The sequence below is a fragment of the Aeromonas sp. Y311-2 genome, from assembly GCF_027706025.1.
Taxonomy (GTDB): domain Bacteria; phylum Pseudomonadota; class Gammaproteobacteria; order Enterobacterales; family Aeromonadaceae; genus Aeromonas; species Aeromonas veronii.
In genome coordinates, this window is the sequence record NZ_JAPDCL010000016.1 from 1 (window position 1) to 55,949 (window position 55,949).

A 55,949-nucleotide genomic window follows, 5' to 3' on the forward strand; every position below is an offset into this window, starting at 1 on the left:
CTACCTGAAGCAACACCGCTTATATACCCGCACACTTGGAATTATTTGAGTCTCTAAAAATGAGGGGATCTCTGAGGCCTTGACCCACAGCACTTCACGATCCCCTGCCACGCAGATGAGATAGCGGGCAACGGTAAAGAACCAGTCACTCATCCGGTTCAGATAGGGCAGCACCTCGGGATTGACCCGCTCTTCCCGGCTCAATGTCAGCAGCAAGCGCTCGCAATGACGCACCAGAGTACGCACCACATGTGCTTGCGCCGCGGCACGGGAACCACCGGGCAATATAAATTGGCGCAGCGGTGGCAATGGCTCACTATAACGATCTATCTGCTGTTCAAGGCGATTGGTCCAGGCGGCATTAACCTGCCAAATCGATTCATTCTGGGCGTCGCTGGAGAATGCCAACTCCCCCCCCAGATCAAACAACTCCTGTTGCAACAGCTGTAAATCAGCCAATAAACCGATCTCTTGCGACGGCACGTCACAAATCAGCAAGCCAATATGGGAGTTGAGCTCATCGATATAACCGTAGGTCTCAACCCGCAAATGATCCTTCGGCAACTGGATACCATCGGCCAGCCGGGTCATGCCCTTGTCGCCCTGCCTCGTATATATTCTCATACCGACATCCTGTTAATAATGGGAATAATCATGGATTCGAGTCCATTGAGTTTGATTTCGTAAGCCAACGCCAGCGTCTGGCCCAATTTACCCGCAGGAAAACCGCTGCGCGCCATCCACACCAGATAGGGCTCGGGAATATCGATGATACGCCGCCCCTGATATTTACCGTAAGGCATCTTGTTGGTCAGAGTCAGCAGCACCTGTTCGTCGGATAGCCAATCCATATTAATCGATATCCAGATATTTATGAGTCTGGATTGAGAGTCGCCAGTTACGCGCGATACAGGTATCCATCGCCAATTGGGTGGCCCGTGGTTTCTGGCTGATCGGCTGCAAGGCAATGACCACATCAGGGCGCAGGGTAGCAGTAGCGAGCAGCGTATCCAGCTCTTCAATATGGTGCTCGGTGGCCACCGGATGCTTGATCTCGTTGGCCCGCTCCAGCGCCGAGACCAGCACAGGCAGCCCCCCTTTCATGCCAATTTTGGGGGAGACGGTCACCCAGGTCTGCTCATGGGTCTTGATCTCGCTGGTGCCACTGGTTTCAATCTGCACCTGATAGCCCGCCGCCAGCAGGGCTGACGAGAGTTCGTGCAGATCGTAGAGGCAGGGCTCGCCACCGGTGATCACCACATGGCGCGCCTGATAACCCAGATCGGTAAAGCTCTTGATAATCTGCGTGGTGCTGAGTTGGCTCCAGCAATCGGATTCATTGGAGCGATCAAGCACCGCCTCCTTGCCCACTTCACGAGCCGGATCAACAACCCAGGTATGACGGGTATCGCACCAGGGGCAGCCCACCGGGCAACCCTGCAGGCGAACAAAGATGGCGGGCAGGCCGGTAAAGATGCCCTCCCCCTGGATGGTCTGGAAAATCTCGTTGATTGGGTAGTGCATCTCGATCACGGCTTGTTGCAAAAGTCGCGGATTATACCCCAAGCCACGGCAAGACGCAGGCTCACTCTGCGCTTTTCTCACCCAGCCCGGTTTTCTCAAATAGTCTGGCCATGATGCCCGCCTTGTCGGCCAGATAGTTTTTAAGACCGCGACTGCGCAGTTCACACGCAGGACACGTGCCGCAACCGTCACCGGCAATGCCGTTGTAGCAGGTCAGGGTCTGCTGACGCACAGTATCAAGGTGACCATAGTGATCCGCCAGTGCCCAGGTCTCGGCCTTGTCGAGCCACATCAAGGGAGTTTCGAAACGGATGCCGCGATCCAGCCCCAGCGACACCGCCTGATTGAGGGCCTTGACGAACTCGTCACGGCAATCGGGATAGCCGGAGAAGTCCGTCTCGCAGACACCGGTGATCACCGCTTCGGCGCCCACCTGATAGGCATAGATGGAGGCCAGGGTCAGGAACAGGATATTGCGACCCGGCACGAAGGTGTTAGGCAGGCCATTATCCTGCAGCTCGCAGCTGACCGGGATGTCGTCACGGGTCAGGGCAGAGACCGCCAGCTCATTGAGCAGCGTCACATCCATCACCTTGTGGGCGGCGATCCCCAGAGCACTGCCCAGACGACGCGCGGTGTCGATCTCTTCCCGATGGCGCTGGCCATAGTCGAAGGTGATGGCGTGCACTTCATCATACCGGGCCAATGCCTGTACCAGACAGGTGGTGCTGTCCTGACCGCCACTGAAAACCACGACTGCTTTTTTCATCTTGATAACTCCTTGAATTGTCACGCGCGGCGGCCTTCGGCAAAGTCCTGCCACTGGGTATTCAACCGATTGAACAGGGTCAGCAAGGGCGCATAGCGCTCCGGCCTCCCCTCCCACCGGGACAAGAGGTGATAGCCCGCCTCTATGGTAGAGAGGGCATCGGGAAAGGGTTTCTTGCGAATGGCATATTGACCGGCAATGGCACCAATGCCGATGCGGGGCAAGCAGGCCAGTGCCGGGTTGCTCTGCAACATGCGATAGGCTTTGCGCCAGGTGCCGTCAAGCAAGATAAAGGCGACTGATGCGGAGCCAGAGGATTCACTCTCCCACTGTTGGCGAAGATCGGTCAGCGAAATGGCATCCTCATCCGGCCAGAGCAAATAATAACGACGGGATTGGTCAGCCAGCAGCACATTGAGCCACTCATCGCGGGAAAAGTCCTCCCCCACATGGATCTCGCACTGTTGCAAAGAGGCCGCCAGCAGTGCCGCGGTCCCCTTGGGATGTGCCACCTCGTTGGGGTGCTGCAAGATGTAGAGGGGCGTGTGATTGTCAACCGGCACAATATAATCGCACAGGCAGGCTTTGAGGGCTCGGGTGCAACGTGTACAGTATCGACTGTTCTTGTCGTTGGACTGTTTCATGTTGTCAGACAAATCTGGATTGCTCTGGGTTATCACGCTCTCTCTCACCAGCTTGCTACTCTTCTTTACCGTTCCCAATCTTCAGCTCTCCTTCGATCGGCCCTTGATCGCCGGGGGCGAAGGGTGGCGGATCATAACAGGCAATCTGGCTCATACCAATCTGTGGCACCTGCTGCTCAATCTGGGCGGCCTCGCCATCCTCTATAGCCTGTTTCGCGACTATCTGGGTGGGGCTCGCCTGCCGCTGCTGATGTTGCTGCTCTGGTTGGCAGTGGGCTTGGGGATCTGGTGGTGGTGCCCGCAGACCCAGTGGTACATGGGGCTATCCGGCTCGCTGCATGGCCTGTTTGTCTGGGGGGCAATGCAGGATATCCGCCACGGACGCCGCACATCGGGCTGGCTACTGTTGGCAGGGATGGGGCTCAAGCTGGCGATGGACTTCTACAACGCAGGAGAGAGTCCGATATCCACCCTGATCAATGCCAGGGTACACATCGGCTCTCATCTTATCGGGGCCGGTGCAGGCCTGTTGCTCGGCCTGCACCGTGTATCACTGAGTGAGCCTGTTACGCACCAACCAGCTCGGCATTGATGCTGGCCAGCATGGCGGCCGGATCGGCAGCCTGTGTAATGGGGCGACCGATAACCAGATAATCGGACCCCGCCTCGACCGCCGCTTTCGGTGTCATCACCCGGCGCTGATCCCCGGCCGCTGAACCGGTCGGGCGAATACCCGGGGTCACCAGCTTGAAATCTTCGCCCAGCAAGGCTTTCAACTCATGGGCCTCGTTGGCAGAGCAGACCACCCCATCCAGACCGGATGTTTTGGTCAAGGTAGCCAGCCGGATCACCTGCTCGGCAGGGCTCACATCCAGACCAAGAGGGATCATGTCGGACTGCTCCATGCTGGTCAGTACGGTCACCCCGATCAACAATGGCGCCTTGTCGCCATAAGGCAGCAGCGCCTCTTTGGCGGCACGCATCATCCGCTCACCACCACTGGCATGCACGTTGACCATCCAGACACCGAGCTCGGCACTGGCTGCCACGGCTTTGGCAACGGTATTGGGAATATCGTGAAATTTCAGATCCAGAAAGACATCGAATCCCTTGGCCACCAGCTGGCGTACAAACTGCGGGCCAAACAGGGTAAACATCTCCTTGCCTATCTTGAGACGGCACTGGGCCGGAGAGATACGTTCAACGAACGCTAAGGCATCTGCCTCGTGCTGATAATCCAGCGCTACCAGTACTTTGGGATCTTGCATCTCACATCCTATTGCTTGTTATTCACCGTCCAGACCACGGATCGGCTTGATGGAACCCCACTGGCGACAAGACGGGCACTGCCAGAACAGCGAGTGAGTGGCAAAGCCGCACTGCCGACACTTGTGGGTTGACTTGATTTTGATCTGCTCGCCGACCAGTTGTTGCAGCAGCTCGAGGCTCTCCTTGGCAGGCCCCTCCTCCGCACTGGCCAGCTGAAAACCCACCAGCTGGTAAAAACCTTTCATCGACGGATGACGACGCAGCTGACGCAGCACCAGCGAACGGGCCTGGCTCAGGCCATCACGCTCTTCAACCAGCTTGGCAAGGGCCAGGGTCACGCTGACACCGGCGTGATCCTCCACCGCCTTCTCAAGCAGCGGGATCAACGCAGGCGTGCGCCCCAACTGCTGATAGCACTCGAGCAATTTGGGCATTGCCTCGGAGGCAAAGTCGATATCCTGCTCGAACACCCGCAGCAGCTCCTTGCTGGCCTGCTCATACTCCCCTTCCGCCATGGCAAGCTCAGCGAGGCGCAAACTGGCCCGGGCACATGCCGGATTGATACTGAGCGCCCGTTTGAGCTTGGCCAGCCCCTCCCCTTTATTGCCCTCACGCAGCGCGATTTCAGCTTGCTCGCAATAGAAATGGGAAATGGGGTCGGCCAGCTTCTTGCCCTGGAATTTTTGCAGACGCATCGCCACATCGATGGCCTTGTCCCAATCCCGCAACTGCTGATGGATGATCAACAGCTGTGCCAGCGCCGTCTCTTCATAGTCGCTGTCGTCACACAGCTCATTCCAGAGCGCTTCCGCTCGGTCCAGCAGACCGGCAGCCAAAAAGTCGCGCGCAAGCTCCTGCAGGGCAAGCTGTCGCTGCTCCCGGGTCAGTTGGCGGGTTACCAGGTTCTGGTGGATCTTGATGGCACGATCGACCTCCCCACGCTGGCGAAACAGGTTGCCGAGGGAGAGGTGTGTTTCGATGGTTTCACTGTCCACCTCCAGCAGTTGGATAAAGAGATCCACCGCCTTGTCGGATTCATCGGACAGCAAATAGTTGAGGCCCGCCACATACTGGCGGGAAAACTGGTTACTCTGTTTTTGGGTGTCCTGGCGAACACTCCTGCGACCCATGTACCAGCCATAACCGGCGGCGATGGGCAACAGCAGGAAAAGCAGTTCAAGCATTGAGGAACATTATTCCTTACCCGGTGACCGGGCCAGCTCCAACTCGCGGGATTGACGACGCATGGTGCGGTTGAGGGTGCGGTTTTGCATTTTCAGGCGCAGGAACAGCAGGCCGAATACCAGCCAGCCCAGCAGAAAGCCGCCAGCGAAGAAGAAGCCCAACAGCATGGCAAGCGAAAACTCACCCTGAGCGATCAAGTAATTGAACTGAACCAGCTGGCCATTTTGTGAGCCCAGCGCCAGGGTCAGAACAAACACCAGCACCAGCGGAATGAGGGCCAAAATACGCTTCATAAGAGCTCCCTGTCAGTATCTAATGAGAGGCTGATTATCCTTAAAATCGCAGGCAGACTCTAGAGTGAATGGGAAAAGAGTTTAAGAAACAAGACGATTGGCACAGGAATCGGTGCCAAAAAGAAAAAAGGCATACCCGAGGTATGCCCATTTCTGCATTATTCAATGATGTTGACGCGCTCGCGCAACTCTTTGCCTGGTTTGAAGTGCGGGACATATTTCCCGGTCAGTTCAACCTTGTCCCCAGTCTTGGGGTTGCGGCCCACACGGGGCGCACGATAGTGCAGTGAAAAACTGCCAAATCCGCGGATTTCAATCCGGTCGCCGTTTTGCAAGGTCGACGCCATCTGCTCAAGGATCTCCTTGATGGCGGCTTCGACATCCTTGGCCGGCATATGCATGCGGCTGGCTGCCAGTTGTTCGATGAGATCTGATTTGGTCATAACGTTAAATCTCCTTCCCCGATCACATGCAATATTCATTTTGCCAGGATAAAAAAGGGCGGCGCAATGCCGCCCTTTTCTTGCATCAAGGATTACTCACCCTTGGCGGCTTTGAACGCTTCCATCATAGCATTGCTGAACACAACTTCTTCTTGCTGGTTCAGGTTATCGATAGCAACACGCTCATCAGCCTCGTCCTTAGCACGGACAGACAGGCTTACGGTGCGGTTCTTACGATCAACGCCCATGAATTTAGCTTCAACTTCGTCACCAACAGACAGCACCAGAGTGGCGTCTTCTACGCGGTCACGAGCAGCGTCGGAGGCACGCAGGTAGCCTTCTACGCCATCAGCCAGTTCGATAACGGCACCTTTGGCATCAACCTCGGTAACCTTACCCTTCACGATAGCACCTTTCTTGTTGTCAGCCAGGTACTTGTTGAACGGGTCTTCTTCGATCTGCTTGACACCCAGGGAGATGCGCTCACGCTCCGGATCCACTTGCAGAACAACGGCTTCGATCTCGTCGCCTTTCTTGAATTCACGCACGGCTTCTTCGCCCTGGTTGTTCCAGGAGATGTCAGACAGGTGAACCAGGCCGTCGATGCCGCCATCCAGACCGATGAAGATACCGAAGTCAGTGATGGACTTGATCTTGCCGGAAACACGGTCGCCTTTGGCGTGAGTTTCGGCAAACAGCTGCCACGGGTTGGATTTGCACTGCTTCAGACCCAGAGAGATACGACGACGCTCTTCGTCGATGTCCAGAACCATCACGTCAACCACGTCGCCAACGTTAACAACTTTGGACGGGTGGATGTTCTTGTTGGTCCAATCCATCTCGGATACGTGTACCAGGCCTTCAACGCCTTCTTCGATTTCAACGAAGCAGCCGTAGTCGGTCAGGTTGGTCACGCGGCCAGACAGACGGGTGGTCTCCGGGTAACGCTTGGCGATAGCAACCCAGGGATCTTCGCCCAGCTGCTTCAGACCCAGGGATACACGGGTACGCTCGCGGTCGAACTTCAGAACCTTGACAGCGATCTCGTCGCCAACGTTGACGATTTCGGAAGGATGCTTAACGCGCTTCCACGCCATGTCGGTGATGTGCAGCAGGCCGTCAACACCGCCCAGATCTACGAATGCACCGTAGTCGGTCAGGTTCTTGACGATACCCTTAACTTCTTGACCTTCTTGCAGGTTAGCCAGCAGGCTTTCGCGCTCGGAGGTGTTCTCGGTCTCGATCACGGCACGACGGGAAACAACAACGTTGTTGCGCTTCTGGTCCAGCTTGATGACTTTGAACTCGAGTTCTTTGTTTTCCAGGTGAGCGGTGTCACGGATCGGACGCACGTCAACCAGAGAACCCGGCAGGAAGGCACGGATGCCGTTCAGTTCAACGGTGAAACCACCCTTGACCTTGCCGTTGATGATACCGATAACGGTAGCTTGCTCTTCGTAAGCCTTCTCAAGCTGCAGCCAGGCTTCGTGGCGCTTGGCTTTTTCGCGGGACAGCTTGGTTTCGCCGAAACCATCTTCGATAGAGTCCAGAGCCACGTCAACGGTGTCGCCGACGTTGATTTCCAGCTCGCCCATGGCGTTCTTGAATTCTTCAGCCGGGATAGCGGACTCGGATTTCAGACCGGCGTCAACCAGTACGAAACCGTTCTCGATAGCAACGACAGTACCCTTGACGATGGAACCTTGACGGGTTTCAACGGCGTTCAGGGACTCTTCAAAGAGTTGAGCAAAAGATTCGATCATTGTTTATGTCACAAATGAAACATCCACTTGCAATCCGGCACAAGCGGGGCTGTTTTAAATAATCTGCGCCATCCTTGGTGCAGACGACCGGATGTCAGCTTGCGCTGGCATCACCAAGTTGTTGCTCTGCATAGGCGAGTACTGTTGCCAGCACTTCATCTATGGTCATGGCGGTAGAGTCTACCACCAGAGCATCTTCTGCCGGTTTCAGGGGTGCAGTAGCGCGATTTCTGTCGCGATCGTCACGTTCCCGAATCTCGGTTAAAAGACGCTCAAAGTTAACATCAAAGCCCTTATCTTGCAACTGCTTATAGCGACGCTGGGCCCGTTCTTCGGCACTGGCGTCGAGGAAAATCTTTACCTCGGCCTCAGGGAAAACCACGGTCCCCATGTCACGACCATCGGCAATCAGACCCGGGGCCTGACGAAATGCCCGCTGACGGCGCAACAATGCTTCGCGCACCCGGGGGAAGGCGGCGATTTTACTGGCAGCATTACCCACTTCTTCGGTGCGGATGGTGCGGGAGACATCTTCCCCTTCCAGGATCACCTTGACCAGATCGCCCTCAACCTGAAATTGCACATCCAGATTGGCAGCCAGTGGCACCAGTGAGGCTTCACTGTCCAGCTCTACATCGTGATGCAGGGCGGCCAGGGACAACACCCGATAGATGGCGCCCGAGTCCAGCAAGTGCCAACCCAGCTTCTCAGCAAGCAGCTGACACAAGGTGCCTTTACCTGCACCACTGGGGCCATCAATTGTCATTACGGGGGCCATCTGAGGCATAACTTCTCTCCTGCACTGTGTTGCTCCCATCCCGAAGGGGTGGGTTAATGGGCGCCGATTATACCCGAATGTGGTGAGCCTGGCAGTCATCAATCCGCACAAAGGGCCAAAACCCCGCCGGACAGCTGTGCTTGTATCTCATTTGGAGATTTCATTAAGCAATGCAGGGACTTGTTCTTATGGTCGTTCCTGACAAGGCGCGCTAAACTGGCCCCCTTTTTTGAGCCGTTAGTAGTAAGGAGCAACCTATGAGCAGCGTTACCCTCGTGGCCAAATCCAAATTGCCAACCCCTTGGGGCACCTTCACGCTGGTAGGTTTTCAGGAAACCGGCACAGGCAAAGATCACGCCGCACTGGTGATGGGCGACATTACCGGTGAAGAGCCCGTGCTGGGCCGGATCCACTCAGAGTGCCTGACCGGCGACGCCCTGTTCAGCCTGCGTTGTGACTGCGGTTTCCAGTTGCAGGCGGCCATGGAGAATATCGCCAAAGCCGGTCGTGGCGTGTTGCTGTATGTGCGTCAAGAGGGCCGTGGTATCGGCTTGCTCAACAAGATCCGCGCCTATCACCTGCAGGATCAGGGGGCCGATACCGTGGAGGCCAACGTGGCCCTTGGTTTCGCCGCCGACATGCGCGATTACACCATCTGCGCCGACATGCTCAAGCAGCTTGAAGTCAAGTCTCTCAAACTGATGACCAACAACCCGCGCAAGATGAAAGCCATGGAATCCTTCGGTATTCCGGTGGCCGAACGGGTTCCGTTGCAGGAAGGACGCAATCCCCACAACGAGTTCTATCTGTCGACCAAGGCCAACAAGCTGGATCATATGCTGAAGAAGTGAGCCAGCATTGACGAATGCCAGATAGTCAAACGCCTCCCATTGGGAGGCGTTTTTCTTGGGATGACCACACATCAACCCAAGCTATCTAAGTGGTACGGTCAAATTGGCCAGCAGAGCTTCAAGCTCTTCGCCAGTGCGGGCAGCACAGTATTGTTCGACCCGCTCGCGGGTCAATTGCGGCGCGAGACGTTCAATCAGATCGTAGAGATAGCCGCATAAAAATGCCCCTCTGCGCAACCCGATAGCGGCCACACCGCCTGGTAGCCAGGGCGCCGTTTTGAGCACCAGATCCCCATCGCGCTGGGGCTCCCAGGCAAAGGTTGCCATCACCCCTATACCCATCCCTTGTCTGACATAGGTCTTGAGCACATCGCTGTCGCTCGCACAGCAGGCGATCCGGCTCTCGGCATGAGCACAATCAGTGCCATGTGCAGCAGAGAGCGCCCTTCCATCGGTCACCAATGCAAACTCCACCAGCTCGGCCGGGGTCAGCGATGTTGCTTTGGCCAACGGATGATCCTTGGGTAGCACCAAGCCCCGTTGCCACTGAAAAGAGGGGAGCACAAGCAGATCGCTCCCCTCCTCCGGTTCATCCGCCAGCAGCAGATCGGCAGCGCCATCATGCGCGGCTGCGCGGCACTGCGTCGCACTCCCCTGCATCACAGTTACGGCAACTTTGGGAAAGCGGGCCATAAACCCCTTGAGGATGGCGGGCAGAATATAACGGGCTTGCAGATGAGTAGCCGCAATGGTGAGGGTTCCCTGCTCCGGATGCACATGCTGCCTGGCCATCACTTTGATGGTGGCGACCTTGTCCAACACCTCGGCGGCCACTTTGATCACATCCCGACCGATGGGGGTGATCTGGGTCAGGTGTTTACCGCTGCGCTCGAAGATCTGGATCCCCAGCTCATCCTCCAGCATCCGCACCTGTTTGCTGATCCCGGGCTGGGAGGTAAAGAGGCTCTCGGCGGTGGCCGACAGATTCAGCCTGTGGTTCGCCACCTCGACGATATAGCGCAATTGCTGCAATTTCATGGTGTAGCCCTCAAGCGAACCCACCGTTAATAGTAACAAACTTTCAGCAATGGCCCGCCGCCATCAGGCCGGGCGATCCTTGAGTAGGAAATCACGCAAGGCACGGTTGGCCATGGAGAGCGGATCGCCACGCCGCCACGCCACACAGAGGTCGAGGTAGATGGGCGGGGCGAAGGGCACGCCACTCAGATCCGGCTCCTCTTCCAGCACCATCCGCAAGAAGGTGGTCACCGCAAAACCTTGCCGTACCACCGCCTTGAGCAGAGGGATAAGATTGCTCTCGAAGGCGATATCGGGTTCAACGTCCAGGCTCTGGGCTAGCGCCTCCATATGCTCTCGGTGGTAAAAACCACGGCGAAACAGCGCCAACTCCTGAGCAAAGAACTGCGAGAGGGTGACGGCCGATGCGCCACGCAAGGGGTGATCGTCCCCCACCACCATCAACATCTCTTCGCTCAGCAGATGCGCTCCCTCGATGGCGGGGGGCAGATCACTGGTGATGAGAATGGCCAGATCGAGGGAGCCATCCACCATCCGGCTGAGCAGCTCACGGGTGCCGGCCTCTTCGACCCGGATCTTGAGGCCGGGATAGCGATGCTTGAAGGCCATCAGACGAGGGGGAAAATAGTAGGAGCCCATCATGTAGGGGATCCCGATCCGCACCTCCCCCCGCTCCAACCCCTTGAGCTCGGCCATCTCGGCCTCGGCCTGATGCATCTGCAGCAACAAGCGCTCGGCATGGCGACAGAGCACCTCTCCCTCCGGGGTGAGCCGTACCGCCCGGTCCTGTCGATCAAACAGCCGCAATTCGAGCTGCTGCTCCAGCTTGGCGATGGCCATGCTGATGGCGGGCTGTGCCACATGCAGACTGTTGGCTGCCTTGGTAAATGAGCCGGCATCCCTGACCGCCAGCAGATAGGTGAGCTGTTTCAGATCCATGTATCAATTCATCTTATGAGATGGATAATTTAAATATATTATATTTATAACCGCAAGGACTCTACCCTGACCAAAAGTAGTCAGGACAATACGCAATGATTGAAGTTGGAAGTCGCGAGTGGATACGTGCAACCCTGGCCCTCAGCCTGGGCTCTTTTCTGGTGTTTCTGAACCTCTACCAGACCCATCCCCTGTTACCCCTGATTGCCGAGGTCTTCTCGGTCAACTCCCTCTCGGCCAGCTGGACCCTGGCAGGATGCACTGCAGGCCTCGCCGCCTCCCTGCTGATCTGCGCCAGACTGGCGGATCGCCATGGCCGTCGGCAAGTCATGCTGGGGACACTCACCCTGGCGATCCTGCTCTCACTGTTAATCCCGCTGGTTGAGCAGTTTGGCACCCTGCTGCTGCTACGCATCCTGCAGGGCGCGCTGCTGGCAGGACTGCCCGCGACCGCGATTGCCTATATGGGGGAAGAGTTCAGCAAACGGGCGCTCCTCTCGGCGGTGGGGGTCTATATTGCCGCCAACTCCCTCGGTGGCATTGCCGGTCGGGTGGTCGGCGGTCTGTTGGCGGGCTGGTTTGGCGACTGGCAGCATACCTTTCTGGGGATTGGTGTGATCAGCCTGTCACTGCTGCCGCTGGTCTTCTGGCTGCTGCCCCATCAGACCCGCTTTGTGGCGAGCGCCCCCGTTCGCGGCCAATTTGCTCGCGCCTTGCAGCAACACTTGACCAATCCCTTGCTGGTAGGGGCTTACCTTATCGGCGGGCTCAACTTTATGGTGTTTCTGAACCAGTTCAGCTATCTCACCTTCTTGCTGGCCAAGCCCCCCTTCTCCCTGCCCACCCAGTGGCTCGGCATGCTGTTTCTCACCTATCTCTCGGGAACGGTGGCCTCCTCCTTGAGCGGCCGCTTTGCCAACCGCTGGGGGGCACAACGGATGCTGCTAGTGGGGATCGCGCTGATGGCTATCGGCAGTCTGTGGCTGCTGCAGGGCAGTCTGCTCGGGATCCTGAGCGGCTTGCTGATCTCCAGCTTCGGCTTTTTCCTGGCACACGCCTGCGCCAGTGCCTGGGTCGGTCATCATGTCGAACACAACCGCGCCCTCGCCTCCTCCCTCTATCTGGTGGCCTACTATCTGGGGGCGAGTCTGGGTGGACTTTACCTGCACCCCTTCTGGAAGCAAGGCGAGCTGGGCGGTCTGGTCATGGGAATTGAACTGGTCCTCATCCTGACGGCGGGCTTGAGCCTCTGGCTCGGCCGTCTCAAGCAGCGAAGCCAATCGCCACTGCCCGCCCAGCACCCCCACCGACACGGGTAACGGGCTCAGCGCAAACAGGGTCACCCACGAGCAGATGGCGCTCTCGCAACCCAGCACCGCCAGATAACAAAAGGGGTCAAACCGGTGACCCCTTTTGCTGCGTTATTCAAGAGCCTGTCAGGCTCGCACGGTATTTAGAGCAGGATCACTCCTGATCGAAATAATCCGCAGGCACCGCGACCACAGCACCGGTCGCCACCTCTTCGGCGATCACCTCAGCCAGCGGGCGCAGATGAAACTTGATCTGTCCGGAGGGCAACATCAGGCCAATATCGGGGTTGCGGATATCCTGCATGTTGCCGGTTTTGAATGGCAGCTCGGGATAGCGCGCTACCAGATCTTGCAGTGAAGTGACCACCAGCTCGATATGTTCCAGCCCCGCCTGATGGGCGCGACCCGGTTTCGGTGCAGCCAGCTCTATACAGGATACCTGTACCTCACCAGCCAACAGCGGCTGATGCAACTGATAGGTGGCGATGGGACGTCCGCCAATCATACCCTCCACCAGCAAGGTACCTGCCTCAGCCAGCACAGCACATAGCGCGCGGTACTCCTGCAGGGTAGCCGCTCGATAACAGAGGTGATCGACCGTTGGCCGGGAAATGGTGACGCCAGTGGCGGCCAGTTCGGCCAACAGCTGAGAAACAAATGGGGCCATTGGCCCCAGTGTGGAATCGAGTGGGTGGGACATGCTTACCATTTCTTCTTGGGTTGAAACAGGACATCGAGCTCGTCAGCTTCCTTGTCCTTGATGTTTTGCAGATCCTGCGCGCTATTTTGCTGCTGCAGCTCTTCAAGCTCCTTGAGCCCCTGACGCATATCTTCTTCACGGGCCAGCAGATAGGGATCCTTGTCGCCCACGCTCGCCATGGCCGACAGACCCTTGGTATAGAGCTGGCGGCAAGTACCATATTGGCCCTGAATGCGGGCATCCATCGCCCGCTTGACCAGATTGGAGATGTTGATCTTGAGCTGCATCAGCTCGAGGCGGCGCTCTTCCTGGGCAAACCCCTGAGGGTCAATCTTGCCCTTGTTGTGCTCGACCCGCAGCACAGCCCGCATCTTCTTGACCAACTGCAGCATCTGGATCGCCTGACGATCGGACTCCGGGGTCTTGAACTGCCCCTCATCCTGCACGCTGTAGTTCTCCTGCACATTTTTGATCTGGGTCTGCACATCAACGATACGCTGCTTGATCTGATTGTTCGGCATCACCTGGGCGATGGCGCGATAGGCATCGAGGATCCGGTGCTGCAACAGCAACACCATGTTCTTGGAGAAAGGCACCAGATTGACGTTCAGCAACACCTCTTCGGTCTCGTCAGCCACCGTCTTGTGTCTGGCAACGGCGTGACGCTTGTCCGCCTCTGCCTTCTGCTTATATTGCTGCACCACGTTATAGGCGATAACCAAAAACAGGAGTGCGCCAATAGACAGCAATACCAAAGTTAAAATCATAGGATGTCCAAACCCCTGTTCCTATCCAATTGCGTGATCCTACAACAGCTTACCCACTTAAGGTAGCCTGCAGATCCCCCCTTGCCCACGATTTGTCACCAAGCTGTGCCCCCGGTCTCAGGGAGAGATTGCAGGATCAGGGGATGATGACCATGACGGTCACCTCCCCATAGTATCGCCCATCAGCGCCATTACTTGAGGTTAAAGCCCCGCGATTGCAGGAATCCCAGCATGAAAGGTCGGGACTCCTTGCCCAGAATGGCGCGGATCTGGCCGCTCCAGGTCTGCTGCTTGTTGTTGCTGCTACGGGCCTGATAGTAGTCCGCGATTTGCTGATCGTACTGGGCCAGCAGGTCGCGATCCAGCTCGTGCTGGTAGCGCTCCTGATGCACCACCAATCCCCTGGGCAGACGGGGTTTCTGTTCCGGCTGCTGGGCAGGATGACCAAGGCAGAGGCCAAACAGCGGGATCACCTGATGGGGCAAGCCGAGCAGTTCGCTCACCTCGGCCGGATGGTTGCGAATGCCGCCGATATAGACCCCGCCCAGCCCCAGCGACTGCGCCGCCAGCAAGGCGTTTTGCGCCATCAGGGCGCCGTCGATGGCTCCGATCAGCAACTGCTCCGCATAGCCGGTCTGGGCCTCGGGCACGATCTGGGTGTGGCGGTGGTAATCGGCGCAGAACACCAGAAACTCGGCCGCCTGCACCACATAGGGTTGATTGCCCGCCAGCATGGCCAACTGCTGACGCGCCTCGGGCTCGCAGACTCGCACAATACTGGTCACCTGCAAAAAGCTCGAGGTTGAGGCGGACTGGGCGGCGGCGAGAATGGCATCCAGCTGTTGCGGGGCGATCGGCTCGGCAGTGAACTGACGAATGGAGCGATGGGAAAGGATAAGATCGATGGTCTGATTCATGGCACCTCCAAAATGAGGTAACACCATAGCGAAAAAACGAGGGAGCCCAAGGCTCCCTCGCACACCCAGCTTAAGGGGCCGGATAGACGTAAGGGGCTTGCAACCCGAGCGGGAAGCCGAGCGCCCAGTAGAGCAGCAGGAAAATCGTCCAGCTCACCAGGAAGGCAAGCGAGTACGGCAGCATCATGGAGACCAGAGTACCGATCCCGGTGCTCTTAACATACTGCTGGCAATAGACCACCACCAGCGGGAAGAAGACCATCAGCGGGGTGATGATGTTGGAGGCGGAATCCCCTACCCGATAGGCCGCCTGGGTCAGCTCGGGGGAGATCCCCACCGCCATCAACATGGGTACCAGGATCGGACTGATCAGCGCCCACTTGGCCGAAGCCGACCCCACCACCAGATTGACGCTGGCGGTCAGCAGGATCATCCCGACGATGGTCACTTCACCGGGCAGCGCCAGCGCATGAAGCACTTCGGCACCGGAGAGGGCCAGCAGGGTGCCCAGGTTGGAGTCGCCAAACGCCTTGATAAAGAGCGCGCAGAAGAAGGCCATCACCATGTAGGAGCCCATCTTGTTCATGGTGGCCGACATGGCATCGATCACATCCTTGCCACTCTTGAAGCTGCCTGCGACAAAGCCGTAGACAATCCCGGGCAGGATAAAGAGCAAGAAGATGAGCGGCACAATGGACTTCATCACCGGCGCGGCGAAGGTGGTCAGGGAGCCATCGGCAGCACGCAGCGGTGAATCGCTCGGAGAGAGCGCCAGCGCCAGCAGCACGATAGCCGCCAGCATGGCAAACCCGGCCCAGTTGAAAGCCCGGCTCTCTTGCGCGCTGTAGCGCCCCATCTCGTCGGCACTCTCCAGATCCTCGTTGAGCGCCACGTGCTTGAGGCGCGGCTCCACCACCTTTTCGGTGATGAACCAGCCGACGCAGATGATCAGCAACGAAGAGGCACCGGTAAAAATGATGTTGCACAGGGTGTTGACCATGTAGTCAGGATCGAGCAACTGAGCAGCGGACTGGGTAAAACCCTGCAGCAGCGCATCCCCGCCGGAGGGCAGGAAGTTGGCGGCAAAACCGCCGGAAACGCCGGCAAAGGCAGCGGCGATCCCCGCCAGCGGATGGCGTCCGGCAGCGTGGAAGATGATGCCACCGATGGGGATCACCAGCACATAGCCCGCATCTGCGGCGGTGTGGCTGACGATCGCTACCAGGATCAGCATGGGAGTGAGAAAACGGGCAGGCGTCACCTTCAGCAACTTTTTCAGACCGGTATTGATAAAACCGGACTGCTCGGCCACCCCGACCCCGAGCATGGCCACCAGCACGATCCCCAGCGGGGCAAAGCCGGTAAAGGTCGTGACCATGGTAGAGAGAAACTCGGCCAGACCGGCACCGGTCAGCAGGTTGTTGACCACTACTGCCTCCCCGGTACGGGGGTTGACCAGATCAAACTGGAATTGTGACAACACCCAGGAGCCGACCCAGACGATCAGCAAGGCGTAGAGGAACAGCATGGCGGGGTCGGGTAATTTGTTCCCGGCTTTCTCGACGCCATTGAGGAAACGGTTCAGCCAACCTTTGGGAGGGCTGGCCGGACGGTCATTGACAGCAGCATGACTCATTATTGCGATACTCCTTTCCCTAGAAACGAGGTCGCATGCTAGCAATTCCAGTCAATCCGTCTCATGACCGATCGCAAAAGAATGATTAATTTTGATTAAATATTGCGGAATAAAATCCCAAGTTGTGGCCTAACGCACACTTGTTACTCTGCCATCACGGCATCTAGCAGTGGATAACGCCCGACCTGGCACTCCACCACAAAACCGCTCGCCTCGACTTGCGCCACTGTAAGCGGCTTGCTGAACAGATATCCCTGGAACACATGGCACCCCTGGGTCTGCAGGGCGGCCAGCTCGTGAGGCTCCTCCACCCCTTCCGCCATGATCCCCAGCCCCAGATTGGTGGCCATGGCTGCAGTCGCCCGGATCACCGGCAAGTTGAGACCGACCACGAAGGAGCGATCCAGCTTGATGTTGTTGATCGGCAACCGGTTGAGATAGGCCAGCGAGGAGTAGCCGGTACCGAAATCATCGATGGCAATCTTGATCCCCTGCTCGCTCAAATCGTCGAGAATGCCGAGGCACCCCTTCATATCGAGCATCAGCACGGTTTCGGTCAGCTCCAGCGTCAACAGGGAGGCATCCACCCCGTGCAGCTCCAGCTGCTGGCGAACTTGCCCGGGCAGCGCCGACGAGAGCTGGAAACCGGAGAGGTTGACGGAGACCGGCACCCGCTGATGGAAGCGCTTCTGCCAGCTGGCTACCTGTGCCAGCGCGGTGGAGAGCACCCAGCTGCCGATCTCGCGGATCAGCCCCATCTCTTCGGCCAGCGGGATAAATTCCACCGGCGACACATGGCCGAGCACCGGGTTGTACCAGCGCAGCAGTGCCTCGTAACCGATCAGACGCCGTTTGGCGGCATCGACCTGCGGCTGGTAACAGAGGCTCAGCTCCTGACGGCCGATGGCCTTGGCCAGAAACTGTTTGAGATTGAGCTTGCGCTGCAGGGTCTGTTGCATGCTGGGGGTGAAACGCTGCCAGCGCAGCCGCCCCATCTGCTTTGCCTGATACATGGCCATATCGGCACGGGTGATAAGGTTGTCCCCGTCATCCGCATCATCGGGATAGATGGCGATACCGATACTGCCACCGATGGTCACCTCCGGCAGCCCGCTCAGTTGCAGCGGCTTGGTCATCTGGGAGAGCATCTGATCGGCCACCTCTTGCGCCCGATCCCCCTGATTGCCCAGCGGCACCAGTGCGGTGAATTCATCGCCACCGAGGCGAGCCAGCTCCACATCCCGCGGGCAAATCTGTTTGAGGCGACCGGCGACCCGCTCCAGCAGGCGGTCTCCCGCCTTGTGGCCGTAGTTGTCGTTGACCAGCTTGAAGTTGTCCAGATCCATGAACACCAGCGCGAAACGCTCCCCCAGCCCACAATAGGCCTCAAGGGATTTCATCAAGCCATACCGATTGAGCAGGCCGGTCAGGGAGTCGTGCCAGGCGAGGTGGCGATGCTCCAGCTCTTCGAGTTTGCGATCGGTAATATCCCGCATGGTGAGCAGAATGCGGGCCCCCTGCTGGATATAGCGGAACTGATACTGGAACCAGCGCATCCCCTTGAGGGTTCGGCACTCCCCCTCGGTCACCACTTCATCGAGACGGGAGAGCTTCTGGTAGAAGCTGTCATCATTGCCGGAGAAAACCTGGGAGAGCTTGGCGATCTGGTGGCCGAAACACATTTCGAAGTGATAGTTGCCACTCTCGAACACACCATGGCTATCGAACAGGCAGGCAAGGGTATCGCCGGTTGCCAGCGAGGACTCCTGATAGAGGGTATCGGAGTCGAGCACCGCTTCGGTCATCATCATCAGACGGCCAGCCAGCTGAATGCCAGAGAGGCGTAGATAGATCTGCTTCTTGACCCCCTTTGGGGAGAGGGTCCACCACTCGTTGTAACTGCGCCCCTGCTGAAAATCACCCAGATAGCGCTGTAGCAGCAGATCGATGGCGGTTGCCATATCGGCAGAGAAGTCGCGGGAGCAGAGTTCGTCGAGAGACGTCGCCTCCCACACGGAGAGCGCGGCGCTGTTTGCCCAGAAAATATGGTGATGCTCGATGTCATAAACCCAGATCGGGGTATGCAGAACATCCATCGTCTTCAGTAACCGTTCGTCAAGCGTATTCATCTGGTCAAGGTCATTCATGCTGGATGGTCACTGGTTAACCGGAAAACAGATCTGGCAAACCGCTAGCTGCAGAATGCAAGGTGCAAATACCTCTCGGCCATTATCCCTTTTCACATAGCCAAGAGCGGACAAAACTATTTCAGATATCAACAACAGGGCAGCCTGTACGGCAATACTACAAAGGACTCAGCCAAGGACCCTGTTAATCCAGGCAAATCATATAGTCGATTTTTAACTTTTTTCCCCAGTAAAAACAAGCACTAAGAGCTATCCACTCGAGACCTTGAAAGAGCAATTGCATATTTGCTGCGACAAATTTGTTATTAACATTTAAATCAATGGTGGAAATAGTCATCACTCTCTGTCACAAAGCTTCCATTAATTAACCAAGCGGATGGATAAACAGCCAAAAAAACGCCAAAACGGACAAAAATAGTTCACTAAGGCGGAATTGATATACCCCAAATTCATTTTTCAACAGGCAATGAGCAAAACCCGAATATATGATCTGCATCACATTGGCAGTGGATGGCAAACCACCCCGGCTGAGTACGCAGAGCAACCCGGCGCCCTTCCATCAGGTTGCAATATCGGCCTTCGCCTGCGGTTATAGCTGAACAAATCAGGGAATATGGCAAACATCACTGCCGCAGTACCATTTGGCATCGTGCCGGAATAATCACTAGCTCGGGGAAACTGAGATGACGGGCGGGTGGATAACTGGTATCAACAGAAATCGAATCCAGATCAATTAAACGCTGAATTACCCTTGCCAACCCGGAACGCTCTTTTTATGGTTGCCCCCTTGTTACACCCAGAACAGCGTTTATGAAGCACATCGAAGAGTTCTACCTGTTCGTCAAGGTGGTGCAAGAGGGAGGATTCTCCCACGCTGCAGCCGCACTGGGCATGCCAACAGGCACCATCAGTCGACGCATTTCCCAGCTGGAAGAGCAACTGGGTTGCTCCCTGCTACATCGCTCTACCCGCAAGCTCCGCCTTACCGATGATGGCCTCAGATACTACGAACGTCTCTGCACGCCACTCGCACAAATCGAGCAGGCCACCAGCGAGATCCAGGGTCAAGAGGCCGATATCACAGGGCTTATCCGGGTAGCGGCACCCATCGCGCTCTCCAACACCATCCTCATCGATATGCTGGCCGAATTCGGGCTGCACTATCCCGAGGTACAGTTCGATATCACCCAGACCAATGATCACCAGCACCTGTTCGACAATGATCGGGACCTGGTGTTCTTCAACGGTGAGCTGCCCCAGTCGCTGCCCAATGCGATCTGTCTCGGCCATATCGAGTACGGCCTGTTTGCCTCACCACTCTATTTGACCAAGAAGGGCACTCCCTCCCATCCCAACCAGCTGGAAGAGCATGATCTCATCTACTGCTGGCCTCACCAGCACTGGCAGCTGACCGACAAGGATGGCCAGAGCGTCTGCATCAAACGCAGCGCCAAACTGACCGTCAACCAGACCCAGGCCGCGGTACGCGCAGCCCGGCGTCATCTGGGGATCGTCAACGCCCCGCTGCACTATCTGAGCAGCTTCCTCCATGACGAGCAGCTGGTGCCGGTACTGACCGACTGGCAAACCGGCAATCGCCCCTTCTACATGTTGTGTTGCCAGCACCAGTTCGCTCCGTTGCGTGTTAAGATGTTCGTTGAATTTGTTGAAAAATACTCAGCACGCTATCGCAATCGGCAGTGGGACAACCAATTTTCACAAGGTGATAGCCTCACCCATTGCATCTGACCGTTAGCGGGCCACACTTATAGCATCCCTTGCCAACAGAGCCTGCCTAACGCCATGAATGTATTGATATGTGATGACTCCGGGTTTGCCCGCAAACAGCTGGCGCGGGCGCTCCCGGCCGACTGGAAAGTCGATTTGCACTACGCAGCCAATGGTCTCGAAGGGATCGAACAGGTGCTGATGGGTCATGGCGATCTCATCTTCCTCGATCTGACCATGCCGGAAATGGACGGTTACGGCGTGCTGGAGACCCTCCAACGGGAGGGGTTGCGCAACAAGGTGATCGTGGTCTCCGGGGATATCCAGCCAGAGGCCTATCAACGGGTCATGGGGCTGGGGGCGCTCGATTTCATCAAGAAACCCGCCGCCCCAGAAACCCTGCTCGCCCTGCTCAAACAACACGGTTTCTGGAGTGCCGCCCCGAGTGGTCAACCAAGCGCCCCCGAGCAGCTGACAAGCGGCGTGGTAGCCGATGCAGGCGTCAAGATCACCCCCGAAATCCGCGATGTCTATCAGGAGCTGGCCAACGTCTCCATGGGTCAGGCAGCCGACTTGCTGGCTCGTCTGCTCAACGCCTTCGTGGTACTGCCTATCCCCAACGTCAACGTGCTGGAGGTCTCCGAGCTGCATATGGCCCTCTCGGCCGCTGCGGATTCAGATACCCTCTCCGCCGTCTGTCAGGGGTTTATCGGAGCGGGGATCGCCGGTGAAGCGCTGATCCTGTTCCATGACTCCAGCTTCAAAGATTTGGCCAAGCTGATGAACCATCAGGGGACGCTGGACCGCACCGCCGAACTGGAGCTGCTGATGGATACCGCCAACGTGCTGATCGGCGCCTTCCTGCGCGGCTACGCCAACCAGCTCGACACCCCCTTCAGTCAGGGGCACCCGGTGGTGCTCGGCCAGCACAGACCCATCAACGAGCTGATCAACACTAACAAGAGTCGCTGGCGCCGCACGCTCGCCATCGAGATCAACTACCGGATCCAGGATTACGCGGTGCAGTGTGATCTGCTGCTGCTGTTTACCGAAGATTCCATCGCCACCATGAACAACAAAATCATGCACATGCTCTAGGAGTGACTATGGAAATCCGTGAATTTCATTGGTTGATGAACATAGTCCAGAACCTGGACGTAGGCCTGGTGGTGCTCGACAAGGAGTACAAGGTTCAGGTGTGGAACGGCTTTATGGAGAGCCACAGCGGCCGACTGGCCAGTGACGTGCGCGATGGCGTACTGTTCGAGCTCTTCCCCGATGTGGACAGAGCCTGGTTCGAGCGCAAGGCCAACATGGTCTTCAAGCTCAATAACCGCGCCTTCAGCACCTGGGAGCAGAAGCCCTATCTGCTGCGTTTCTCCAACTACCGCCCCATTACCGGCTCGGCCCCCCACATGTTCCAGAACCTGACCCTGGTACCACTGGCCGATTTCGGCGGTCAGGTGACTCACATTGCGGTGATGATCTACGATGCCACCGATGAGGCCATGCTGATGAGCGGCCAGCGGCAGGCTTGAGCTTGCTGCAAATAACAGAGGGCGCCGCGGCGCCCTCTGTTATTTCGGTATAAACAGGTCTCGGTATAACCTCTACCTCACCAGCCGTCTCAACGCGCTCCGAGATACTCGGTGAAGGCGTCGATCACCTCTTCAATATCGTCATCGTTGATCTGCAGATGGGTCACCAACCGCAGCTCGCCGTAACCGGAGAAGAGGATCCCCCGCTCCTTCATAAAAGCGAGCAGAGGGGCCGATTCCCCCTCATGCAGCCGCAGGAACACCATGTTGCTCTGCACCAGCGAGAGGTCGAGCTCGATGCCCGGCTGTGCAGCCAACCCTTCGGCCAGCCGTTTGGCACGGCGGTGATCATCGGCCAGGCGGGTCACATGCTGCTCGAGGGCAAACAGACCGGCTTGCGCCAGAATCCCCGCCTGACGCATGCCACCTCCCAGCATCTTGCGTAGGCGGCGCGCACGGGCGATGAAATCGTGGCTGCCCACCAGCAGCGAGCCCACCGGTGCGCCCAACCCCTTGGAGAGACAAATCGAGATGCTATCAAATGGAGCGGCGATCACCTCGACCGGGGTCTCGCTGGCCACGGCGGCGTTAAAAAGCCGTGCGCCATCGAGATGGAGCTTCAAGCCACGTTCAGCAACAAATGCCCCCATCTCCTGCAGATAGGAGAGCGGCAGCACCTTGCCGTTGTGGGTGTTCTCAAGGCAGATCAGGCGAGTCTGGACGAAGTGGGCATCATCAGGGGCCAGCGCAGCCTTGATATCATCGAATGCCAGCGTGCCATCGCGCTGCATCGGCAAGGGTTGCAGGGCTACGGAGCCCAGCACGGCACTCCCCTGCGCTTCATAGCGATAGATGTGAGCGGCGTTGCCGAGGATGGCCCCCTCACCGCGCTGACAGTGGCTCATCACCGCCAACAGATTGGACATGGTGCCGGACGGCACAAACAGCGCCGCCTGTTTGCCCAGCAATCTGGCCCCAAAGGCCTCCAGCGCGTTGACGCCCGGATCTTCACCATAGACATCGTCACCGACTTCGGCGTGGAGCATGGCTTGACGCATGGCGTCAGTAGGCTGGGTGACGGTGTCACTTCGTAAATCGATATAGCGCATGAGATCCCTCCTGAAACAGGAGAGTGACGTTAGCCATGCGCCCCTCGCTTGGCAAGGGGCGCATGAGCAGAATGTGAAGCCAATAGACGTCCATAGAACCCGCAGGCGGGATTTACCAAGGCAGCGGCTGACCGTTGAGATCCAGTAGCTGACCCGATTGGGTCAACGATAACCCCTTGATGAGATTGAGCAGTTTCACCGCCACCTCGGCAGGCTCCTGCAATTGCTCCGCAGGCAACTCGCTCAGAAAGGGGGTGTTCATCGGGGAGTCCATCAAGCCGGGCGCCACCGCCACCACCCCCGCTTGCGAGAAACGTTGCGCCCACTCGAGGGCCAGAGTTTTCACCCCCATGTCGAGGGCCGCCTTGCTCATCCGATAGCTGTAACGTCCCCCCTCCAGATTGGAGGTGATGGAGCCCGCCAGATCGGAGATGGCACAGAGCCACAGCGGATGGTCATTGCCCATCAACCGACTGAAACGGGCAGCCAGCGCCAGTGTTGGCCAGGCATTGGCCAGCAGGCTGTCGCACAGCCACTTGGGGTGCACCTCTTCGACCCGCCGCTCTGGCATAAAGCTGACATCGTGCAACAGGCCGATGGTGTTGATTACCACAGTGGGAAGCGGATCGGTGTCGTAGAGGGTAAACAGGGCGTCGAACGAGATGGCGTCCACCTCTTGCAGCGGGAAGAAAGCCCCCATCTCGATCCCTTTTGGATAGGTGCGCCCGGCCAGAAGGAAGGACTCCCCCCTTGCCATCAGCTCTCTTGCCAGCGCCGAGCCCAGCGCACCACTTCCGAGGATCAAGTAGCTCATCGCCCATTCCATGGAGAGTTCTCTTGCTTAGAGCGTATCAGAATAATCAACCGGCCGTGACACGACCAAAGGGTAATATGCCCCTCATCACGCTTCCCCCAGATGGCGACCAAACTCCCGCGCCAGCGCCAAGTCGAGAAAACCGTCCGCTTTCTTGTGGGTGCGCAAAAACTGGTAATAGGCAAGCAGGGTGACCAGTGCCTCCTCATCGGGCAGCCCCACCCCGGGTTGCTGCTCGCCCAGCAGTAGCTGCGCCGCTGCCAGCGCCTCCCTGTCTACCACTTCCGCCTGACGGTAGAGATAACCGCAGCCGGTTGCCAGCCACTCCAGCGAGCAGTTGGCCCCCATGGCGATCTGGTTGGCCCGCGCCAGGCCAGGCTCGGCTCCCTTCAAATATTTGCGGATCAGCGCTTCACTGAGCCCCACCTTGCGGGCAAACGCGCTCACGCTCATCTCCCCGATCAGGCTCTGCAAGCGCTCGGCAAATCCTTCCATCCAACTCTCTCTCCTACTCTGCGATCAGAACCAAAGTTCGAATCATGCCATTGCCCATTATTGCTTTGCCAGCCACATGAGGCCAAGATGCCCGCAGTCATCTATGTTGCACATCGTTTTCGCATCGTGTTTTTCAAGGAGTCAACCATGTCTGTATCCCGTGTCGCCCTGCATCCGCAAGGCCCCACCTTCTCTCGCCTCATCATGGGTTACTGGCGCCTGATGGAGTGGCAGCTCTCTCCGTCCGCTCTGCTCGATCTGATGAAATATCATCTGGATCTGGGGGTCACCACCATCGATCACGCCGATATCTATGGTGGCTACCAGTGCGAAGAGGCCTTTGGTCACGCCCTGCGCCTCGAGCCTTCCCTGCGCAGCCGGATGGAGATCGTCACCAAGTGCGGTATCGCCCTTACCGCCAAGCCGGAGCATGCTCTCAACCACTACAACACCGGCAAGGACCATATCATCGCCAGCGCCGAGGCCTCGCTGCGCAAGCTCGGCACCGACCATCTGGACCTGCTGCTGATCCACCGCCCGGATCCCCTGATGAACGCTGATGAAGTGGCCGACGCCTTTATCACCCTGAAACAGGCGGGCAAGATCAAGCACGCCGGGGTATCCAACTTCACCGCCCGTCAGTTCGAGCTACTGCAATCGCGCCTCCCCTTCCCGCTGGTCACCAACCAGCTGGAGATCTCGCCGCTTCATCAGGAAGGGACCCTCGATGGTACCCTGGATCAGTGCCAGCAGCTTGGCATCAAGCCGATGGCCTGGTCATGTCTCGGCGGCGGCCGACTGTTCAGCGATGACGCCTATGCCCCGCTGCGTGCCGAACTGGAGCAGATCCGTCAGGAAGTGGGCGCCCAGACTATCGAGCAGGTGGTCTACGCCTGGGTAATGATGCTGCCAAGCCAGCCGCTGCCATTGATTGGCTCCGGCAAACGAGAGCGGATTGCTGCCGCCGTGGCCACCGAATCCATCGTCCTCAATCGCCAGCAGTGGTTCCGCATCCGCAAGGCGGCGCTCGGTTACGACGTCCCCTGATAACAGCAAAACGTCCAGAAACAAAAACGGCATGGGGGAAACCCATGCCGTTTTTTTATTGCCGAGGCACCTTAGCGGTGGCGCTGTTGCGGGCGACCACGGGGAGCATCTGTCTTCGGTTTGGCCTGGTTGACGGTGATGGTACGGCCACCGACTTCTGTGCCATGCAGACCAGCGATGGCCTTTTCGGCATCACCATTGACCGGCATTTCAATAAAACCAAACCCCTTTGACTGGCCGGTATCGCGGTCGATGATGATATCAACCTTGTCGACCTGTCCAAACTGGCTGAACAGGGTTTTCAGTTCGTCGGCCGTCATCCGGTACGACAGATTTCCTACGTAAATCTTCATGCCATCCACTCTCGATTCAAGGTGCCTTCTCTATGCAATTCCCAGCATAACGGTAAGGGCACAACCCCTATGCCGGACCTGCCATGGCTTCATGCCGTGGCCTTCTCCACACTGTCGTCAAGTGATTGATCTCTTGGGTTAACAGTGCAGACAAGATCAATTCGAGTCACTGGCAGTATCTGAGCTTTGCCGGGAATTGTCGAGAAAATAGTCGACTCAGGCCGATTGCAGATCTGACAACCGTTGCGCCAGCATCCGGCGACCGTGCCAGGCCCGTTTAAAGCCGAAGCGATAGACAGACGGGCTCACCAGATGGAGCTCCCCCGCCTTGAGATCCAGCAAGGCCATAGCCGCCGCCAGCTCCTCTTCACTCAGTTGCAGATCGAGGCTGAAGTCGAGCCACTGGCCGTCGTGACCCACTCGCCGCTCCCGTTCGAGCGCCACCAGCTGGCTGCGGGGCAACGCCAGCGCCTCATCCTTGTTGCCATTGAGCAGATAGATATGCTGTTCGTCCCACCCCAGCTCCGCCAGGCGCCAGGGCTGCCAGCTGCGGGGCAGCGACACCATGATCCCGGTGATGCCACCAAAGAGCACGCCCACCCAGTTGAGCAGCACCATGGCGCCCCAACCATCCCACAAGGAGGCCGCCACCACGCCCCAACTCACCAGCAACAGCAGAAAAATGACGCAGCGATAGCGAACCGCTGGCGGCATCAACAGCTGCACCTGCGAACCGGCAAGCAAGGATGTAATACGCATGAAAAGCTCCTGTCATCACGAAATGGCGCCATTGTGAATAGCCATCAGGATGCTGACAAGGGGGTTTTCTTTGTCATCCCCCTATAAAATCAATACCATGGCGTAAATGATTCTCAGTGGAACCCGCTTCTTGACCAGCTCGCAACCCTGTGTGCGCTTTTGTGGCGTCGACAAATTCTATGGCGATTTTCAGGCTCTTCATCACATCGATCTCACCATTGAACGGGGAGAGAAATGGGTTATCTGTGGCCCATCAGGCTCGGGAAAATCGACCCTGATCCGCACCATCAACGGGCTGGAGGGGATCGACGACGGCCAGCTGTTCCTGTTTGGCGAGCCGGTGACCCCTTCCTACCTGCGCCGCCTGCAAGGTCGGGTTGGCATGGTGTTTCAGCAGTTCAACCTCTTCCCCCATATGACGGTGCTGGAAAACCTGATGGTGGCGCCGGTGCATACCCTAGGGTTGCGCCCTGAGGAGGCCAAAGCCCGGGCGCTCGGGCTGCTCGAGCGGGTGCGCATTCAGGCACAGGCCGACAAGTACCCCCACCAGCTCTCCGGCGGCCAGCAGCAGCGGGTCGCCATCGCCCGCTCCCTCTGCATGCAACCCGAGCTGATGCTGTTTGACGAGCCCACCTCCGCCCTCGACCCCGAGATGATCCGCGAAGTGCTCGATGTGATCCGCGAGCTGGCTGACGAGGGGATGACCCTGATCTGCGTCACTCACGAGATGGGCTTTGCCCGTCAGGTGGCGGATCGGGTGCTCTTTATGGATGAGGGGAAAATCATCGAGTCGGCCCCGCCCGCTCAGCTGTTCAACGCCCCTCGTCACCCGCGTACCCGGGCCTTCCTCGAACAGGTGCTCAGCTATCATGGCTAGGCTCAATCGCCCCCGCCTGCTCGGCTGGTTGTCAGGCACTGTGATGCTCTGTGCGCTACTGGGCTGTGCACTCTATAGCGGCGCTCGCCAGATGGGCTATGAGTGGCAGTGGCCGCGGGTGTTGCCCTTTCTCGGCGAATGGGATGAGGGAACCTTTTATGCCGGCCCCTTGCTAAACGGCCTGCTGGTCACTTTGCAGGTAGCGCTGCTCAGTCTGTTGGGCACGATGGCTGTCGGGGTGTGCGTGGTTAGCCTGCGGCTGTTTCCCTCCAGGCTCGGCCCCTGGCTCGCCATCGCCTATCTGGCGCTGGTGCGCACCACGCCCCAGTTGGTGCAGCTCTATATTCTCTATTTCTTGCTGGGCCCCATGCTGGGATTGGCCCCCCTTGCCTGCGCCGTGTTGAGCCTCTCCCTCTATCAGGGGGCCTTCACCGCCGAAGTGCTGCGTGCAGGTGTACAGGCCATTCCCAAAGGACAGTGGGAGGCAGCCCAGTCGCTTGGCTTGTCACGGGCCATCACCCTGCGCAAGGTGATCCTGCCCCAGCTGGTGCGCATCACCTTGCCGCCGCTCACCAACGAGCTGGTCTCCCTTATCAAACATTCGGCGCTGGTGAGTGTGATCGCCATCTTCGATCTGACCAACGAAGGGCGTACTCTGGTTGCCGATACGTTTCTGACCTTTGAGGTGTGGTTTACCGTGGCCGCCCTCTATTTGCTGTTAACCCTGACGCTGTCAGCCTGTTCGCGGGTGCTGGCCCGTCACCTGAATCCGGATCAACAAGGACGCTAACCATGAATCTGTCATTCAAGACCACCCTGTCGGGCGCTGCCCTGCTACTGACAAGCCTGCTCACTCCGGCACTGGCACAAACTGCCCCCTCCGACACCCAGGCACAGATCGAGCAGAGCGGTACCCTGCGGGTCGGCATGTCCACCTTCGCCCCCTGGGCGATACGCGACAAGCAGGGGGCCCTGATCGGTTTCGAGATTGACGTGGCCCGTCGCCTCGCCACAGATAACGGCTGGCAGGTAGAGTTCGTGCCTACCGCCTGGGATGGCATCATCCCCTCCCTGCTGGCGAAAAAATATGACGTCATCATCGGCGGCCTCACCATCACCCCCGAGCGGGAGAAGAGCGTGCGCTTCACCCAAGCCTACTCCCATTCGGGGGTGCAGCTGGCCGCCTCCAGCACGCTGGCCAAAGAGAAGAAAACCGTGGCGGACTTCAACCAGCGCGGGGTGATCCTGGCGGTACGTCGTGGCGCCTCACCGGTACAGGTGGCAAAAGAACACTTCCCCAAGGCCACCCTGCGCCAGTTTGATGACGAGTCACAGGTATTTCAGGAGGTGCTGAACGGCCGCGCTCACGGCGCCCTCTCCTCTTCCCCGAAACCCGAGCAAGAGGCGCTGCGCCACCCGGATGCCCTCTTTATGCCGTTTGCCGAGCCGTTGGCACAAGGCGATGAAGGCTTTGCCCTGCGCAAGGGGGATGATGCCCTGGCTGAACAGTTCAACGAGTGGATCGCCGCCCGTCAGGCCGATGGCTGGCTCAAGGCGCGCCATGACTACTGGTTCAAGTCGCTGGCGTGGGAAGCGCAGGTCGCCAACCCCTGATGCTGATTGCTCTAAAAGAGACCATCCGGCGCATCGTCCGTGGGGCATGTCGGAACATCAACTGGCTGGATGGGGCGATCGCCCTGATCCTGCTGCTGGCTGGCCTCTGGCTGACCAGCCGCTTGCACATCGGGGTAGCCTATCAGTGGCGCTGGCATGAGGCCTTCGATCTGCTGTTCACCCCTGGCCCTCACGGCGAGTTGCCCTACTTTTTCAGCGGTCTGCTCACCACCTTGCGCATCGCCCTGCTCGGCATGGTGCTGGCGCTGCTGCTCGGCACTGCGCTGGGGGTAGCCGCCTTCAGCCGCCGCCCCTGGCTGGTGATGCCCGCGACCCTGTTTATCCAGCTGATCCGCAATCTGCCGCCGCTGGTCTTTATCTTCATCTTCTACTTCTTTATCGCCAACCAGCTGCTGCCTGCGAGCGGCCTCTCACGCTGGCTCGGCACCGTATCACTCTCCCCGTGGCAAGAGGCGCTGTTTGGCCCACCTGCCCGCTGGGAAAACCTCATCTCAGGCACCCTCTGCGTTGGCATAATCAGCGCAGCCTTCGTCGCCGAGATCGTCCGCGCCGGGCTGGCCGCCATCCCCCGTGGCCAGTGGGAGGCGGCTCAGAGCCTCGGGCTCTCTCCCTGGGTGCGGCTGCGCCATGTGATCCTGCCGCAGGCCATGCTGCTGATGCTCCCCCCCCTCACCGGCCAGCTCATTGCGCTGGTGAAGGATACCGCCATTGTTTCCCTTATCTCGGTGCAGGAGCTCACCTTCGTCGGCACCGAGATGGCCAACTCCAGCGGACTGGTCTACGAGATCTGGCTGCTGGTGGCCGCAGCCTATTTATCTATATGTTTGAGTCTGTTCGTATTGCTGAGCCGACTCGAAGCAAGACAAGGAGCACGCACATGCTGACGTCCCTGTTGCTGGCGACCGTATTGCAGGCAGAAGCCATCGGCGGTTATGCCGCCGGTTGCCTGAAAAACGGCGTATCCCTGCCCCTTGAAGGGCCGGGTTATCAGGTGATCCGCACCAAGCGGCTGCGCTACTACGGCCACCCCGACCTCATCCACTATCTGCAAGCGCTGGCCAACCAGACCCGCATGGCCGGGCTGCCGGATCTCTACATCGCCGATCTGGCGATGGCCCGTGGCGGCCCCTTTACCTCCGGCCATCGCAGCCATCAGACCGGACTTGATGCCGATATCTGGTTTCGCATGGCCAACCGCCCCATCAGCAAATGGGAGCAGGATGCCCCCAAGGAGTGGGCGCTGATCGACGAACCCAGCTACAAGATGTTGCCGGGTCGCTTTGGCCCCCAGCAGCTCACCCTGCTGCGGCTGGCGGCCAGCAAACCCGAGGTGGCCCGCATCTTCGTCAATCCGGTGATCAAATCCGCGGTCTGCCAACAGGCTGGTAACGAACCCTGGGTCGCCAAGCTGCGCCCCTGGGTGGGCCACTTCAGCCACTTCCACGTGCGGCTGCGCTGCCCGGTGGGCAGCCCCGATTGTGAACCTCAGGCCCCCATTCCGCCCGGCAATGGCTGTGGGGAAGAGCTGGCATCCTGGCTCAAAGACAAGCCCCAGCTGCCCAAGGTCTCCGGCATCAACAAGCGACCTGAACTACCTGCTCGTTGTGGCAACTGACCCCAAGCTGGTATGGTGGTGCACGCTTGGTCGTACACCATCCATGGCGCACTATCGACTCGAAATACCAAAGGAGAACAACAAGATGGCCACATCACTCTGGCGCAGAATCACGCAGAGCCTGTTGACCCTGACCCTGCTGCTCGGCCTGACCGGCTGCGGCATGAACAACATTCCGACCCTGGATGAGCAGGTCAAGGCGAGCTGGGGACAGGTTGAGAACCAGTATCAGCGCCGTGCCGACCTCATTCCCAATCTGGTCGCCACCGTCAAGGGCTACGCCAGCCATGAGCAGGAGACCCTCAAAGCGGTCACCGATGCCCGTGCCCGGGTCGGCAGCGTGCAGGTGAGCGATCCTGCCCAGCTCAAGGAGTTTGAAGCGGCGCAGAACCAGCTCTCCAGCGCCCTCTCCCGCCTGATGGTGGTGGTAGAGCGCTACCCCGAGCTGAAAGCGGATCAGCAGTTCCTTGCCCTGCAGGCCCAACTGGAAGGAACCGAGAACCGCATCTCGGTGGCACGCCGCGACTATATCGAGGCGGTGCGCCAGTTCAATACCGAGATCCGCACTTTCCCCGGCGTTATCTGGTCCAAGCTGCTCTACTCGGATCTGGAAGCCAAACCCAGTTTCAGTGCCAAACCCGGTGCCGATGAGGCGCCCAAGGTCAGCTTCCAATGAAGATGATGCTGCGCTGGTTTCTTCCCTGTCTGCTGCTCTGGGCCAGTGCCCTGCAAGCGGCACCCGACTTCCCGACGCTGAGCGGACGGGTGGTGGATGAAGCCAGTCTGATGTCCCGCAAACAGGCCCATCAACTGACCCAGCAACTGGCGGCCTTTGAAAAACGCAGCGGCATCCAGCTGGTGGTGGTCTCTGTCGACAGCCTCGATGGGGAGACTATCGAGGAGTACGGCTACCAGCTCGGTCGCCACTGGGGGATCGGCCAGAAAGACAAAAACAATGGCGTGCTGTTGCTGATCGCCCAGGATGAGCGCAAGGTGCGGATCGAGGTAGGCTATGGATTGGAAGGCGCCCTGCCCGACGCCATCGCCGCCAACATCATCCATGGCCGCATCCTGCCCGCCTTCAAGCGCGGCGATATGGTGGCCGGGATCATGGCGGGCAGCCAGAGCATCATGAAGGCACTCGCCGGAGAATATCAGCCGGTCGAGCAGCCAAAGAGTGACAAGGGTGGCGGCCCCTGGCTGTTTATTCTGGTGGTGATTGCGATGATCGTGCTCCACAACCTGCGCGGCGGTGGTGGCGGTGGGCCGGGAGGACGACGTCGGTCGACCTACATGGCCGGTGGATTGGGTGCCGGCTCCTTTGGTGGTCGCTCCGGCGGCGGATTCAGCGGTGGCGGCGGCAGTTTTGGCGGCGGCGGAGCCTCCGGTGGCTGGTAACAGGAGTAAAGAGACAAATCATGATTTCTAAACAGTTCTTCCACACGCTTCAGGCAAAGGTGCGCGAAGCGGAGCTAGAGACTGATGCTGAACTGGTCACCGTGCTGGCCCCGGCCAGCGATGGCTATCGCTACATTCCCACCCTCTGGGCGGCGCTGCTGGCGATGCTCACCCCGCTGCTGGTGTTCCAGCTCGGCTTCTGGCTAGGCTGGTACGAAATCCTGCTGGTGCAGTGGTCGGTCTGGCTGCTGCTGAGCCTGCTGTTCCACTGGACCCCCATCAAGATGCGGCTCATCCCGAAGAAGGTTCGCCAGCACCGGGCGGCCCTGATGGCTCGCCTGCAATTTGTCGAGCAAGGGCTGCACCGCACCCGCGACCGGCTCGGGGTGCTGATCTTCGTCTCGGCCGCCGAGCACTATGTAGAAATACTGGTGGATGATGGCATCGCCCAGCATATCGACAACGGCCAGTGGCAGGAGATCATCGACGACTTCGTGGCGCGAGTGCGCAACAGGGAGATCGAACAGGGTTTTCTGGAGTGCGTGGAGCGCGTTAGCGCCATTCTGACCGATGCCTTCCCGGCCACCCGGGATCAAAACGAGCTGCCGGACAGTCTGATCATTCTCGACAAGCCCTGATCCGGTTTAAAAAACCGGCATTCTGCGCAAGGGTTAGGCATTCGGAAAAGATTATGAAAAATAAGGGGAAAAGTGGTTGACCCACACAGCCCTTTCCCCTAAATTACGCCCCGTTCCAGCGCAACAGCGCAGCGAACGAAAATTTGGTGAGGTGTCCGAGTGGCTGAAGGAGCACGCCTGGAAAGTGTGTATACGGCAACGTATCGAGGGTTCGAATCCCTCCCTCACCGCCAAATTTAAAAAAACCGACCTCAGGGTCGGTTTTTTGCTTTCCGGCAAACACCTATGCCGACAAGTGAGCCAGAGCCACGCAGCGGCGGATCATCCACGCACTCATCCCCCGGTTTGAAAAGCCCTGATGGAACATCACTGCTTTTCGTATTGCCAGCTCCCGCCCCTTACCTTGCTTTTGTGATTGCCCCACCCAACAAGCGCTCCTTCCTGTCACAACAGGAGCAACAAGATGATTGCAATGCCATCTTATGGCCGCAACACGCCTTCTTTTATGGACGTTACCCAGCGCCCATTAATTGCTCAGCGATTGGATTTCATTTTGAAAAACTGATACTTAAGTAGCTACACTAGCCATTATCAACATGCAGGGACGTGTAAAAAATGAGCTTGATTGGCTTGGTACTGGCGTTGATCGCCATCCTTGGCGGCAACATGATCGAGGGTGGTCATCCCAGTGCACTGCTCGATCTGCCCGCATTTCTTATCGTGATAGGTGGCACCATAGGTGCTGCGCTGACCCAGTTCCCTTTCTCCGTCGTCGGCAGCACCATGAGGCGTTTCAAATGGCTGCTCTCTCCCCTCAAACTCGACCTGCTGGAACAGGCCCAGTTGCTGGAGACCCTGGCAGGCAACGCCCGCCGCAGCGGTATGCTGGCGCTGGAAGGGATGATCGAGGAGATCAAGGATCCCTTCCTGAAGAAAGGGGTGCAGATGATGGTCGATGGCTACGAGAAGGCCAAAATCCATGAGGTGCTGGAGAACGAGATCGAATTTGAACAGGAAGATCTCGAACAGACGGTCAAATTCTATGAAGCCATGGGCGGCTACTGCCCGACCATGGGGATCGTCGGCGCGGTATTTGGCCTGATCCACGCCATGGGTCTGCTGGATGCCCCCGACAAGCTGGGCGGCGCCATCGCGGTGGCCTTTATCGCCACCATCTACGGGGTATCCGCAGCCAACCTGATCTTCTTGCCGTTCGGCAACCGCTACAAAGGGTTCGCCCACCAGATCCGCCACTACAAGGAGATGACCCTGACCGGCATTCTCTGCATCGTGGATGGCGAATCCCAAGCGCGCCTGCAAGTTACCCTCGAACCTTATCTGGGAGGTCATGGTGGCCAAAAAGAAAAAGGCTGAAGCACCGGAGAACCACGAACGCTGGCTGGTCTCCTATGCCGACTTCATGACCCTGCTGTTCGCCCTGTTTGTGGTGCTCTACTCCTTTGCCATGGCAAAGCAGTCCGAAACCCGGGTGCTTATCCAGGGCTTTATCGAGTCGCTGGGTAAAATCGGCCTCATCTCCCCGCCTGCCGGCTCACCCCTGATGCAGGGGGGCACAGGGATTCTCGAGCCAGAATCAAAAACTACGCCGAGCAGCCCGAAAGAGGAGACTGTGCTGGAGAAAGATGCCCCCATGGCGGCATCGGACCCCTTCAACGAGACCATAGGTGCCTCGGAAAAACCGAGCGCCACCGAAGCCTGGCCCCACAAGACCCGGGAGCAGGAGTGGGTGCAGGTGACCAAGCAGAAGCTGGAGCAGCAGCTAAAGGCCCAGATTGAATCGAAGGATCTGGAGGTCGAGCAGCTTGGCAGTCAGCTGGTGATCCGCATCGGCGAGAAGGCGCTGTTTCCCGCCGATTCGGCGTTCCTGCAGCCCCAGTTCATCCCGCTGGTCAACAAGATCGCCGGCATTTTGGCCAACATCCCGGGGGAGGTAGTGGTCACCGGTCATACCGACAACTCCCAAGCGCCGGTGGAGCTCTATCGCAACAACTGGGAGCTCTCGGTGCTGCGGGCCTCCTCCATCGTGCAGACCATGCTGACCAACCCCCAGCTCGATGCCAGACGAGTCATCGCTCAGGGTGTGGCCGACACCCAACCCCGCTTTGCCAATGACACCCCCGAACATCGCCAGGCGAACCGCCGGGTCGATATCACCCTCTCCCAAGGCAAGGCCGCAGAAGAGTCGCTGCAACTGCTCAAGCCCTGATCCCCTCCGCTCCCGCTTCGCGCGGGAGCCTCTTTTTTAAAAACAAATAACTCAATAATATCAACACCATAAGATCTTAATGATAATGATTGCCATTTATTGTCAAGTGGTCAGGCCTCTGCAATAATGCCGCCCCTCAGGCTTAAATAAAAACAATTATCATTATGAACAAACTGCTTCAGGCATGGCCGGCACTCCTGTGTGCCTCCGCTGGCGCGGCCGATCTTCCCCCTGTGGAGAAGGCTCGCAGCGACGACACCATCATTGTCACCGGGCAACGGGTACAACAGAAACTCTCCGATGTTTCCGGCTCCATTACCGTCATCACCCAGGAAGAGCTGGACCGTCAGGTCGCCAGCGAGCTGACTCATGTGTTTCGCAAGATCCCCGGTGTCTCGGTCACCGGCTCTGCCGGGCGACCGCAAAACATCAGCGTGCGCGGCATCGGTGGCAACCGTATCCTGCTGATCAAGGATGGGGTGCGCGTCAGCGACGGCTTTGGCGCCGACAACATCAATGACAAGGTGGGTCGCTTCAACTTCGACCTTGATGACATCAAGCAGATTGAGGTGGCCAAGGGGGCCGGCTCCTCTCTGCATGGCTCCGATGCCATCGGCGGCACCGTGGTGATGAATACCAAGCAGCCGGAAGATTATCTGCAACAGCAAGATAGCTATCTGGCGGCCAAAACCCTCTACGGTGGCGACAGCAACAAGAAGAAGCTCAGCATGACCGGCGCGGTGCGGGCACTGGAGAGCGAACATCTGTTGCGCCTCTCCGGCTGGCGTGGCAACGAAACCGCCAACTTTGAGGAGAATCGCATTCCGGCGGATCTGGATGGCATGAGCGCCTCCACCAGCAGCCGCCTCCCCCTCAATGCCCATCACGCTCTGCGGCTGGAGCTGGACTACTACGAGGATCACGCCAAACGCCAGATGGGGCCCAAAGCGGTGCCCCAACCCGATGGCAGCTGGGACGTGGTCGGTTTTCAGGAAGATGGCGATCAGCGCACCCAGGGCGGCAAGTTCAGCTGGGAGGCCAACGATCTGGGCATGATCGATACCCTCAACTGGAGCTTGTTTGGCAACCAGTCACGCAACGAAGCCAACCAGCGCCAGTTGCTGCGCAACGATGCCCTGAGCGGCTATCCCAGATATCGCAGCCAGCGCACCCTCTCCACCTTCGAGGAGCTGCGCCTTGGCAGTGAGCTGGAGCTGCAGAGCAAGCTGAGCACCGGCTCGCTGGATCACACCTTCAGCTACGGTGTGGAAGTGGAGCAGGCCAACCACGAGCGGCCGGTCAGCAATCTGACCCTGGAAGATGGCATCACCACCCAGGGACAGAAAGCCCCCTTCAGCAAGGCCGAGACCCGCCGCGATGGTATCTGGCTGAGCGATGTGATCGATCTGGGCAACTGGCAGTTTACCCCGACCCTGCGCTTTGACCGCCAGCGCCTGCGCGCACCGGACAGCAATCTGGCCGAGAACCACAGCGACCACATCTCCCCCAGTGTGGCGGCCAGTTACCGCTTCAACGAGACATGGCGCAGCTGGCTCAGCTATGCCAACGGCTTCCGCGCCCCCGCTTACGATCAGGTTTACGGCAACATTCCTCACTACTTTGCCATGCCGCCGTTCGAGATCATTGCCAACCCCAACCTCAAGGAGGAGACCAGCCACAGTCTGGAGTGGGGAGTGAATGGCCAAAGCGACAACTGGAGCGTCAAACCGGCCGTTTTCTACAACCGCTACTACAACTTCATCGACTGGCGCCAGACCGGTTTTCGCCTCGATGACGGTGTCTTCCTGCGCCAATATCGCAACGTTGCCAAAGCAGAAACCTGGGGCGCCGAGCTGGCCGCCAGCCTCTGGGTGAGCGACGAGTGGGAGCTTTCGACCAATCTGGCCTGGATGGATGGCAAGGATCACCGCGGTGAGCCGCTGCGCACCCAGACACCGCTGGAAGGCAACACCACCCTGCGCTGGCAACAGCTCGACTGGGGGGTTGAGCTCAGTGGCAACTATGCCGCAGCCATGACCAAGGTGCCCCAGTGCGCCAATGCGCAGACTGGCTACAACGGTGCCTGCCAGAGCAGCGCAGGCTGGTTCAGCCTGGACCTCACCGGCGACTGGCAGATCACCGAAGCGCTCAAGGTCAATGCCACCATCGGCAACCTGCTCGATACCCGCTATGCCCGCTATCAGGATGTAGCCGGACTCCCGGCTGGTAGTGACACCTCTCTCTACAGCCAGAGCGGCCGCTACCTGTCAGCCAGCCTCAGCTATCGTTTCGTGGGGATGTGATGAAACATCATGCAATCATGGCGGCCCTGTTGACCGCCCCGTTGGCGTGGGCGCAAGAGGCCACACCTCCGCCAATTGAGTCCCACCCCCACCTGATTTCAGGCAATCCCGCACGCCAGGATCCCTACTTCTGGTTGCGGGACGAGAGCCGCAGCAACCCGGCCATACTCGCCCTGCTCAAGCAGCAAAATCGCTGGAGCGAGCAGCAACTCGCCGCGCAGCAGCCGCTGGAGGCAACCTTACGCGCCGAATTTACCCGCCATCCGGCGGGGGAATCTGTGCCAGAGAACTGGCTTGTGCGCGGCGATCAGGCATGGCTGCTGCGCCCGGATGGCTCACTCTGGCAACGCCACGGGGGCAAGGTGCAACAACGACTTCCCGCTAGAGCGGGTGAGGGCTACTACGACGCGGGCGGCTGGGCCCTGAGCCCGGATAACCGCACACTGGCCATCGCCGAAGACAGGCGCGGCGATCTCGACTATCAGGTCACCCTGCTCGATCTCCAGAGCGGCAAGGCGCTGGCCAGTTTGGCGCAGCGCAGCGCTGATCTCGCCTGGTCACAAGATGGTCGCACCCTCTACACCATCGCCAACGAGCGCTACACCCTACGCCCCTGGCAGCTGCGCGGCTGGCAGGATGGCCAGGAGCAGATTCTCTATGAGGAGCAGGATCCCGCCTGGCTGCTCAGCCTCTATCGCACCACGGATGGCCAGCATCTGGTGTTGCAGGGCAACAACCACGACAGCTCGGAGCAGTACCTGCTCGACTCGGACAAGCCGCAGCAGATCAAACCCCGCCAGCGCGGGGTGGAATACTATCTGGACAGCCAGTCTGGCTGGGTGATCAAGAGCAACCGGGAGGGGTCGTTTGCCCTCTACTCAGCCAGCACGCCGCTCGGTGAGTGGCAGCGCCTGTGGCCCGCCAAAGAGGAGGATCTCGGCGATCCCGAGAAGTGGCGACTGTTTGATCGCCATCTGGTGGTGCAGTTTCGCCAGCAGGGGGAGGATTGGCTCGCCCTGCTCGACCGCAACGGCCATGAACGCCAGCGCCTGCCGCTGGCCAGTGGCGCCGGTACCGGCTGGCTGCAAGGAGAACATGACCCGGCCAGCGACCGCATTCTGGTGCGTAGTCAGGGCTTGAGCCAGCCCCCCGGCCAGCGCTGGCTGGATTTGACCAGCGGCCACTGGATCAACGACCAGCACACCGCAGGCAATAAAGCATTGCCCTATCAGAGCGAGCGGCGCTGGATCACCTCTGCCGATGGCACCCGGGTGCCTGTCTCGCTGGTGTGGCGCAAAGATCTGGCCCCTCGCGCTGTACTGCTCTATGGCTATGGCGCCTATGGCACGCCGATGCGTCCCTACTACCAGAAAGAACTGTTAAGCCTGCTGGATCGGGGCTTTGTCTACGCCATCGCCCATGTGCGCGGCGGCGGCATGCTGGGGGAGCAGTGGACCCGCGACGGACGGGGCATCCACAAGCAGAACGGCATCAGCGACTTTATCGCTGCCGGTCAAGCCCTGCGCCACTGGTCGCCCGACTCAGCTCCCCTGCCCCTGTTTGCCATGGGGGGCAGCGCGGGGGGCACCCTGGTTGCTGCGGCCCTCAACCAGCAACCGACACTCTTTAGCGGCGCCGTGTTGCAGGTTCCCTTCGTCGATATGCTCGGCACCATGAGCGATCCTGCCCTCCCCTTGACCCGTCAGGAGTACCAGGAGTGGGGCAATCCGGCCAAGCCCGCAGAGTATCAGGCGATGCGCCGCATCAGCCCCTACGACAACCTGCACCGCGCCCCCTACCCGCCCCTGCTGGTCACTACCGCCCTGCACGACAGCCAGGTGCCCTACTGGGAGCCGGTCAAGTGGCTGGCCCGCCTGCGGGAGCACAGCACGGGCTCCGGCCCCTACCTGCTGCTGACCGAACTGGAGGGAGGCCACCGCGCCGGTGGTGGCGATCGGGCTCGTGAATTTGCCTTCTTGTTGCATCTGGCGGGGATCAATCAATGACCCTGCCGCTGATTGGGAGTACCACTATGAAACCCCTGTTGCCCGCCCTCTTGCTGGGGCTGGCTGGCTTTTCCACTCAGGCCGCCGAACTGCGTTTTGTCGAACAGGACGCCCCGGCCGATACCCGCCTCTGGCTCGAACAGCAGCTCGGCGTCACCCTGAGTGATGCCCCGGCCTATCAGCGCCAAGGCAAGCTGGGCCACTATCTGCATTATCGCCAGCAGCTCAATGGCACACCGATCGCCGGCCTGATGGCCGCCGTCAGTCTCGATGAGCAGGGTCGCCCGTGGCGCCTTTATCACAATACCCGGCTGATGCAGGCACAGGCGGCTCCATGTGATGAGGCAAGCCGCGCCGGGGTGGATGCCTATACCGCCACGCTGGATGGTACGGTGTGGCAATTCGCTGGCAGTGACGAAGCCCAGCCCTGGTACTGGCAGGATGGCGACACACTGACTGCGGCCTGGCGTCTGCTGGCGGTGGAAAGCCAGCCGGGCAACAGCAAAAGCAGCCACTGGCAACTGTTTGTCACCTGCGATGGCAGCGCCCTGCTGGGGCGCACGCTGCAAGAGGCCAACAGCCGTGCCGAAGCGGCCCCGCTGGCAGGGGAAGCGGCCACGGTGCAGGCCCGCATCTTTGCCCTCGACCCACGCACCCAGCTGCAAGATGGCAATTTGCTGTGGCGCCACGATCTGGTACTGGACAACGGGGCCTATCGCACCGTCCCGCTCACGGTACAAAAGGTGGATGACACCTACCAGCTGAGTGGCCCACGCGCCCGGGTCGTGGATGGCACGGCGCCGGAAACTGCCCCCTTTAGCAGCCCTGATGCCGATGGCTTCCAGCTGGATCACCAGCAGCCCGCCTTCCTCGATATCAATGGCTACTACCATCTGGATCTGGCCCAGCGCCATGTGGAATCCCTTGGCTACCCAACGCTGATGGGCGGCCCCCTGGCCATCGATACCGATGCCGGGGAGCAGGACAACTCTCTCTATGACCCCTTCCTGCGCCGGTTGGAAATTGGCCGGATAGGGGTACCCGATGCGGAAGATCCCATGGTGATCTGGCACGAGTTTGGCCATGCGGTGCAGCACCATATCCTGCCCGACATGGGAGAAGAGGGTGACTGGGGCGCCATCGGCGAGGGCTTTAGCGACTATCTGGCCGCCAGCTGGCGCCAGCGCAGTCCAGAGGCTCGCCAGTTCGAGCCTTTCATGGTCTTCAACTGGGACGCCAGGATCAGCGGCCGGACGCCCCGTCAGCTCGATGATCTGCGGGCGCGCTATCATCCGGGCTTCCTCTATCCGGCTCACCTCACCATCAACGGCAGCAACGGCGACCAGCTGTGGGGCACCCCGCTCTTCACCGCGCTGCGCCAGGCCGTTGAACAATATGGCGAGGTAGCCCGTGACGAGTTCGATACCCTGCTGATTGAATCCCACTTCGGCCTCGGCCCGCAGGTGCGGATGCCCCAGCTGGCGCGGGTCACCGTGGATACCGCCAACCGCCTCTATCCGGACCGCAGCTATGGCAAGCTGCTGGAGCAGGCCTTCCGCCACCACGCCCTGCTGCCCACTCCCATCGCGGCCCGTCTTGCCGATGACAGCTACCTGCTGCCCGGGGAGAAAAAGAGCCTCGCCATCGAATTGACCAACCAGAGCGGCCGCCCCCTGACCGTGGCTGACGCCAGCCTGCTCCCTAGCAAGGGGCTCATGGGTGACGGTCACTGGCAGGGAGAGCTCAACGCCGATGGCACCGCCCGCTGGACCCTGCCGCTGGAAGCAGCGAGCAACCTGACCTGTGGCGAGGCAGTCACCTTGCCGCTGCAGTTCCAGCTCACCCTGCCCAGCCCCACCGAGCGCCAGACCCGCCTTGACCTGCAACTGCCGATCGGTGAACCGCTCTGGCAGCGGGCCATCGGCCAGGGTGGCCAGATCAAGGATGCGGTGAGCGATGAACGGCACGGCCTGTCCCGCTTCACTCTCACCCTGCCCGAGAGCAAGGCCCGTATCGACAGCGGATTCGTGGTCGCCCTCGATCTGGAGCACAGCAAACTGGAGCAGCTGGAGATCTGGCTCACCTCCCCTTACGGCACCCGGATCAGCCTGTGGAACAAGGGTTACGCCAGCCATACCCGGCTCAAGGGGGAGTTCCCCCGTGAACTGGTACCGTTCGAATCACTCGATAAGCTGCACGGCGAACCTCTCGCTGGCCGCTGGCTGCTGGAGATCAACGACACCATCGCCGGTGACACCGGTCAGTTGCGCAGCTGGCGGGTCGCCCAGCAAGTCGGCGCCCGCTGCGACAAGGATGAAGCCCTGCCCAACACCGGCATCATTCCCCTTGAGCAGGATGAAGGGGGTGGCGGCACGACTTCCCCCCTGCTGCTGTTGCTGGCCCTCTGGCCCCGCCTCTGGCGCCGGAGCACCCCGCGCCGCTGAATTCTGCACCACGGGGGTTACCGCCCCCGTGAACCTGTGACCGACTCAAGGAATGTGAAGTGAAACCATCCGTACTGGTTATTGCAACCCTCTCAGCCCTGCTCAGCGCCTGTGGCGGCGGGGAAGATAACGCACCACTGGCGATCCCGGACTACCGAGTCGATGTCGCCCTGCCGACTGCCGGTACCCTGTGCGCCGATCTGGATCAGAACTGGCAATGTGATCCTACCGACCCTGCCGTCAGCGGCGAAGGAGTTGTGGCCCTGGTCAGCCGTTCGGCCAACATCGTCAACTCGCCCCTGCTGTTCGTACCGAGGAGCGGAGGCCTGCTGCTGGCACATCCGGCCGCCAAAGGGGATCCACAACGGCTACAACCGACCCTGCTCAGCACCCTGTGGCAGAGCCGCATTGCCGAAGGGGTGGCAGCCGATCGCGCACTGTCACTGCTGCTGGCCGATCTCGCGCCGCTGCAACCGGGCAGCGACCGCGTGGCCCTCGCGGGCCTCGGCCAGTTTGATCAGGCGCTGCAGCAGGTGGCGATCAGCTTGCAGCAACAGGCCCGCGTACGACTTGCCACCGCCAAGGAGACCCAATTGCTCACCACCAGCTATCGCGCCATCAGCCTGATGCTGGAGCAATTGGCTCAGGAGTGGCAGCGCAACGGCCAGTTTGCCGAAGAGACCCAAAGCGAGCTGCTGACCCTGCTGGTGCAGCAGCAGCCACGCAACCTGCTGACCGTCACCGGCGTCACCACCTTCAGCGATGGCAACGATCCGCTGCTGGAACAGGAGCCCGACGACTATCCGGGACAAGATGCCAGCTGGAATCGCACTCGTCCCCAGCTTGCCTATCGCAAACTCGATGATCTCGGTCAGGTTCTCCCCGACAACGCGCCGAGCTGGCAGTGCGTCAAGGATCTCAATACCGGTTTGGTGTGGGAGGTCAAATCGGACGATCCCTTGAGCCCGGCCTGGAAAAGCAGACCCTTTGCCTATGAAGATGAGCAGTTCAAGGCGACCGCAGGCGAGCAGCAAGCGGCCTACCAGCATATTCATAAGAGGATCGAACAGCTCACCGCCGAAGGAGATCTGTCGGCCCTCGCCCGGGCACAGGCGCTGACCACCATGCTGACCACCCGCGCGTATCAGCAGTGGCTCAATGGCGAGCAGCGCTGCGGCATCAGCCAGTGGCGGCTGCCCACCATGGGTGAGCTGATGTCACTGATGCACTACGGCAGCCTGGCCAAGGACCCGCTGGGTCAGCGCATCATCGTGGATACCCGTTACTTCCCGGATATCGCCTCCTCGGAAGATGACACCTACCATGGCTACTACTGGAGCGCCACCAGCAACACCGCCCAGCGCTTCTCCGGTGGCCCCATCAGCAAACGCACAGTCCTGCTCTTGGGAGAAGATGCGGGCACCACCTATCCCGCGCTGGTGCAGCAAGATACCTATATCGAGCTGATGCAGGTACGACTGGTCGCCACTCCCCAATAATCCGAGGAATATCATGAGCCTTTATCGCTTTTCGTTCGCCATGATGGCACTGATGGCCCCCCTGGCCCACGGTGCTGCCATTTGTGATGACACCATGGATCGCACCGCCCCCTCTGCCCGTTTTCTTGACCATGGCAACGGCACCGTCACGGATCAACACACCGGCCTCACCTGGATGCGCTGCAAACTGGGACAGACATGGAGTGGCAACAGTTGCCTGGGTGAACCGACCGTTTACTACTGGCAGCAGGGGCTGCAAGTGGCGGAGCGGATCCGCAGTGACAGCAGTCATGCTCTCTATCACTTCGGCGGTATCAGCCAGTGGCGTCTGCCCGACATCAAGGAGTTAGCGACCCTGGTCGAGCATGCCTGCTACAAGCCCTCTCTCAATGAAGCCATTTTCCCGCGCGCCATGGCGGGGGGCGGTAAAGAGGTCAATGAGGGCTATGTCTATCTGATGAGCAGCACGGTAACCTCCGCCAATGGTCAGCGGGCGTATCTGGATATCACCTCGGGAGATATCGGTCTTCGCTCCATTGGCGCCTACCCGGATCAGGTCTTGCTGGTCGCCAATAAACCCTGACCGCCCCACGCTCGAAACCGGAACGCGATGACAGGAGAGGCTTGCGAGCCTCTCTTTTTATTGCTCTTGCCGCTCCCCTATCTCACCCGCCATCACGCTCTTCTCCCGCCTGTGCCCCCTGCCCGCGATACCGACCTGATCCTGCTTCGCCCGCGGCATTTACCCCTTTCAGGTGATGACGAGGAGCAGCTCTCTGCGCTTTACAGGCCTTTCTCGCCCGCCATAACCAGCAAAAAAGTGCGCTTCTTAACAAAATTTAATTACCGGTTAACCGATTAATAATTAACCCGTAAAAATGACATGTAAATCAGTGCGAAAGTGTCATAATGCGTAACATTATTGTTAAGTCGCTTGATTAATTTGGTTAGGAAAAACCTCTATGTTTGCTGATATTTCTGCTCAACATTGGGCTTTTGCCATTTATGTCATCGGTGCCATCACCATCTGTCTGGTGATGATAGGCCTCGCCGCCCTGCTGGGAGGTCGTGCCTACGGCCGCACCAAGAACAAGCCATTTGAATCTGGTGTCGACTCGGTCGGCAGTGCCCGCCTGCGTTTTTCCGCCAAGTTCTATCTGGTCGCCATGTTCTTCGTCATCTTCGACGTCGAGGCGCTCTACCTGTTTGCCTGGTCTGTCTCCGTGCGGGAGAGCGGCTGGGTCGGCTTTATTGAAGCCACCATTTTCATCGGACTGCTGCTTATCGGCCTGATCTACCTCTGGCGCATCGGCGCACTGGACTGGTCACCGCGCAAACCGCAGCTGAACAACAAAAACAGTGATTGAACCACAGACCCTTTCCTTGAGGTTGCACCATGAAGTACACCCTGACCCGGATTGACCCGGATGCACCCGTTGAGCGCTACCCCCAGGAGCAGCGCCAGACCGTCGATGACCCACTGGCGCAAGAAGCGACGCGCGGCATCATGATGGGCCGCCTCGAGGAGGTGCTGCAAGACACAGTCAACTGGGGCCGCAAAAACTCCCTCTGGCCTTACAACTTCGGCATCTCCTGCTGCTACGTGGAGATGTGTACCGCCTTCACCTCCCCCCACGATGTGGCCCGCTTCGGCGCCGAAGTTATCCGCGCCTCGCCCCGTCAGGCCGATTTCATGGTGATTGCAGGGACCCCCTTCATCAAGATGGCGCCAGTCATCCAGCGCCTGTATGAACAGCTGCTCGAACCCAAGTGGGTGATCTCCATGGGGGCCTGTGCCAACTCCGGCGGCATGTATGACATCTATTCAGTGGTGCAGGGGGTGGACAAGTTCCTGCCGGTCGACGTCTACATTCCGGGTTGCCCGCCCCGTCCCGAAGCCTTTTTGCAAGCCCTGATGCTGCTGCAGGACTCCATCGGCAAAGAGCGCCGCCCCCTCTCCTGGGTGGTGGGCGATCAGGGGATCTACCGTCCCCAGATGCAGGCCGAAAAAGAGCGCAAGCGCGGCGAACGGATCAATGTGACCAACCTGCGCACGCCGGATGAGATCTGACCATGAAACTGACTCGTGATTTTCCCAGCAATTACGCCATGGCCCAGTGGCAGCCCAGCGACCACAAGGATGCCAAAGTCATTGGCGAACTGTTTGCCCACTTCGGGGCCGAGCACTTCACCGTGCAGACCACGCGCACCGGCGTGCCGGTGGTCTGGCTTCCCCGCGAACTGCTTCAGGATGTGATGGGCTTTTTGCGCAAGGTGCCCTCCCCGTTTGTGATGCTGTTTGATCTCAGCGCCACCGATGAGCGGCTGCGCAGCCATCGCGACGGTCTGCCCCAGAGCGATTTCACCGTCTTCTATCACCTCATCTCCATCGACCGTAACGCCGATGTGATGTTGAAAGTGGCGCTGGCCGAGAGTGACCTGCATCTGCCCACCATCACCAACCACTTCCCCAATGCCAACTGGTACGAGCGGGAAGTGTGGGATCTGATGGGCATCACCTTCGATGGTCACCCCCATCTGACCCGCATCATGATGCCCAAGAGCTGGCAGGGTCACCCGCTGCGCAAGGATTACCCGGCGCGCGCTACCGAATTTGATCCCTTCATGCTCGATGCCGCCAAACAGGACATGGAGCAGGAGAACCTGCTGTTCAAACCGGAAGAGTGGGGCCTGGCCCGCGGCAACGAGAATGAGGACTACATGTTCTTGAACCTCGGCCCCAATCACCCCTCTGCCCACGGTGCCTTCCGGTTGGTGTTGCAGCTCGATGGCGAGGAGATCCGCAACTGCGTGCCCGACATCGGCTACCACCATCGTGGTGCCGAGAAGATGGGCGAGCGCCAGTCCTGGCATAGCTACATCCCCTATACCGACCGGGTCGAGTATCTGGGCGGGGTGATGAACAACCTCCCCTATGTGCTGGCGGTCGAGAAGCTGGCTGGCATCAAGGTACCGCAGCGGGTCGACATGATCCGGGTGATGATGGCGGAGTTGTTCCGCATCCAGAGCCACCTATTGTTCCTCGGGACCTATATCCAGGACGTGGGGGCCATGACCCCGGTCTTCTTCACCTTCACCGACAGGCAGAAGATCTACACCATCATCGAAGCGATCACCGGTGCCCGCATGCACCCGGCCTGGTTCCGTATCGGCGGTGTCGCCCACGACCTGCCGAAGGGATGGCAACGGCTGGTGCAGGACAACCTGTTGAGCTGGCTGCCCAAGCGGCTGATGGATTACGAAAAAGCAGCGATGCGCAACAGCATTCTGCGCGGTCGAACCATAGGCGTCTCTGCCTACACCACCGAGCAGGCGTTGTCCTGGGGCACCACGGGGGCCGGATTGCGCGCCACCGGCCTCAACTTCGACGTGCGCAAGTGGCGCCCCTACTCCGGTTACGATCAGTTCGACTTTGAAGTGCCGGTCGGCAGCAATGGCGATGCCTACGACAGAGCCACCGTGCGGATCGAGGAGATCCGCCAGAGCATGTCGATCATCGAGCAGTGCATGAAGAACATGCCGGAGGGCCCCTTCAAGGCGGATCACCCCCTCACCACCCCGCCGCCCAAAGAGCGCACCCTGCAGCACATTGAGACCCTGATCAACCACTTCCTGCAAGTGTCTTGGGGCCCGGTGATGCCCGCAGCCGAGTCGTTCCAGATGATCGAGGCGACCAAGGGGGTCAACAGTTACTACCTGACCAGTGACGGCTCCACCATGAGCTACCGGACCCGGATCCGCACCCCGAGCTTTGCTCACCTGCAACAGATCCCCTCGGTGATCAAGGGCAGCATGGTGTCGGACCTCATCGTCTATCTGGGCAGTATCGATTTTGTTATGTCGGATGTGGACCGTTAAGTGATCCGCCCTCCCGGCCATGGCCGGGAATTGGGATCGCCGGACGAGCAGTAAAAGGACAAGCCACCAAAGGTCAAGTCATGAGCCAGCAATGTCAGTGTCACAATAATCAGACCCCACAGGGGCAAGGGGCATGCAGCAGCAAACAGGACGACTTCGTTCTGAGCCAGGCTGAACGCGATGCCATCGAACACGAGAAACACCACTACGAAGATCCCCGCGCCGCCAGCATCGAAGCGCTCAAGATCGTGCAGCAGGCCAGAGGCTGGGTACCCGACGGTGCCATTCACGCCATCGCGGCCGAGCTCGGCATTCCCGCCAGCGACGTGGAGGGGGTTGCCACCTTCTATAGCCAGATCTTCCGCCAGCCGGTAGGCCGTCACATCATCCGCGTCTGCGACAGCATGGTCTGCTACATCAATGGCCATGAAGATCTGATGGCCGGTCTCAAGGAGGTGATGAACCTCGGCCCCGGTCAAACCACCCCGGATGGCCGCTTCACCCTGCTGCCGGTCTGCTGCCTTGGCAACTGCGACAAGGGGCCAGCGATCATGATCGATGACGACACCTATGGCGGCCTCGATCCGGTGACCTTACTGAAAACGCTGGAGGCTTACCCATGAGCCTGCCGCAGAACAAGATCCTCGCCTCTCTTGGCACCGCCAATCGCACCCCGCGAGCCCCCGAGACCCACCCGCTCACCTGGCGGCTGCGGGACGACGGCCAGCCGGTGTGGCTGGAGGAGTATCAGGCCAAACAGGGCTATGAAGCCGCCCGCAAGGCGCTCGGCCAGATGAGCCCGGACGAGATTGTCAGTACCGTCAAGGATGCCGGTCTCAAGGGGCGTGGCGGCGCGGGCTTCCCCACGGGTGTGAAGTGGGGGCTGATGCCCAAAGACGAGAGCATGAACATCCGTTACCTGCTCTGCAACGCCGACGAGATGGAGCCCAACACCTGGAAAGATCGCCTGCTGATGGAGCAACTGCCCCATCTGCTGCTCGAGGGGATGATCATCAGTGCCCGGGCGCTCAAGGCCTATCGCGGCTATATCTTCCTGCGCGGCGAATATGTGGATGCTGCCATCCACCTGCGCCGGGCGGTGGAAGAGGCAAAAGCTGCGGGCCTGCTGGGCAAGAACATTCTGGGATCCGGTTTTGACTTCGAGCTGTTCGTCCACACCGGCGCCGGTCGCTACATCTGTGGCGAAGAGACGGCCCTTATCAACTCGCTGGAAGGGCGCCGTGCCAACCCGCGCGCCAAACCCCCCTTCCCCGCCGTCTCCGGCGTCTGGGGCAAACCCACCTGCGTCAACAACGTCGAGACTCTCTGCAACGTCCCCGCCATTATCGGCAACGGGGTCGCCTGGTATCACGGACTGGCGCTGCCGGGCTCGGAAGATCACGGCACCAAGCTGATGGGCTTCTCCGGCAAGGTGAACAACCCCGGGGTCTGGGAGCTGCCGTTTGGCATCACCGCCCGCGAGCTGTTTGAAAATTACGCCGGCGGCATGAAGAGCGGCTATCGCCTGAAAGCCTGGCAACCGGGCGGCGCGGGAACCGGCTTCCTGCTGCCGGAGCACCTCGATGCGCAGATGTATACCGCTGGTATCGGCAAGGTCGGCACCCGGATGGGGACTGGCCTCGCCATGGCGGTGGATGACTCCATCAGCATGGTCTCCCTGCTGCGCAACATGGAGGAGTTCTTCGCCCGCGAGTCGTGTGGCTGGTGCACGCCCTGTCGCGATGGCCTGCCCTGGAGCGTCAAGCTGCTGCGGGCACTGGAACGTGGCGAAGGGCAATCCGGCGATCTGGCGACTCTGGAACAACTCTGCGGTTTCCTTGGCCCGGGCAAGACCTTCTGCGCCCACGCACCGGGCGCCGTCGAGCCGCTCGCCAGCGCCATCAAATATTTCCGCTCCGAATTCGAGGCCGGGATCAAAGGCAGCGGTGATAACCGCAAGCCGGTCAAAGGGATCCAGCCCAATCTGCTGGGCGAGCGCTGGTAACGACACCACAGATTTCACAAAACAGGTTTCAGGGAAGTTGTATGGCAACCATTTATGTAGACGGCAAAGAGTACGAGGTAGACGGAGCAGATAACCTGCTGCAAGCCTGTCTGTCGCTGGGTCTGGACGTCCCCTATTTCTGCTGGCATCCGGCGCTGGGTAGCGTTGGCGCCTGCCGCCAGTGTGCGGTCAAACAGTATCAGAATGCCGATGACAAACGCGGTCGTCTGGTCATGTCTTGCATGACCCCGGCCACCGATGGCAGCTACATCGCCATCGAGGATGAAGAGGCTAAAGAATTTCGCAAGAGCGTGGTGGAGTGGCTGATGACCAACCACCCCCACGACTGCCCGGTGTGTGAAGAGGGCGGCGCCTGCCACCTGCAGGACATGACGGTGATGACCGGCCACAACAGCCGTCGCTACCGCTTCACCAAACGCACCCACCAGAATCAGGAGCTGGGCCCCTTCATCGGTCACGAGATGAACCGCTGCATCGCCTGCTACCGCTGCGTCCGTTACTACAAGGATTATGCCGGTGGCGAGGATCTCGGGGTCTATGGTGCCCACGACAACGTCTATTTCGGGCGGGTCGAGGATGGCACCCTGGAGAGTGAATTTTCCGGCAACCTGGTGGAGGTCTGCCCCACCGGCGTCTTCACCGACAAGACCCACTCCGAACGTTACAACCGCAAGTGGGACATGCAATTTGCCCCCAGCATCTGCCAGCAATGCTCCGTGGGCTGCAACATCAGTCCGGGCGAGCGTTATGGCGAGCTGCGCCGCATCGAAAACCGCTTCCACGGCAGCGTCAACCACTACTTCCTTTGTGACCGTGGCCGCTTTGGCTATGGCTATGTCAATCTGGCCGACCGCCCGCGCCAACCGCTGCTCAAAGATGGCAACGACCAGCTGACCATCACGGTCGATGGCGCCCTCAACCGAGCCGCCGATGCCCTACGCAGCGCTAGCAGCCTCATCGGCATCGGCTCGCCCCGCGCCTCGCTGGAGAGCAACTTTGCCCTGCGCGAGCTGGTGGGTGAAGCCAACTTCTACGCTGGCGTCGAGCAGACCGAGTGGGCCTGTCAGCTGAAGATGCTGCAGATCCTGCAACAGGGCGGCGTGCCAACCCCGAGCCTGCGGGACATGGAAGAGGCCGACGCCATTCTGCTGCTCGGCGAGGATGTCACCATGAGCGCAGCCCGTATCGCGTTGGCGCTGCGCCAAGCCGTCAAGGGCAAGGCCCGCGAGCTGGCCCGCAAGATGAAGGTCGATCTGTGGCAAGTCGCCGCCGTTCAGACCCTGGGTCAGAACGAGCGCTACCCGCTGCTCATCACCAGTCTCGACACCACCCGTCTGGACGATGTGGCGGCCGACAAGCTGCACGCCCCCTATGCCGATCAGGCGCGCATTGGCTTTGCCATCGCCAACCTGCTCGACCCGGCCGCACCGGCCTTGACCGATCTCGGCCCCGAACAGCAGGCACAAGCGACTCGCTGGGCCGAGCTGCTCGGCAACGCCAAGAAGCCGCTCATCATTGCAGGCTCCAGTGCCCGCGATGTGGCGCTGCTTGAGGCGGCCAGCAACATTGCCCGCGCCCTGAAAGGCCGTGGACAGGAAGCCAACATCGCGCTGGTTGGCCAGGAGGCCAACTCGCTGGGTCTGGCCATGCTGGGCGCTCAAACCTTGACAGACAAGCCACTCGAAGCCGCCCTTGCGCGTATCGAGTCAGAAGAGGGGTTGGCGCTGGTCACCCTGGAGAACGATCTCTACCGCCGCGCGCCGCGCAACCGGGTGGATGCTGCACTGGCACGGCTGCAGCACCTGCTGGTCATCGACCATCAGGCGACCCCGACCGCCAACAAGGCTGATCTGGTGCTGCCAGCGGCCAGTTTTGCCGAGGCCGATGGCACGCTGGTGAACATGGAAGGGCGCGCCCAGCGCTTCTTCCAGGTCTATGCGCCCGCCTTCTACAACGCCGATATTCAGGTGCGTGAAGGGTGGCGCTGGCTGACGGCGCTGCAAGGGGCGATCGAACGCAAGCCGCTGCGCTGGCAAAACTTCGACCAGGTCAACCATGACTGTGCCACCAGCAATCCGCTGCTGGCTACCATGCTGGAAGCGGCGCCCAACGCAGGCTTGCGGATCCGTGGCATGCGACTGGCCCGTGAGCCGCATCGTTACAGCGGTCGCACCTCCATGCTGGCGGATCAGAACGTCAGCGAGCCGCGGGTAGCGCAAGATCCCGACTCCCCCTTCAACTTCTCCATGGAAGGGTATGCCGGAGCCCGTCAGCCGCTGCCGCAAGTACCGTTCGCCTGGGCGCCGGGCTGGAACTCTCCCTCCGCCTGGAACAAGTTCCAGGATGAAGTGGGTGGCAAACTGCGTGCTGGCGATCCGGGTCGCCGTCTGCTGGAAGCAACAGACCCGCAGGCAGAAGGCAAGGAGCTGCTCGGCTGGTTCACCACCATCCCTGCCCCCTTCAAGGCCGCAGAGGCGCTGCAAGTGGTCAATTATGCCCAGCTGTTTGGCGGCGAGGAGCTCTCCGCTCGCAGCCCGGTCATTCAGGCCCGGATGAACGAACCCGAGCTGGTGCTCAATCCCCTTGATGCGCAGCGTCTGGCCCTCCACGGGGGCAGTCAGGTCTCCTTCTCCTGGGGCGGTAGCCACTGGCAACTGCGTCTGCGGCTTAGCGAGCAGCTGAGCGCCGGTCTGGTGGGGCTCCCCCTTGGGGTGAACGGCCTGCCGACGGCCCTGCAACAAGCCTCAATCACTAACCTGCAGGAGGTGATCGCATGAGCGAGTCGCTGATCGATCTGTTGCTGGAGGTGGGCAAGGCACTGATCGTGCTGGTGGGGATCGTGGGGGCTGGCGCCTTCATGAGCTTCATCGAGCGTCGTCTGCTGGCCCTGTGGCAGGATCGCTACGGCCCCAACCGGGTGGGGCCGTTTGGTCTGCTCCAGCTGGCCGCCGACATGATCAAGATGTTCTTCAAGGAGGACTGGATCCCGCCGTTCGCTGATCGGCGGATCTTTATCCTGGCCCCCATCATCGCCTTCACTGCCTTTATTCTGGCGTTTGCGGTGGTGCCCATCACCCCCACCTGGGGCGTGGCGGATCTCAATGTGGGGCTGCTCTACATCCTGGCCATCGCGGGGCTGGCGGTCTATGCGGTGCTGTTCGCCGGCTGGTCGAGCAACAACAAATACTCATTGCTCGGCAGCTTGCGCGCCTCGGCCCAGACCCTCTCCTACGAGGTGTTTCTCGGACTCTCCCTGATGGGGATTGTGATCCAGACCGGCAGTTTCAACCTGCGGGATATCGTCGAGGCACAGGCAGACTTGTGGAACGTGGTGCCCCAGATCCTGGGCTTTGTCACCTTCCTGTTTGCCGGTGTCGCCGTCACCCACCGTCACCCGTTCGATCAGCCAGAAGCCGAGCAGGAGCTCGCCGACGGCTATCACATCGAGTATGCGGGGATGAAGTGGGGTCTCTTCTTCGTGGGCGAATATATCGGCATCGTGCTGATCTCCTCGCTCATCGTGACCCTCTTCTTCGGTGGCTGGCATGGTCCCTGGTTGCCCCCCTTCATCTGGTTTGCCCTGAAGACCGCCTGTTTCATGGTGTTCTTCATCCTGCTGCGGGCCTCCCTGCCTCGCCCGCGCTTTGACCAGGTGATGTCGTTTGGCTGGAAAGTCTGCTTGCCGCTGACCCTGATCAATATGCTGGTCACCGCGGCAGTTGTACTGATAAGTACGCAGTGAGGCACTCAATATGAAAATTGTTAGCATTATTCAGGGTGTCGGCACCCAGTTACGCAGTCTGGCCATGGTCTTCTCCCATGCCTGGCGGCCCCGTGAAACCCTCAACTATCCGGAGCAGGCAGTCTATGCGGCCCCCCGCTACCGCGGTCGCATCGTGCTGACCCGCGACCCCGACGGGGACGAGCGCTGCGTGGCCTGCAACCTCTGCGCGGTTGCCTGCCCGGTCGGCTGCATCTCGCTGCAAAAATCCGAGCGGGAAGATGGTCGCTGGTATCCGGAGTTCTTTCGCATCAACTTCTCTCGCTGCATCTTCTGCGGCCTGTGTGAAGAGGCTTGCCCCACCACCGCCATCCAGCTGACACCGGATTTCGAGATGGGTGAGTATCGCCGCCAGGATCTGGTGTACGAGAAGGAAGATCTGCTGATCAGCGGGCCCGGTAAATACCCGGACTACAACTTCTATCGCATGAGCGGGATGGCCATCGACGGCAAGCCGAAAGGGGATGCCGAAAACGAAGCCAAGCCCATCGATGTCAAGAGCCTGCTGCCCTGAGGAGTCAATCATGGAACTGGCATTTTATGCCTCGGCCCTGGTGGCCATTTACAGCACGCTGCGGGTGATCAGCACCAGCAATCCCATGCATGCGCTGCTCAATCTCATCATCTCCCTCATCGCCGTGGCCATGATCTTCTTCTGCCTGGGTGCCGCCTTTGCGGGCGCCCTGCAGGTGATCGTCTACGCCGGCGCCATCATGGTGCTGTTCGTGTTCGTGGTGATGATGCTGAACCTGGGGAGTGCCCAGGCACAGGAGAAAAAGTGGCTCACCCCCATGACCTGGGGGGGCCCAGCCCTGCTCTCGCTGATCCTGCTGGGCTTTCTGGCCCACGGCATTCTCGGGGTGACCGGGGGCCTGATCGGAGTGACCGAGGTGACCGCCAAGCAGGTGGGTGTCGAGCTCTTTGGCCCCTATGTGCTGGCGGTGGAGCTTGCCTCCATCCTGCTGCTGGCGGGTCTGGTAACCGCCTATCACCTGGGTCGGGAAGAGAAGAGCGGTGAAGTGCTCTCCGTCCCGCGCTCTGCTTCCCGCTCTGCACAAGAAGGAGGTCAGCAATGAATGGAATCCCTATGGAGCACGGCCTCCTGCTGGCCGCGGTGCTCTTCTGCATCGGCTTGTGCGGTCTGCTGATCCGCCGCAACCTGCTCTACATCCTGATGAGTATCGAGATCATGATGAATGCCTCGGCACTGGCGTTTGTGGTGGCGGGTAGCCGCTGGGCCCAGGCCGATGGCCAGATCATGTATATCCTGGTGATTTCTCTGGCGGCAGCGGAGGCCAGTATCGGCCTTGCCCTGTTACTGCTGCTCTATCGTCGTTACCACACCCTGAACGTGGACACTGTGAGCGAGATGCGCGGATGAGCCTCTTATATCTGACTTTTCTATTTCCGCTGCTGGGATGGCTGGTGTTGGCCTTCTCCCTCGGCCGGTTTGGTGAGCGTACCTCGGCGCTGATCGGGGTAGGCTCCATTGGCCTGTCGGCCCTCACTACCCTGTGGGTGGGCATCGACTTTCTGGGCAACCCGCCCGAGGGGGGCGTCTATGTCCAGCGCCTGTGGCAATGGATGGCGGTGGGCAACTTTACCCCGAGCTTCTCGCTGGCACTGGATGGCCTGTCGCTGACCATGCTGGGGGTGGTGACCGGGGTGGGTTTCTTCATCCACCTGTTCGCCTCCTGGTATATGCGCGGTGAAGAGGGCTACTCCCGCTTCTTTACCTACACCAACCTCTTTATCGCCAGCATGCTGTTTCTGGTGCTGGCCGATGACCTGCTGTTTGTCTACCTCGGCTGGGAAGGGGTAGGGCTGTGCAGCTATCTGCTGATCGGCTTCTACTACAAGGATCGCAACAACGGCGCAGCGGCCCTCAAGGCATTTGTCGTGACCCGGGTGGGTGATGTCTTCCTCGCCATCGGCCTGTTTATCCTCTATCGGGAACTGGGCACCCTCAATATCCATGAGCTGCTGGTTCGTGCCCCGACCCTGTTTGCCGAGGGCTCCCCTGCCCTGTCGCTGGCCTGCCTGATGCTCCTGGGCGGTGCGGTCGGCAAATCGGCCCAGCTGCCGCTGCAAACCTGGCTGGCAGATGCGATGGCTGGCCCGACCCCGGTCTCCGCGTTGATCCACGCTGCCACCATGGTGACTGCTGGTGTCTACCTGATTGCTCGTACCCACGGCCTGTTCCTGCTGGCGCCAGAGATCCTCCATCTGGTCGGGCTGGTTGGCGCCATCACGCTAGTGCTGGCAGGCTTTGCCGCGCTGGTTCAGACCGATATCAAGCGGATCCTCGCCTACTCCACCATGAGCCAGATTGGCTACATGTTTCTGGCACTGGGTGTCGGCGCATGGGAAGGGGCCATCTTCCACCTGATGACCCACGCCTTCTTCAAGGCGCTGCTGTTCCTCTCCGCCGGTGCCGTTATCGTTGCCTGCCACCATGAGCAGAACATCTTCAAGATGGGTGGCCTGCGCAAGAGTTTGCCGCTGGTCTACGCCTGCTTCCTGGTGGGGGGCTCGGCGCTGGCGGCGTTGCCGCTGGTCACTTCCGGTTTCTACAGTAAGGACGCCATCCTGTGGCAAGTAGAAGCATCGGGCCAAAGCGCGCTGCTGTGGGCAGGTCTGGTAGGGGCATTCCTCACTTCGCTCTACACCTTCCGGCTAATCTTTATCGCCTTCCATGGCAAAGAGCAGACCAAAGCCCATGCGGGTCACGGTCTGGCTCACCATCTGCCGCTGCTGGTGCTGCTGGTGCTTTCTACCGGCATAGGCGCGCTGATCACCCCGCCA

The 55,949-nt window shown here is 59.7% G+C and carries 56 protein-coding genes and 1 tRNA gene (1 of these 57 running past the window's edge); 34 read left to right on the plus strand and 23 right to left on the minus strand.

Annotated elements, in window-relative coordinates; genetic code table 11:
* The 5 genes from OKC42_RS14980 to OKC42_RS15000 form a co-directional block, all read right to left on the minus strand.
* Positions 1 to 624 carry a cob(I)yrinic acid a,c-diamide adenosyltransferase gene (locus tag OKC42_RS14980; protein ID WP_270820192.1) on the minus strand — a complete coding sequence of 208 codons (624 nt, stop codon included), beginning with the start codon at positions 622 to 624 and terminating at the stop codon, positions 1 to 3.
* Positions 621 to 851, minus strand: a complete 231-nt coding sequence (locus tag OKC42_RS14985; RefSeq protein ID WP_005337126.1) for a DUF3820 family protein — start codon at positions 849 to 851, stop codon at positions 621 to 623. The genes OKC42_RS14980 and OKC42_RS14985 overlap by 4 nt, the downstream gene beginning before the upstream one ends.
* A 1-nt stretch (position 852) precedes the next feature.
* On the minus strand, positions 853 to 1,524 hold the full coding sequence (queE, locus tag OKC42_RS14990; RefSeq protein WP_164979950.1) for a 7-carboxy-7-deazaguanine synthase QueE: 672 nt from the start codon (positions 1,522 to 1,524) through the stop codon (positions 853 to 855).
* A gap of 61 nt (positions 1,525 to 1,585) precedes the next feature.
* Complete coding sequence (gene queC / locus OKC42_RS14995) at positions 1,586 to 2,293, minus strand: 7-cyano-7-deazaguanine synthase QueC (protein WP_129503863.1); 708 nt, start codon at positions 2,291 to 2,293, stop codon at positions 1,586 to 1,588.
* A 20-nt stretch (positions 2,294 to 2,313) separates the two neighbouring features.
* Positions 2,314 to 2,937 (minus strand): tRNA-uridine aminocarboxypropyltransferase, encoded by a 624-nt coding sequence (locus OKC42_RS15000; protein ID WP_129503862.1) that lies wholly within the window; start codon positions 2,935 to 2,937, stop codon positions 2,314 to 2,316.
* Between OKC42_RS15000 and rrtA the strand changes: the two genes are divergently transcribed.
* The gene (rrtA, locus tag OKC42_RS15005) at positions 2,936 to 3,529 is read left to right on the plus strand and encodes a rhombosortase (RefSeq protein WP_074042643.1); all 594 of its coding nucleotides are present in this window, start codon (positions 2,936 to 2,938) and stop codon (positions 3,527 to 3,529) included. The two genes, OKC42_RS15000 and rrtA, sit on opposite strands and share 2 nt — an antisense overlap.
* Here rrtA and pyrF read toward each other — a convergent pair.
* The 6 genes from pyrF to cmk form a co-directional block, all read right to left on the minus strand.
* The gene (gene pyrF / locus OKC42_RS15010) at positions 3,504 to 4,205 is read right to left on the minus strand and encodes an orotidine-5'-phosphate decarboxylase (protein ID WP_270803717.1); all 702 of its coding nucleotides are present in this window, start codon (positions 4,203 to 4,205) and stop codon (positions 3,504 to 3,506) included. The genes rrtA and pyrF overlap by 26 nt on opposite strands.
* A gap of 18 nt (positions 4,206 to 4,223) precedes the next feature.
* Entirely contained in the window at positions 4,224 to 5,390 is a 1,167-nt protein-coding gene (gene lapB / locus OKC42_RS15015) for a lipopolysaccharide assembly protein LapB (RefSeq protein ID WP_040098465.1), read from the minus strand.
* A gap of 9 nt (positions 5,391 to 5,399) precedes the next feature.
* On the minus strand, positions 5,400 to 5,684 hold the full coding sequence (locus tag OKC42_RS15020; protein WP_005337143.1) for a LapA family protein: 285 nt from the start codon (positions 5,682 to 5,684) through the stop codon (positions 5,400 to 5,402).
* 158 nt (positions 5,685 to 5,842) lie between these two features.
* Positions 5,843 to 6,127: an integration host factor subunit beta gene (ihfB, locus tag OKC42_RS15025; protein WP_005299934.1), complete on the minus strand. Its 285-nt coding sequence runs from the start codon at positions 6,125 to 6,127 to the stop codon at positions 5,843 to 5,845.
* A 92-nt stretch (positions 6,128 to 6,219) separates the two neighbouring features.
* On the minus strand, positions 6,220 to 7,890 hold the full coding sequence (rpsA, locus tag OKC42_RS15030; RefSeq protein ID WP_005337148.1) for a 30S ribosomal protein S1: 1,671 nt from the start codon (positions 7,888 to 7,890) through the stop codon (positions 6,220 to 6,222).
* A 94-nt stretch (positions 7,891 to 7,984) separates the two neighbouring features.
* Entirely contained in the window at positions 7,985 to 8,677 is a 693-nt protein-coding gene (gene cmk, locus OKC42_RS15035) for a (d)CMP kinase (protein WP_019444698.1), read from the minus strand.
* 248 nt (positions 8,678 to 8,925) lie between these two features.
* Between cmk and ribA the strand changes: the two genes are divergently transcribed.
* Positions 8,926 to 9,519, plus strand: coding sequence for a GTP cyclohydrolase II (gene ribA, locus OKC42_RS15040; RefSeq protein WP_005337152.1), 594 nt, complete (start codon positions 8,926 to 8,928; stop codon positions 9,517 to 9,519).
* Between the two features lie 81 nt (positions 9,520 to 9,600).
* On the opposite strand, the gene OKC42_RS15045 is transcribed toward ribA, so the two are convergent.
* Both OKC42_RS15045 and OKC42_RS15050 read right to left on the minus strand, forming a co-directional pair.
* Positions 9,601 to 10,557, minus strand: coding sequence for a LysR substrate-binding domain-containing protein (locus tag OKC42_RS15045; protein WP_199427414.1), 957 nt, complete (start codon positions 10,555 to 10,557; stop codon positions 9,601 to 9,603).
* A 63-nt stretch (positions 10,558 to 10,620) separates the two neighbouring features.
* Positions 10,621 to 11,496, minus strand: a complete 876-nt coding sequence (locus tag OKC42_RS15050; RefSeq protein ID WP_199427413.1) for a LysR family transcriptional regulator — start codon at positions 11,494 to 11,496, stop codon at positions 10,621 to 10,623.
* A gap of 95 nt (positions 11,497 to 11,591) precedes the next feature.
* Between OKC42_RS15050 and OKC42_RS15055 the strand changes: the two genes are divergently transcribed.
* Complete coding sequence (locus tag OKC42_RS15055; protein ID WP_199427412.1) at positions 11,592 to 12,815, plus strand: MFS transporter; 1,224 nt, start codon at positions 11,592 to 11,594, stop codon at positions 12,813 to 12,815.
* 145 nt (positions 12,816 to 12,960) lie between these two features.
* Here OKC42_RS15055 and OKC42_RS15060 read toward each other — a convergent pair whose 3' ends face one another.
* The 5 genes from OKC42_RS15060 to OKC42_RS15080 all read right to left on the minus strand — a co-directional run bounded on the left by OKC42_RS15060 (position 12,961) and on the right by OKC42_RS15080 (position 18,922).
* The gene (locus OKC42_RS15060; RefSeq protein ID WP_201938063.1) at positions 12,961 to 13,515 is read right to left on the minus strand and encodes a VOC family protein; all 555 of its coding nucleotides are present in this window, start codon (positions 13,513 to 13,515) and stop codon (positions 12,961 to 12,963) included.
* Positions 13,509 to 14,273: a hypothetical protein gene (locus OKC42_RS15065; RefSeq protein ID WP_005337161.1), complete on the minus strand. Its 765-nt coding sequence runs from the start codon at positions 14,271 to 14,273 to the stop codon at positions 13,509 to 13,511. Before OKC42_RS15065 ends, OKC42_RS15060 begins: the two co-directional genes overlap by 7 nt.
* A 191-nt stretch (positions 14,274 to 14,464) precedes the next feature.
* Positions 14,465 to 15,190: an oxygen-insensitive NADPH nitroreductase gene (gene nfsA / locus OKC42_RS15070; protein WP_270820193.1), complete on the minus strand. Its 726-nt coding sequence runs from the start codon at positions 15,188 to 15,190 to the stop codon at positions 14,465 to 14,467.
* 70 nt (positions 15,191 to 15,260) lie between these two features.
* Positions 15,261 to 16,826, minus strand: a complete 1,566-nt coding sequence (locus OKC42_RS15075; protein ID WP_005351146.1) for an AbgT family transporter — start codon at positions 16,824 to 16,826, stop codon at positions 15,261 to 15,263.
* Between the two features lie 143 nt (positions 16,827 to 16,969).
* Positions 16,970 to 18,922, minus strand: a complete 1,953-nt coding sequence (locus OKC42_RS15080) for a putative bifunctional diguanylate cyclase/phosphodiesterase (protein WP_013723827.1) — start codon at positions 18,920 to 18,922, stop codon at positions 16,970 to 16,972.
* Between the two features lie 861 nt (positions 18,923 to 19,783).
* On the opposite strand from OKC42_RS15080, the gene OKC42_RS15085 reads away from it, so the two are divergent.
* From OKC42_RS15085 to OKC42_RS15095, 3 genes are read left to right on the plus strand one after another with little or no spacing between them, the layout of a single operon-like run.
* Positions 19,784 to 20,722, plus strand: coding sequence for a LysR family transcriptional regulator (locus tag OKC42_RS15085; protein ID WP_047438361.1), 939 nt, complete (start codon positions 19,784 to 19,786; stop codon positions 20,720 to 20,722).
* A gap of 54 nt (positions 20,723 to 20,776) precedes the next feature.
* The gene (locus OKC42_RS15090; protein WP_042081918.1) at positions 20,777 to 21,799 is read left to right on the plus strand and encodes a response regulator; all 1,023 of its coding nucleotides are present in this window, start codon (positions 20,777 to 20,779) and stop codon (positions 21,797 to 21,799) included.
* A gap of 8 nt (positions 21,800 to 21,807) precedes the next feature.
* Complete coding sequence (locus OKC42_RS15095) at positions 21,808 to 22,239, plus strand: PAS domain-containing protein (protein WP_005337175.1); 432 nt, start codon at positions 21,808 to 21,810, stop codon at positions 22,237 to 22,239.
* An 89-nt stretch (positions 22,240 to 22,328) separates the two neighbouring features.
* Here the strand turns inward: OKC42_RS15095 and ltaE are convergent, their stop codons facing one another.
* The 3 genes from ltaE to OKC42_RS15110 all read right to left on the minus strand — a co-directional run bounded on the left by ltaE (position 22,329) and on the right by OKC42_RS15110 (position 24,657).
* Positions 22,329 to 23,348: a low-specificity L-threonine aldolase gene (gene ltaE, locus OKC42_RS15100; protein WP_270803719.1), complete on the minus strand. Its 1,020-nt coding sequence runs from the start codon at positions 23,346 to 23,348 to the stop codon at positions 22,329 to 22,331.
* Positions 23,349 to 23,460: 112 nt separating this feature from the next.
* The gene (locus OKC42_RS15105) at positions 23,461 to 24,162 is read right to left on the minus strand and encodes an SDR family oxidoreductase (RefSeq protein ID WP_129503856.1); all 702 of its coding nucleotides are present in this window, start codon (positions 24,160 to 24,162) and stop codon (positions 23,461 to 23,463) included.
* A gap of 87 nt (positions 24,163 to 24,249) precedes the next feature.
* Positions 24,250 to 24,657, minus strand: coding sequence for a helix-turn-helix domain-containing protein (locus OKC42_RS15110; protein ID WP_005351138.1), 408 nt, complete (start codon positions 24,655 to 24,657; stop codon positions 24,250 to 24,252).
* 147 nt (positions 24,658 to 24,804) lie between these two features.
* On the opposite strand from OKC42_RS15110, the gene OKC42_RS15115 reads away from it, so the two are divergent.
* Entirely contained in the window at positions 24,805 to 25,704 is a 900-nt protein-coding gene (locus OKC42_RS15115; protein ID WP_270803720.1) for an aldo/keto reductase, read from the plus strand.
* 71 nt (positions 25,705 to 25,775) lie between these two features.
* On the opposite strand, the gene OKC42_RS15120 is transcribed toward OKC42_RS15115, so the two are convergent.
* Both OKC42_RS15120 and OKC42_RS15125 read right to left on the minus strand, forming a co-directional pair.
* A complete protein-coding gene (locus tag OKC42_RS15120) occupies positions 25,776 to 26,057 on the minus strand; it encodes an RNA recognition motif domain-containing protein (RefSeq protein WP_005337180.1) in 282 nt (93 codons plus the stop codon).
* A 216-nt stretch (positions 26,058 to 26,273) separates the two neighbouring features.
* Positions 26,274 to 26,816 (minus strand): hypothetical protein, encoded by a 543-nt coding sequence (locus OKC42_RS15125; protein ID WP_270803721.1) that lies wholly within the window; start codon positions 26,814 to 26,816, stop codon positions 26,274 to 26,276.
* 106 nt (positions 26,817 to 26,922) lie between these two features.
* Between OKC42_RS15125 and OKC42_RS15130 the strand changes: the two genes are divergently transcribed.
* The 27 genes from OKC42_RS15130 to nuoL all read left to right on the plus strand — a co-directional run.
* Entirely contained in the window at positions 26,923 to 27,693 is a 771-nt protein-coding gene (locus OKC42_RS15130) for an amino acid ABC transporter ATP-binding protein (protein WP_005337182.1), read from the plus strand.
* Positions 27,686 to 28,483: an amino acid ABC transporter permease gene (locus tag OKC42_RS15135; protein ID WP_270803722.1), complete on the plus strand. Its 798-nt coding sequence runs from the start codon at positions 27,686 to 27,688 to the stop codon at positions 28,481 to 28,483. Before OKC42_RS15130 ends, OKC42_RS15135 begins: the two co-directional genes overlap by 8 nt.
* 2 nt (positions 28,484 to 28,485) lie before the next feature.
* On the plus strand, positions 28,486 to 29,307 hold the full coding sequence (locus tag OKC42_RS15140) for a transporter substrate-binding domain-containing protein (protein ID WP_270803723.1): 822 nt from the start codon (positions 28,486 to 28,488) through the stop codon (positions 29,305 to 29,307).
* Positions 29,307 to 30,212 carry an amino acid ABC transporter permease gene (locus OKC42_RS15145; RefSeq protein WP_270803724.1) on the plus strand — a complete coding sequence of 302 codons (906 nt, stop codon included), beginning with the start codon at positions 29,307 to 29,309 and terminating at the stop codon, positions 30,210 to 30,212. The genes OKC42_RS15140 and OKC42_RS15145 overlap by 1 nt, the downstream gene beginning before the upstream one ends.
* Positions 30,206 to 30,943 (plus strand): penicillin-insensitive murein endopeptidase, encoded by a 738-nt coding sequence (gene mepA, locus OKC42_RS15150; RefSeq protein WP_005359850.1) that lies wholly within the window; start codon positions 30,206 to 30,208, stop codon positions 30,941 to 30,943. The genes OKC42_RS15145 and mepA overlap by 7 nt, the downstream gene beginning before the upstream one ends.
* 85 nt (positions 30,944 to 31,028) lie before the next feature.
* The gene (locus tag OKC42_RS15155; protein ID WP_270803725.1) at positions 31,029 to 31,619 is read left to right on the plus strand and encodes a LemA family protein; all 591 of its coding nucleotides are present in this window, start codon (positions 31,029 to 31,031) and stop codon (positions 31,617 to 31,619) included.
* Positions 31,616 to 32,341 (plus strand): TPM domain-containing protein, encoded by a 726-nt coding sequence (locus OKC42_RS15160; RefSeq protein ID WP_270803726.1) that lies wholly within the window; start codon positions 31,616 to 31,618, stop codon positions 32,339 to 32,341. The genes OKC42_RS15155 and OKC42_RS15160 overlap by 4 nt, the downstream gene beginning before the upstream one ends.
* A 20-nt stretch (positions 32,342 to 32,361) precedes the next feature.
* Complete coding sequence (locus tag OKC42_RS15165) at positions 32,362 to 32,979, plus strand: TPM domain-containing protein (protein WP_058058422.1); 618 nt, start codon at positions 32,362 to 32,364, stop codon at positions 32,977 to 32,979.
* 145 nt (positions 32,980 to 33,124) lie between these two features.
* Positions 33,125 to 33,212 (plus strand) — tRNA-Ser (locus OKC42_RS15170).
* 382 nt (positions 33,213 to 33,594) lie between these two features.
* Positions 33,595 to 34,353: a flagellar motor protein gene (locus OKC42_RS15175; protein ID WP_005351127.1), complete on the plus strand. Its 759-nt coding sequence runs from the start codon at positions 33,595 to 33,597 to the stop codon at positions 34,351 to 34,353.
* The gene (locus tag OKC42_RS15180; protein ID WP_270803727.1) at positions 34,328 to 35,206 is read left to right on the plus strand and encodes a flagellar motor protein MotB; all 879 of its coding nucleotides are present in this window, start codon (positions 34,328 to 34,330) and stop codon (positions 35,204 to 35,206) included. The genes OKC42_RS15175 and OKC42_RS15180 overlap by 26 nt, the downstream gene beginning before the upstream one ends.
* A 164-nt stretch (positions 35,207 to 35,370) precedes the next feature.
* Complete coding sequence (locus OKC42_RS15185) at positions 35,371 to 37,509, plus strand: TonB-dependent hemoglobin/transferrin/lactoferrin family receptor (RefSeq protein WP_270803728.1); 2,139 nt, start codon at positions 35,371 to 35,373, stop codon at positions 37,507 to 37,509.
* Positions 37,509 to 39,515, plus strand: a complete 2,007-nt coding sequence (locus OKC42_RS15190) for a prolyl oligopeptidase family serine peptidase (protein WP_270803729.1) — start codon at positions 37,509 to 37,511, stop codon at positions 39,513 to 39,515. The genes OKC42_RS15185 and OKC42_RS15190 overlap by 1 nt, the downstream gene beginning before the upstream one ends.
* The gene (locus tag OKC42_RS15195; RefSeq protein ID WP_270803730.1) at positions 39,512 to 41,959 is read left to right on the plus strand and encodes a proprotein convertase P-domain-containing protein; all 2,448 of its coding nucleotides are present in this window, start codon (positions 39,512 to 39,514) and stop codon (positions 41,957 to 41,959) included. Before OKC42_RS15190 ends, OKC42_RS15195 begins: the two co-directional genes overlap by 4 nt.
* 59 nt (positions 41,960 to 42,018) lie before the next feature.
* Positions 42,019 to 43,458 (plus strand): Lcl C-terminal domain-containing protein, encoded by a 1,440-nt coding sequence (locus OKC42_RS15200; protein WP_270803731.1) that lies wholly within the window; start codon positions 42,019 to 42,021, stop codon positions 43,456 to 43,458.
* A 13-nt stretch (positions 43,459 to 43,471) separates the two neighbouring features.
* Positions 43,472 to 44,041 (plus strand): Lcl C-terminal domain-containing protein, encoded by a 570-nt coding sequence (locus OKC42_RS15205; protein WP_069527989.1) that lies wholly within the window; start codon positions 43,472 to 43,474, stop codon positions 44,039 to 44,041.
* Positions 44,042 to 44,420: 379 nt separating this feature from the next.
* Positions 44,421 to 44,825, plus strand: a complete 405-nt coding sequence (locus tag OKC42_RS15210; protein ID WP_005344919.1) for an NADH-quinone oxidoreductase subunit A — start codon at positions 44,421 to 44,423, stop codon at positions 44,823 to 44,825.
* Between the two features lie 29 nt (positions 44,826 to 44,854).
* Complete coding sequence (locus OKC42_RS15215) at positions 44,855 to 45,529, plus strand: NuoB/complex I 20 kDa subunit family protein (RefSeq protein ID WP_005344917.1); 675 nt, start codon at positions 44,855 to 44,857, stop codon at positions 45,527 to 45,529.
* Positions 45,530 to 45,531: 2 nt separating this feature from the next.
* On the plus strand, positions 45,532 to 47,337 hold the full coding sequence (nuoC, locus tag OKC42_RS15220; protein ID WP_040067274.1) for an NADH-quinone oxidoreductase subunit C/D: 1,806 nt from the start codon (positions 45,532 to 45,534) through the stop codon (positions 47,335 to 47,337).
* A gap of 80 nt (positions 47,338 to 47,417) precedes the next feature.
* Positions 47,418 to 47,960, plus strand: a complete 543-nt coding sequence (nuoE, locus tag OKC42_RS15225) for an NADH-quinone oxidoreductase subunit NuoE (protein WP_042658436.1) — start codon at positions 47,418 to 47,420, stop codon at positions 47,958 to 47,960.
* Entirely contained in the window at positions 47,957 to 49,342 is a 1,386-nt protein-coding gene (gene nuoF, locus OKC42_RS15230; protein WP_270820194.1) for an NADH-quinone oxidoreductase subunit NuoF, read from the plus strand. Before nuoE ends, nuoF begins: the two co-directional genes overlap by 4 nt.
* A 41-nt stretch (positions 49,343 to 49,383) precedes the next feature.
* Positions 49,384 to 52,140: an NADH-quinone oxidoreductase subunit NuoG gene (gene nuoG, locus OKC42_RS15235; RefSeq protein WP_270803733.1), complete on the plus strand. Its 2,757-nt coding sequence runs from the start codon at positions 49,384 to 49,386 to the stop codon at positions 52,138 to 52,140.
* On the plus strand, positions 52,137 to 53,105 hold the full coding sequence (gene nuoH, locus OKC42_RS15240) for an NADH-quinone oxidoreductase subunit NuoH (RefSeq protein ID WP_005337244.1): 969 nt from the start codon (positions 52,137 to 52,139) through the stop codon (positions 53,103 to 53,105). Before nuoG ends, nuoH begins: the two co-directional genes overlap by 4 nt.
* A gap of 10 nt (positions 53,106 to 53,115) precedes the next feature.
* Positions 53,116 to 53,658 carry an NADH-quinone oxidoreductase subunit NuoI gene (nuoI, locus tag OKC42_RS15245; protein WP_005337245.1) on the plus strand — a complete coding sequence of 181 codons (543 nt, stop codon included), beginning with the start codon at positions 53,116 to 53,118 and terminating at the stop codon, positions 53,656 to 53,658.
* A gap of 10 nt (positions 53,659 to 53,668) precedes the next feature.
* On the plus strand, positions 53,669 to 54,220 hold the full coding sequence (nuoJ, locus tag OKC42_RS15250) for an NADH-quinone oxidoreductase subunit J (RefSeq protein ID WP_005337246.1): 552 nt from the start codon (positions 53,669 to 53,671) through the stop codon (positions 54,218 to 54,220).
* Positions 54,217 to 54,525, plus strand: coding sequence for an NADH-quinone oxidoreductase subunit NuoK (gene nuoK, locus OKC42_RS15255; RefSeq protein ID WP_005337247.1), 309 nt, complete (start codon positions 54,217 to 54,219; stop codon positions 54,523 to 54,525). Before nuoJ ends, nuoK begins: the two co-directional genes overlap by 4 nt.
* On the plus strand, positions 54,522 to 55,949 hold the 5' portion of the coding sequence (gene nuoL, locus OKC42_RS15260; RefSeq protein ID WP_270803734.1) for an NADH-quinone oxidoreductase subunit L. It continues 420 nt past the right edge of the window; 1,428 of the gene's 1,848 nt are visible here — the first part of the coding sequence; it begins with the start codon at positions 54,522 to 54,524; the stop codon falls past the right edge of the window. Before nuoK ends, nuoL begins: the two co-directional genes overlap by 4 nt.

Coding starts and splice junctions, on each gene's coding strand:
- OKC42_RS14980 (WP_270820192.1), bottom strand. CDS start 624: ATGAGAATATATACGAGGCAGGGCGACAAGGGCATGACCCGGCTGGCC.
- OKC42_RS14985 (WP_005337126.1), bottom strand. CDS start 851: ATGGATTGGCTATCCGACGAACAGGTGCTGCTGACTCTGACCAACAAG.
- queE (WP_164979950.1), bottom strand. CDS start 1,524: ATGCACTACCCAATCAACGAGATTTTCCAGACCATCCAGGGGGAGGGC.
- queC (WP_129503863.1), bottom strand. CDS start 2,293: ATGAAAAAAGCAGTCGTGGTTTTCAGTGGCGGTCAGGACAGCACCACC.
- rrtA (WP_074042643.1), top strand. CDS start 2,936: ATGTTGTCAGACAAATCTGGATTGCTCTGGGTTATCACGCTCTCTCTC.
- OKC42_RS15000 (WP_129503862.1), bottom strand. CDS start 2,937: ATGAAACAGTCCAACGACAAGAACAGTCGATACTGTACACGTTGCACC.
- pyrF (WP_270803717.1), bottom strand. CDS start 4,205: ATGCAAGATCCCAAAGTACTGGTAGCGCTGGATTATCAGCACGAGGCA.
- lapB (WP_040098465.1), bottom strand. CDS start 5,390: ATGCTTGAACTGCTTTTCCTGCTGTTGCCCATCGCCGCCGGTTATGGC.
- OKC42_RS15020 (WP_005337143.1), bottom strand. CDS start 5,684: ATGAAGCGTATTTTGGCCCTCATTCCGCTGGTGCTGGTGTTTGTTCTG.
- ihfB (WP_005299934.1), bottom strand. CDS start 6,127: ATGACCAAATCAGATCTCATCGAACAACTGGCAGCCAGCCGCATGCAT.
- rpsA (WP_005337148.1), bottom strand. CDS start 7,890: ATGATCGAATCTTTTGCTCAACTCTTTGAAGAGTCCCTGAACGCCGTT.
- cmk (WP_019444698.1), bottom strand. CDS start 8,677: ATGCCTCAGATGGCCCCCGTAATGACAATTGATGGCCCCAGTGGTGCA.
- ribA (WP_005337152.1), top strand. CDS start 8,926: ATGAGCAGCGTTACCCTCGTGGCCAAATCCAAATTGCCAACCCCTTGG.
- OKC42_RS15045 (WP_199427414.1), bottom strand. CDS start 10,557: ATGAAATTGCAGCAATTGCGCTATATCGTCGAGGTGGCGAACCACAGG.
- OKC42_RS15050 (WP_199427413.1), bottom strand. CDS start 11,496: ATGGATCTGAAACAGCTCACCTATCTGCTGGCGGTCAGGGATGCCGGC.
- OKC42_RS15055 (WP_199427412.1), top strand. CDS start 11,592: ATGATTGAAGTTGGAAGTCGCGAGTGGATACGTGCAACCCTGGCCCTC.
- OKC42_RS15060 (WP_201938063.1), bottom strand. CDS start 13,515: ATGGTAAGCATGTCCCACCCACTCGATTCCACACTGGGGCCAATGGCC.
- OKC42_RS15065 (WP_005337161.1), bottom strand. CDS start 14,273: ATGATTTTAACTTTGGTATTGCTGTCTATTGGCGCACTCCTGTTTTTG.
- nfsA (WP_270820193.1), bottom strand. CDS start 15,190: ATGAATCAGACCATCGATCTTATCCTTTCCCATCGCTCCATTCGTCAG.
- OKC42_RS15075 (WP_005351146.1), bottom strand. CDS start 16,826: ATGAGTCATGCTGCTGTCAATGACCGTCCGGCCAGCCCTCCCAAAGGT.
- OKC42_RS15080 (WP_013723827.1), bottom strand. CDS start 18,922: ATGGATGTTCTGCATACCCCGATCTGGGTTTATGACATCGAGCATCAC.
- OKC42_RS15085 (WP_047438361.1), top strand. CDS start 19,784: ATGAAGCACATCGAAGAGTTCTACCTGTTCGTCAAGGTGGTGCAAGAG.
- OKC42_RS15090 (WP_042081918.1), top strand. CDS start 20,777: ATGAATGTATTGATATGTGATGACTCCGGGTTTGCCCGCAAACAGCTG.
- OKC42_RS15095 (WP_005337175.1), top strand. CDS start 21,808: ATGGAAATCCGTGAATTTCATTGGTTGATGAACATAGTCCAGAACCTG.
- ltaE (WP_270803719.1), bottom strand. CDS start 23,348: ATGCGCTATATCGATTTACGAAGTGACACCGTCACCCAGCCTACTGAC.
- OKC42_RS15105 (WP_129503856.1), bottom strand. CDS start 24,162: ATGAGCTACTTGATCCTCGGAAGTGGTGCGCTGGGCTCGGCGCTGGCA.
- OKC42_RS15110 (WP_005351138.1), bottom strand. CDS start 24,657: ATGGAAGGATTTGCCGAGCGCTTGCAGAGCCTGATCGGGGAGATGAGC.
- OKC42_RS15115 (WP_270803720.1), top strand. CDS start 24,805: ATGTCTGTATCCCGTGTCGCCCTGCATCCGCAAGGCCCCACCTTCTCT.
- OKC42_RS15120 (WP_005337180.1), bottom strand. CDS start 26,057: ATGAAGATTTACGTAGGAAATCTGTCGTACCGGATGACGGCCGACGAA.
- OKC42_RS15125 (WP_270803721.1), bottom strand. CDS start 26,816: ATGCGTATTACATCCTTGCTTGCCGGTTCGCAGGTGCAGCTGTTGATG.
- OKC42_RS15130 (WP_005337182.1), top strand. CDS start 26,923: ATGATTCTCAGTGGAACCCGCTTCTTGACCAGCTCGCAACCCTGTGTG.
- OKC42_RS15135 (WP_270803722.1), top strand. CDS start 27,686: ATGGCTAGGCTCAATCGCCCCCGCCTGCTCGGCTGGTTGTCAGGCACT.
- OKC42_RS15140 (WP_270803723.1), top strand. CDS start 28,486: ATGAATCTGTCATTCAAGACCACCCTGTCGGGCGCTGCCCTGCTACTG.
- OKC42_RS15145 (WP_270803724.1), top strand. CDS start 29,307: ATGCTGATTGCTCTAAAAGAGACCATCCGGCGCATCGTCCGTGGGGCA.
- mepA (WP_005359850.1), top strand. CDS start 30,206: ATGCTGACGTCCCTGTTGCTGGCGACCGTATTGCAGGCAGAAGCCATC.
- OKC42_RS15155 (WP_270803725.1), top strand. CDS start 31,029: ATGGCCACATCACTCTGGCGCAGAATCACGCAGAGCCTGTTGACCCTG.
- OKC42_RS15160 (WP_270803726.1), top strand. CDS start 31,616: ATGAAGATGATGCTGCGCTGGTTTCTTCCCTGTCTGCTGCTCTGGGCC.
- OKC42_RS15165 (WP_058058422.1), top strand. CDS start 32,362: ATGATTTCTAAACAGTTCTTCCACACGCTTCAGGCAAAGGTGCGCGAA.
- OKC42_RS15175 (WP_005351127.1), top strand. CDS start 33,595: ATGAGCTTGATTGGCTTGGTACTGGCGTTGATCGCCATCCTTGGCGGC.
- OKC42_RS15180 (WP_270803727.1), top strand. CDS start 34,328: ATGGTGGCCAAAAAGAAAAAGGCTGAAGCACCGGAGAACCACGAACGC.
- OKC42_RS15185 (WP_270803728.1), top strand. CDS start 35,371: ATGAACAAACTGCTTCAGGCATGGCCGGCACTCCTGTGTGCCTCCGCT.
- OKC42_RS15190 (WP_270803729.1), top strand. CDS start 37,509: ATGAAACATCATGCAATCATGGCGGCCCTGTTGACCGCCCCGTTGGCG.
- OKC42_RS15195 (WP_270803730.1), top strand. CDS start 39,512: ATGACCCTGCCGCTGATTGGGAGTACCACTATGAAACCCCTGTTGCCC.
- OKC42_RS15205 (WP_069527989.1), top strand. CDS start 43,472: ATGAGCCTTTATCGCTTTTCGTTCGCCATGATGGCACTGATGGCCCCC.
- OKC42_RS15210 (WP_005344919.1), top strand. CDS start 44,421: ATGTTTGCTGATATTTCTGCTCAACATTGGGCTTTTGCCATTTATGTC.
- OKC42_RS15215 (WP_005344917.1), top strand. CDS start 44,855: ATGAAGTACACCCTGACCCGGATTGACCCGGATGCACCCGTTGAGCGC.
- nuoC (WP_040067274.1), top strand. CDS start 45,532: ATGAAACTGACTCGTGATTTTCCCAGCAATTACGCCATGGCCCAGTGG.
- nuoE (WP_042658436.1), top strand. CDS start 47,418: ATGAGCCAGCAATGTCAGTGTCACAATAATCAGACCCCACAGGGGCAA.
- nuoF (WP_270820194.1), top strand. CDS start 47,957: ATGAGCCTGCCGCAGAACAAGATCCTCGCCTCTCTTGGCACCGCCAAT.
- nuoG (WP_270803733.1), top strand. CDS start 49,384: ATGGCAACCATTTATGTAGACGGCAAAGAGTACGAGGTAGACGGAGCA.
- nuoH (WP_005337244.1), top strand. CDS start 52,137: ATGAGCGAGTCGCTGATCGATCTGTTGCTGGAGGTGGGCAAGGCACTG.
- nuoI (WP_005337245.1), top strand. CDS start 53,116: ATGAAAATTGTTAGCATTATTCAGGGTGTCGGCACCCAGTTACGCAGT.
- nuoJ (WP_005337246.1), top strand. CDS start 53,669: ATGGAACTGGCATTTTATGCCTCGGCCCTGGTGGCCATTTACAGCACG.
- nuoK (WP_005337247.1), top strand. CDS start 54,217: ATGAATGGAATCCCTATGGAGCACGGCCTCCTGCTGGCCGCGGTGCTC.